The following is a 57,671-nucleotide window of genomic DNA, read 5'->3' as shown; positions in this document are numbered from 1 at the left end:
TTTGTTGTATTCGACGATCAGTTGGATGTGGGATGAGCAGCGTCTGCCACTCTCTAAAATCGTTTTGCAAGGTGACTTACAATACGTGTCAACGCGGGATGTTCAGCGTTCGTTTGCTCGCTTAGAGCACATCGGCACCTTTATGTCTCAGGATATCGATGCGCTGCAAAGCAGTGTGCAGTCCATTCCTTGGGTTGCACATGCATCCATTCGGAAACAGTGGCCTGACACGATAAAAGTGTTCTTAACGGAGCACCAAGTGCAGGCGATTTGGAATGGCAATGCCTTACTTGATGACGATGGCATCGTTTTTGACGGTGATATCGGCGTGGTGAAAGGCGAGCACGTGAAGTTGTATGGCCCAGATGGCAGTGCTCCGGAAGTGTTAAACGTCTGGCGAGAATATAACGCACAGTTTCAGAACATCGGTCGTAACATCTCGTCGTTACTGCTGAATGAGCGTCGTGCCTGGCAGATTATTCTGGATAACGGCATTCGCTTGGAACTGGGTAAAGAGTCGTTGGACGAACGGATAGCACGGTTTTTTCTACTGTATAAGCAGTTGGGCAATGACGCTGATAAAGTCAGCTACATTGACCTCAGATACGATACAGGCGCCGCAGTAGGTTGGATCTCAGAACAAGAGTTAGCACAAGAGAATAAAGATGACTAAAACTGCTAATGACAACATCATTGTTGGTCTGGATATCGGCACCGCCACCGTATCAGCTTTAGTGGGAGAAGTTCTCCCAGACGGTCAGATAAACATTATCGGTGCGGGCACCAGTCCTTCCCGAGGCATGGATAAAGGTGGCGTGAACGATCTGGAATCGGTTGTGAAATCGGTTCAGCGTGCCATTGACCAAGCAGAATTGATGGCGGAATGCCAAATCAGCAATGTGTTTCTGTCGATTTCCGGCCGTCACATTGCGAGCCGAATTGAAAAAGGTATGGGAACTATTTCCGATGAAGAAGTGTCGCAAGACGACATGGATCGGGCGATTCATACCGCAAAATCAATCAAAATTGGTGAAGAGCAGCGAATTTTGCATGTGATTCCTCAAGAATTTACGATTGATTATCAAGAAGGCATTAAAAATCCTTTAGGATTATCAGGTGTGCGAATGGAAGTCAGCGTACATTTGATTACTTGCCACAACGATATGGCAAGAAACATCATTAAAGCCGTAGAACGTTGCGGATTAAAAGTTGAACAGTTAGTGTATTCAGGGTTGGCGGCAAGTAATGCCGTGATCACTGAAGATGAGCGCGAACTTGGTGTGTGCGTGATCGATATTGGTGCAGGGACAATGGATATTGCCGTCTGGACTGGTGGCGCACTGCGACATACCGAAGTCTTCTCTTATGCGGGCAATGCCGTCACCAGTGACATCGCGTTTGCTTTCGGAACTCCCGTGAGCGACGCCGAAGAGATCAAAGTGAAATATGGCTGCGCGCTGAGTGAGTTAGTAAGCAAGGATGATACGGTTAATGTTCCGAGTGTGGGTGGGCGCCCATCACGCAGTTTGCAACGACAAACCTTGTCGGAAGTGATTGAGCCTCGCTACACTGAGTTAATGGGGCTGGTGAATCAGACCATTGACTCGGTACAGGAAACACTGCGTAAAGACGGCATCAAGCACCACTTGGCTGCCGGCATTGTCTTAACGGGCGGTGCAGCGCAGATTGAAGGATTAGTTGAGTGTGCGGAGCGTGTGTTCCGCAACCAAGTCAGAGTTGGCAAACCTCTTGAGGTGAGTGGCCTGACGGATTACGTTAAAGAGCCGTATCATTCTACGGCAGTTGGTTTACTTCATTACGCAAGAGACAGTCAAATTAACGACGATACTGAATATCAAGAGCCAAAGCGCCAATCAATGTCGGGCTTATTGGGTCGTTTGCGTAACTGGATACAAAAAGAGTTTTAACCTGAGTTGCAGGAAAAACGGAGATAACACATGTTTGAACCGATGATGGAAATGTCTGACGATGCTGTAATTAAAGTCGTTGGGGTTGGTGGTGGCGGCGGTAACGCCGTAGAACACATGGTGCGTGAATCCATCGAAGGCGTGGAATTCATCAGTATCAATACAGATGCGCAAGCACTTCGTAAAACCAGCGTAAGCACAGTCATTCAAATCGGCGGTGATATTACTAAAGGTTTAGGTGCGGGTGCGAATCCGCAAGTTGGACGTGACGCAGCTCTCGAAGATAAAGATCGAATTAAAGAAGTGCTGATGGGTGCCGATATGGTATTTGTCGCCGCTGGTATGGGTGGTGGTACCGGTACTGGTGCTGCTCCTGTGATTGCGGAAGTGGCTAAAGAACTCGGTATCCTGACGGTTGCTGTTGTCACTAAGCCATTCAGCTTCGAAGGTAAAAAACGTCTTTCGTTTGCGGAACAAGGTATTGAAGAGCTGTCGAAACATGTCGACTCTTTGATCACCATCCCGAACGAAAAACTGCTGAAAGTACTGGGTCGTGGTATCACTTTGCTTGAAGCCTTTGCCAGCGCGAACGACGTGCTTAAGAACGCAGTACAAGGTATCGCAGAACTGATTACTCGTCCGGGCATGATCAACGTCGACTTTGCAGACGTACGTACGGTGATGTCGGAAATGGGTCACGCCATGATGGGTAGCGGTGTTGCGAAAGGTGAAGACCGTGCTGAAGAAGCGGCAGAAATGGCGATTTCAAGTCCACTTTTGGAAGACATCGACCTCGCTGGCGCTCGCGGCGTACTGGTGAACATCACGGCTGGATTGGATATGCGCCTGGATGAATTCGAAACTGTCGGTAATACTGTTAAAGCGTTTGCTTCTGACAATGCGACCGTGGTGATCGGTACATCTCTGGACCCAGACATGGCAGACGAGATTCGCGTAACGGTTGTTGCAACGGGTATCGGTAACGAACGCAAACCAGATATTACGTTGGTGGCAGGCGGTAAAGCGAAGCCAGTGCAAGCAACTCAACCACAACAAACCGTTGCTCCGGCAGCCAAAGTGGAAGAGAAAGCGGCACAACCTTTGCAAGAAAGAGTTGAAGTGAAAACACAGCCGGCACCGGCCGCGTCAAGCAGCTCTTCCTCTGCAAGCCAAAGCACTGCGCCTAAGCAAGAGAAAGAGAGTGGATACCTTGACATCCCTGCTTTCTTGCGTCGTCAGGCTGATTAAGATCTCGCCACAATTTGACACTGTTCAAAATTCTGGTAGGATGTCGGTCGGTAACTTTACCGGCCGAGCTTTGTGGCATCGATTTAGAGGCAAGTAGATGATCAGACAACGTACACTGAAAGAAATAGTGAAAACAACTGGGGTGGGCCTTCACTCTGGTCGTAAGGTCACGTTAACTCTTCGCCCAGCTGCTGCAAACACTGGTATTATTTACCGTCGTACCGACGTAAACCCACCTGTGGACTTTCCAGCAGACCCAGAATCTGTACGCGACACCATGTTGTGTACCGCTCTGGTGAATGATGAAGGCATTCGCATCTCAACGGTTGAACACCTGAATGCGGCATTGGCGGGGATGGGGATCGACAACGTTATTGTTGAAGTGGATGCGCCTGAAATTCCAATTATGGATGGCAGTGCGAGCCCATTTGTATACCTGCTGCAACAAGCAGGCATCGAAACGTTGAACACTCCGAAACGTTTTATTCGTATTAAGAAACCGGTGCGTTTTGAAGATGGTGATAAGTGGGCAGAATTGCGCCCGCACAACGGCTTCAAAATGGATTTCGAAATCGAATTTAACCACCCAGCGATCGACGGCGATGAGCAACACTTGGTGTTTGATTTTTCTTCACAAGGTTTTGTGAAAGAAATCTCTCGTGCTCGTACCTTTGGTTTCATGCGTGATATTGAATACCTTCAGTCACAAAACCTGTGTCTGGGTGGTAGCTTTGATTGTGCCATCGTTTTGGATGACTACCGTATCCTGAACGAAGAAGGCCTACGCTTTGCCAACGAATTTGTGACGCATAAAGTTCTGGATGCAATTGGTGACCTATACATGTGTGGTCATGCGATTGTGGGTGAATTCTGTGCTTACAAATCAGGCCATGGTCTGAACAACCAGTTGCTGCGCGCAGTGCTGGCAGATCAAGAAGCTTGGGAATGGGCAACGTTTGAAGAAGAAGCTGGTTCGCCAGTGGCATTCGCAGAACCCAACATGGTTATCGCATAAGCGAACAGATTATTGAAAAAAGCCAGACTTCGGTCTGGCTTTTTTTATGTCACTTTTTCGCGAGTTTCGCGAGGTTCTCTAACCGCTGACGCACTTTGGGTGAGGCCCTATCGGCAATGGTCATCAACACTTGGGCGGCATGTTCTGTCAGGGGAGGGCGAGCTTTTGCCTCTTCCTGTTTTGCCGTTGAACGGGGTTGATGACGATAAAGATCCGGGTTGATCTTGATGTCAATGCTGATCAAACGACCGAATCCATGCGCGCGAAGCTGGTTGAGCAAGGATAGACGATCGTAATCGATCTTCATTTTGATCGCCGCGCTGGCTGCTTCCAAAACCAAATGACCGCCGCGAATATTGGCGGCGCGCACGTGCTGCTCGGTCCCTCGAGGAAGCAGGGTTTTGAGGAGTTGATTGAGCTGCAAAATTTCTTTGGCGTGTTCCTGCAGTTGACTGAGTCGTGATGACTCGATCAGCGCTTCGGTATTGGTGGGTCGGTGATCTCGCATAATGCTCATCGGCTGTGTGTCCTGACTCTATTCTATACACAAATCACGGCGACGAAAACGTTGATGGTGAGGCCTCGTGGGACGCAAAAGGCGGCCAATGATGCTTTTTTAATCGCTCAACATCCGGCGAAGCGCACAAAATGTTAAGCCGAATGCAAACAAACCGGATTGTTATTGGTTGTTCCATCAAAAATTCCTTAAACTAGGCGCCACTTAAATTCATTTAGTGCCTTGAAAATAAATATCACCATCACAATATCCCTAGATACATGACTTACCTCAGTATCCTTAGTTGAAATTAGGTAGAGACTTAAGGCAGTAAAAGTAGATCGGGAAGATCTAAGTAAAGAGAGATTCACAACAGATGATAACTAAGCTACTGACAAAAGTGATTGGCAGTCGCAATGACCGCACACTGCGCCGCTTGAGAAAGATTGTAAAAGAGATCAACAACTACGAGCCGGCATTTGAAGCGCTTTCTGACGAAGAACTGAAAGCCAAAACCGTTGAATTCCGTCAACGTATTGAGCAAGGCGAAACACTCGACCAACTTCTTCCAGAAGCCTTTGCAACTGTACGTGAAGCTTCGAAACGTGTGTTTGGTATGCGTCACTTCGACGTACAGCTGATCGGTGGTATGGTGCTAAACGCAGGCCAAATCGCGGAAATGCGTACGGGTGAAGGTAAAACCTTAACCGCAACTCTACCTGCTTATCTGAATGCACTGCCAGGTAAAGGGGTTCACATCGTCACGGTGAACGATTACTTGGCAAAACGCGACGCCGAAACGAACCGCGCGTTGTTTGAATTCTTGGGCATGACTGTGGGCGTGAACGTGCCAAACATGCCACCTCAAGAGAAAAAAGAGGCGTACCGCGCCGATATTCTTTACGGAACCAACAACGAGTTTGGTTTCGATTACCTACGTGACAACATGGCGTTCCGCACTGAAGATCGGGTGCAACGCGCGCGTTTCTTTGCCGTGGTCGATGAAGTGGACTCGATCCTGATCGATGAGGCGCGTACGCCGCTGATCATTTCTGGCCCGGCGGAAGACAGTTCAGAGCTGTACACTCGCATCAATACTCTGATTCCACATCTGCAAAAACAAGACAAAGAAGATTCAGAAGAGTACCGCGGTGACGGTCACTACACCGTTGACGAAAAATCCAAGCAAGTTTACCTGACGGAAACGGGTCAGGAGTTCGTCGAAGAGCTGTTGGTGAAAAACGGTCTGATGGAGGAAGGCGATACACTGTATTCACCGACCAACATCAGCTTGCTGCACCATGTGAATGCCGCGCTGCGTGCACACGTACTGTTTGAGAAAAACGTCGATTACATTGTGACGGATGATGGTGAAGTGGTCATCGTGGATGAACACACCGGCCGTACGATGCCGGGTCGTCGCTGGTCTGACGGTTTGCACCAAGCGGTGGAAGCCAAAGAAGGCGTGAAGATTCAAAACGAAAACCAAACGCTGGCATCGATCACCTTCCAGAACTACTTCCGTCTGTATGAAAAACTGTCTGGTATGACAGGGACAGCGGACACTGAAGCGTTTGAGTTCCAGTCGATCTACGGCTTGGAAACGGTGGTGATTCCAACCAACAAACCGATGATTCGTAATGATATGCCGGATGTGGTTTACCGCACCGAAGCGGAGAAATTTTCGGCGATCATTGAAGACATCAAAGAGCGCGTGGTGAAAGGCCAACCTGTGCTGGTCGGTACGGTGTCGATTGAAAAATCGGAACTGCTGTCGAACGCCCTGAAACAAGCCAAGATCAAACACAACGTTCTGAACGCCAAATTCCACGAGAAAGAAGCGGAAATCGTTGCTGAAGCGGGTAAACCAGGTTCAGTGACCATCGCAACCAACATGGCGGGTCGTGGTACGGATATCGTGCTGGGGGGCAGCTGGCAGACGAAAGTCGAAGGCCTCGACAACCCAACGCAAGAGCAAATTGACGCGATCAAAGCGGAATGGCGTCAAGTGCACGATGCCGTTTTGGAATCTGGTGGTCTACACATCATTGGTACAGAGCGTCACGAATCACGTCGTATCGATAACCAGTTGCGTGGTCGTGCGGGTCGTCAGGGGGATGCGGGTTCTTCACGTTTCTACCTGTCGATGGAAGATACGCTGCTGCGCATCTTTACCTCTGATCGCATGGCGAGTCTGATCCAAAGCGGTATGGACGAAGGTGAAGCGATTGAAAGTAAGATGCTGTCACGTTCGATCGAAAAAGCGCAACGTAAAGTCGAAGGTCGTAACTTCGATATTCGTAAGCAACTGTTGGAATACGATGATGTGGCCAACGATCAACGTAAAGTGGTGTATGAGCTGCGTGATGAGTTGATGAGCGCAGAAAACATCAGCGACATGATTGAACAAAACCGCATTGACGTGCTGACAGCTGTGATGGATGAATACATTCCACCGCAATCGCTGGAAGACATGTGGGACATTCAGGGCTTGGAAGAGCGACTGAAAAACGACTTCGATTTGCCGCTGCCAGTGCAAACTTGGCTCGACGAAGACGACAAACTTTACGAAGAAGCGCTGCGTGAACGCATTCTTGAGCAAGCGGTTACGGTCTACAAAGCGAAAGAAGAGGCGGTGGGTGAAACCGTCATGCGTAACTTTGAAAAATCGGTCATGCTGCAAACGCTGGATACGTTGTGGAAAGAACACTTGGCGGCTATGGATCACCTGCGTCAAGGTATTCACTTGCGTGGTTACGCACAGAAGAACCCGAAACAGGAGTACAAGCGCGAGTCGTTTGAATTGTTTGAGGGCCTGTTGGAGTCGCTGAAAACTGACGTGATCACCATCCTGTCAAAAGTTCGCGTCCAACAACAAGAAGAAGTGGAGCGTATGGAAGCGCAGCGCCGTGCACAAGCGGAAGAAGCTGCTCGCCACGCGCAAGCGCAACACGCCAATGCCGACGGTTCACCTGAGCAAGACGACGATCACCAGCCGATGGTGCGCGACGAGCGTAAAGTGGGTCGGAATGAACCGTGTCCATGTGGCAGCGGTAAGAAATACAAACAGTGTCACGGTAAGATCGATTGATCCCGTTACCTTGAGAGAAGAGTCGCCGCTGGCGGCTCTTTTTTTATCGCAAGTATCTGGACATTGTGTCGGCTTGCGATTAGAAACAAACAGATTTCAGTCAACAGGACCTAACTATGAAACGTATTCACATTGTGGCAGGCATTATTTTTAATCAGGACAAGTCGCAGATCTTCATCACCAAGCGTCCGGATAACCTGCATAAAGGTGGTTTCTGGGAATTTCCCGGTGGCAAAGTCGAAGCGGGCGAGTCGATTGAACAAGCGATGGCGCGCGAGCTCGACGAAGAAATTGGCATTGAAGTGACACAACAAACGCCATTTCAACATCTGGAATACGATTACCCCGAGAAGTCGCTGACGTTCGACTTCATTTTAGTGACCGATTTCAACCATCAACCCTACGGACGTGAAGGTCAGCAGGGCGAGTGGGTCAATATCGCAGATCTTGCGCACTACACCTTCCCCGAAGCCAATGTGCCGGTGCTTGAGCGCGTACTGAAAGAGTTCGCGTAAGTGCTAGCCACAGCCCTTTATAGTTGGTAGTTTAAACACACAAGTTGGACACTCCGTGCGAGAGCACGTGCGAAAAGAAAATGGAGAAGACGCAATGGTAAGAATTGCGATTGCAGGTGCGGCGGGTCGAATGGGCCGTAATCTGGTTAAAGCTGCCCACCATCACCCTAAAGCGACCGTGGGTGCAGGCTCTGAGCGCCCCGAATCATCACTGGTTGGTGTTGATGTCGGTGAACTGTGTGGCGAAGGCCGTTTTGATGTCGCGCTGGTTGATAACCTAGAACAAGCGATTGATCAATTTGATGTCATCATCGATTTTACCGCCCCCGTCAGTACACTGGCGAACATCGAACTGTGTCAAAAACACGGTAAGAAACTGGTGATCGGTACCACGGGCTTCAGCGACGCCGAACGCGTGCTGATCGATGAAGCCGCGAAAACGATGCCAATCGTCATGGCGCCAAACTACAGCGTAGGCGTCAACTTGGTCTTTAAGTTACTCGAAAAAGCGGCCAAAGTGATGGGGGATTACTGCGACATCGAGATCGTCGAAGCGCACCACCGCCATAAAGTGGATGCGCCGTCAGGCACTGCCATTGGTATGGGTGAAGCCATCGCGCATGCGATGGGCAACAAGCTCAGCGACGTTGCGGTATACGCCCGTGAAGGCATCACCGGTGAACGGACGCGTGATGAGATTGGTTTTGCGACCATTCGTGCCGGTGACATTGTGGGCGAACACACCGCCATGTTTGCCGACATCGGTGAGCGCGTGGAGATTACCCACAAAGCCACTGACCGCATGACCTTTGCGAATGGTGCGGTCAAAGCTGCGATCTGGCTTGCCGAAAAACCGGCTGGGTTTTATACCATGACCGATGTCCTCGGACTTAATGAGCTATAAATACATAATTATGCGCCGGGTAACTCCGGCGTTTCTATAAATCTCGTCCCAACCCCTCAAAAATCTATTCGTAAAATATCGCCACTTAACCCTGACTTTTGTTTGGTTTTCTCGCCGTTGGCTTGTGATTTGAAATGTAATCGATATTTTTTTAGTTTAATTTCTCAGATTATCGTTTGCCTGATTTTTAATAATGAATTTGTCTGGAAAAAATTTCCAAACTGACTGTTTTTTATTCGCGCATTCATAACTATCGTTTGAAAGTGCCTAAAACATGCAGTTTTAGTGCCTTTACGTGCTTTTTTAGTTGTAACCTACCAAAAAATAATTTTATTTTTGAACGAATGTTGACAGAAGTCACGGCGCTCATTAGAATACCGCCAATTTGTCTGAAACCCCCTAGAGCAAACTATAAACGCGAAAAGGAAGGCAAATTTGCAGTTTAATTTAATATTTTTGCATTTTTATTCTGGAGGTTGTCTTGAGTAAATCAGCACTGTTAGTCCTAGAAGATGGGACAGTGTTCCGCGGAGTGTCCATTGGTTCAGATGGTTCTTCCGTCGGTGAAGTCGTTTTTAATACCTCGATGACGGGGTACCAAGAAATCCTCACTGATCCTTCCTATTCCCAGCAAATCGTTACCCTGACTTATCCTCACATTGGCAATACCGGCACCAACGCCGAAGACGAAGAATCATCATCGATTCATGCTCAAGGCCTTGTGATTCGCGATCTTCCTCTTCTCGCTTCTAACTTCCGTAGTGAACGTTCTCTCTCCGATTACCTTCAATCACAAAACATTGTCGGCATTGCTGACATCGATACGCGTAAGCTCACTCGTATCCTGCGTGAAAAAGGTGCGCAAAATGGCTGCATCATGGCTGGTGACAATCTGGACGAAGCGTTGGCGCTGGCGAAAGCGAAAGAATTCCCTGGTTTGAAAGGGATGGATTTGGCGAAAGTGGTAACGACCAAAGAAGCGTACGAATGGAAACAAGGTTCATGGACGCTGGAAGGCGGCCTGCCTGAAGTGAAAGACGAGAGCGAACTGCCATACCACGTGGTGGCTTACGACTTCGGTGCGAAGCGTAACATCCTGCGTATGCTGGTGGACCGCGGCTGTCGCCTGACGGTGGTTCCGGCTCAAACGTCTGCAGAAGACGTATTGGCGATGAATCCGGATGGCATCTTCCTGTCAAACGGCCCGGGCGACCCAGAACCATGTACTTATGCGATTGAAGCGACCCAAACCTTCCTCGAGAAAAATATTCCGGTATTTGGTATCTGTCTTGGCCACCAAATTCTGGCGCTCGCTTCTGGCGCGAAGACGGTGAAAATGAAGTTTGGTCACCACGGTGCAAACCACCCAGTAAAAGACCTGGATCGTAATGTTGTGATGATTACCTCGCAAAACCACGGTTTTGCCGCAGATGAAGACACGTTGCCAGAGAATCTGCGTGCGACGCACAAATCTCTGTTTGATGGCTCGCTGCAAGGGATTCACCGCACGGACAAACCGGCATTCAGCTTCCAGGGCCACCCTGAAGCAAGCCCGGGTCCACACGATGCGGCTCCGCTATTCGACCACTTCATTGAACTGATTAAACAACACCGCGCTTAATTTGGAGTAGTAAACAATGCCAAAACGTACTGACATTAAAAGCATTCTTATCCTGGGTGCGGGTCCGATTGTTATCGGTCAGGCTTGTGAGTTTGACTACTCAGGCGCGCAAGCGTGTAAAGCGCTGCGTGAAGAGGGTTACCGCGTTATTCTGGTCAACTCAAACCCAGCGACCATCATGACTGACCCAGAAATGGCAGATGCGACTTACATCGAGCCAATTCATTGGGAAGTGGTCCGCAAGATCATCGAAAAAGAGCGTCCGGATGCCGTCCTACCAACCATGGGCGGTCAGACAGCACTGAACTGTGCTCTGGCGCTGGAAAAACATGGCGTACTGGCTGAATTCGGCGTGGAGATGATCGGCGCAACCGCTGACGCGATTGATAAAGCAGAAGACCGTTCACGCTTTGATAAAGCAATGAAGTCGATTGGCCTCGCGTGTCCACGTGCTGATACAGCAAAAACCATGGAAGAAGCGTACCGCGTGCTGGATATGGTGGGCTTCCCTTGTATCATCCGTCCTTCCTTTACTATGGGCGGGACCGGCGGTGGCATCGCGTACAACAAAGAAGAATTTGAAGAAATCTGTCGCCGTGGTCTGGACTTATCACCAACCAACGAACTGCTGATTGATGAATCGCTGATCGGCTGGAAAGAGTACGAAATGGAAGTGGTTCGCGATAAAGCGGACAACTGTATCATCGTATGTGCGATTGAAAACTTTGACCCAATGGGTATCCACACCGGTGACTCGATCACCGTGGCGCCAGCTCAAACGCTGACGGACAAAGAATACCAACTGATGCGTAACGCGTCTCTTGCGGTTCTGCGTGAAATCGGCGTCGAAACCGGTGGTTCGAACGTGCAGTTCGGTATCAACCCGAAAGATGGCCGCATGGTGATCATCGAGATGAACCCACGTGTATCTCGTTCTTCGGCTTTGGCTTCTAAGGCAACGGGTTTCCCAATTGCCAAAGTGGCAGCGAAACTGGCGGTTGGCTTTACCCTTGATGAGCTGATGAATGACATCACGGGCGGCGCAACACCAGCATCATTCGAACCGACGATTGACTACGTTGTGACGAAGATTCCTCGCTTTAACTTCGAGAAATTTGCTGGCGCGAACAACCGCTTGACCACGCAAATGAAGTCAGTGGGTGAAGTGATGGCCATTGGTCGTAACCAACAAGAATCGCTGCAAAAAGCACTGCGCGGTTTGGAAGTAGGCGCGACCGGTTTTGACGAAATGGTGGATTTAGACGCACCAGATGCGCTGACCAAAATTCGTTACGAACTGAAAGAAGCTGGTGCAGAGCGTATTTGGTACATCGCGGATGCATTCCGTGCTGGGATGTCGATTGATGGCATCTTCAACCTCACCAACATCGACCGTTGGTTCCTGGTTCAAATTGAAGAACTGGTGAAAATGGAAGAGCAGGTGAAGCTTGGCGGTTTTGCGGGCTTGAACGAAAACGTGCTGCGCGCCATGAAACGCAAAGGTTTCTCGGATGCTCGTCTGTCTAAACTGCTGGGCGTGTCTGAAAGCGAAATCCGCCGTCTGCGTGACCAGTTCAACATTCACCCAGTTTACAAACGCGTGGATACCTGTGCGGCAGAATTCTCTTCTGACACCGCGTACATGTACTCATCTTACGATGACGAGTGTGAAGCCAATCCAACCGATAAAGACAAAATCATGGTTCTGGGCGGTGGTCCAAACCGTATCGGTCAGGGTATCGAATTCGACTACTGCTGTGTACACGCGTCACTTGCACTGCGTGAAGACGGTTACGAAACCATCATGGTGAACTGTAACCCTGAAACCGTTTCGACCGACTACGACACGTCAGACCGTCTGTACTTCGAACCAGTGACTCTGGAAGATGTCCTGTCTATCGTGCGCGTTGAAAAGCCAAAAGGTGTCATCGTGCAATACGGCGGTCAGACGCCGCTGAAACTGGCGCGTGCGCTGGAAGCAGCAGGTGTGCCAATCATTGGGACCAGCCCTGATGCGATTGACCGTGCTGAAGACCGTGAGCGTTTCCAACAAGCGGTCGACCGTCTGGGTCTGCTACAACCACAAAACGCAACCGTGACGGCGATTGAACAAGCGATTGAAAAGTCGCGTGAAATCGGCTTCCCGCTGGTGGTTCGTCCTTCATACGTGTTGGGCGGTCGTGCGATGGAAATCGTTTATGACGAATCTGACCTGCGCCGTTACTTTAACGAAGCGGTGAGCGTATCGAACGAATCTCCGGTTCTGCTGGACCGTTTCCTAGATGACGCAACGGAAGTGGATGTGGATGCTATCTGTGACGGCGAACGCGTCGTGATTGGCGGCATCATGGAACATATCGAACAAGCCGGTGTTCACTCGGGTGACTCCGCCTGTTCGCTACCCGCTTACACGCTCAGTCAGGAAATTCAGGACAAGATGCGTGAGCAGGTTGAGAAACTGGCGATGGAATTGGGCGTTCGCGGCCTGATGAACACGCAGTTTGCGGTTAAAGACAACGAAGTTTACCTGATTGAAGTGAACCCTCGTGCTGCGCGTACCGTACCGTTTGTGTCGAAAGCGACTGGCGCGCCGCTGGCGAAAATCGCTGCGCGCGTGATGGCAGGTCAAACGCTAGAACAGCAAGGCTTTACCAAAGAAATCATTCCACCATACTACTCGGTTAAAGAAGTGGTGCTGCCATTCAACAAGTTCCCGGGTGTTGACCCGCTGCTTGGCCCTGAAATGCGCTCAACCGGTGAAGTGATGGGCGTGGGTGCCACATTTGCAGAAGCATACGCGAAAGCGGAACTGGGCTGTGGCAACGTCTACCCTGAAGGTGGCCGTGCACTGCTGTCGGTTCGCGAAGGTGACAAAGAGCGTGTGGTTGACCTGGCTTCTAAACTGGTGAAACTGGGTTACAAACTGGATGCGACGCACGGCACCGCTGTGATTCTGGGCGAAGCGGGTATTAACCCACGTCTGGTGAACAAGGTACACGAAGGTCGTCCGCACATTCTTGACCGCATCAAGAACAACGAGTACACCTACATCGTCAACACGGCAGCTGGCCGTCAGGCGATTGAAGACTCGAAAGTTCTGCGCCGCGGCGCACTGGCTGAGAAAGTGAACTACACCACGACGCTGAACGCGGCGTTTGCAACCTGTATGTCGCATACTGCCGATGCAAAAGCGAGCGTGACGTCAGTGCAAGAGCTGCACGCGCAAGTGAAAGCAAGTTTGGCGTAACACATTACGATCGGAAAGCCTTCGGCTTATCTGACAACCTCATTGCCCGCTCAAGTTGAGCGGGCTTTTTTATGCTCTGTTCTCAGCAAGCTGTGTTTTGCTCGGCTTACATCTTCTGCTGGCGTGAGCTGACGGCCGTTTTGAGCAGTTCCGCTAACGCCTGAATACAGGCATCGTGTTCGACCTTCGGATTTTTGACAGCATAGATGGAGGTGATGCGGCGGTAAGATTCATGTTCAGTAATCGGGCGAAGGGTTTGATCGCTGAGTTGTTGTTGAATCTCACTGGCTGGCAGCCAGCCACATCCAAGCTTGTTGGTGATAGCGGCAACGGCTGAGGTGATTGAGGTAAAGTACCACGACTCCTGATAATGCGTTGGGCGTTCACCCTGTTGATGGTGTTTATCCACCACTTGTATGGTGGGGTAGTCTGCCAGCTTCATTGCGCGCAGCTCCTCGCGATAGGAAAAGATCGGATGGTCACGGTGGGCAACCAGCATGACGGGCACATCCAACATTTTCTCTTTCGGCAATGCAATATCTTGACCCAAACTGATGACGTACAACTCATCCTCTTGCTGATGGATGTGGACGATGCCTTCATCTCGAACGGTCTCTTTCAAGTGAATGTGCGTGTGAGGAAACCGTTGATGGAACTGCTCAAAGGCGTCAAACAGGCAGGATTTGGGAAACAAACTATCCACCACCAAACTGATGACGGTGCGTTCGCCGTTTTTCACTGCGACTGCTTTTTCCTCTAGCAATTGCCAGTTGTCGAGCAGCACGCTTGCTTGCTCGAGCAGCACCTGACCTGATTGCGTTAACTCCAGTTTGCGTCCTTTGAGTTCCAACAGTGGAAATCCCAACTTGTCTTGCAATTGGTTGAGTTGATAGCTGACGGCGGGTTGGCTACGAAAATGCTGCTCAGCCGCCTTGGCAATGCTGCCGTGTTCGATGACGGCTCTCAGCAATGCCCATTGTTCTAGGTTGGTTTTAAACATATAAAATTATTGGATAGTTAATATCAAAATTACGCGTTTTTTAATAAAAAAATCATAGGTTATAGTGTCTGTGTTGACAAGATACAGGAGAAATTAAGATGTTTGATAAAAATGATTTGAGCGGCATCGTTGGTAAACACTTGGTGTACACTTATGACAATGGTTGGAATTACGAAGTTTACGTGAAAAACGAAACAACCATGGATTACCGTATCCACAGTGGTATCGTCGGCAATCGTTGGGTGAAATCACAACGCATCTATCTGGTGCCAGTGGCCCAAGATGTTTATAAAATTTCGTGGACAGAGCCAACCGGTACGGATGTGAGTTTGATCATCAACCTGGCTGACAACGTGTTCCACGGTACGATTTTCTTCCCACGTTGGATTATCAACGATCCGAAAAAAACCGTTTGTTTCCAAAACGATCACATTCCTCAAATGGAAGCGTACCGCGATGCCGGTCCAGCGTACCCAACTGAAGTGATCGACGAGTTCGCGACCATCACCTTCGTGCGTGATTGTGGCCGTGACAATGACGAGGTGATCAACTGTGCAGCCAGCGAGTTGCCAGCCGATTTCCCAAATAATCTGTAGTCCAACGTAAATTAAGTCCTTACGATCGACTGTCTGAACGAGCAAACCGCCGCCGAGGTGGTTTGCTCTTTTTTATTGATGAATAATTGGAATGAATTGTTTTCTTTCAATTCACTGTTATCACCGCAAAGCCAATGCTAGTTTGTGTTTTTTAGTTGTGGGTGATGTGGACGTTCATGGAAGTCTCAATAGAAGTTTTAGGATTGTTGTTTTTGGTTGCCGGTGTGGCCGGGTTTATTGATGCGATGGCAGGCGGCGGGGGCTTGTTAACGCTACCGGCCTTGTTAGCCGCAGGCGTGCCACCGACTCAGGCGCTGGCGACCAATAAATTGCAAAGCTCTTTTGGTAGCTTTTCGGCCACATGGTATTTTGTGCGCAATGGCATTGTCAGTCTTAAAGAGATGCGCCTAGCGATTGTGTGTACTTTTGTCGGTTCGGCTATTGGCGCAGAACTGGTGCAACAGTTTGATGCCTCACTACTGACCAGCTTGATTCCCTTGCTGCTGATCGCCATTTCTCTCTATTTTCTACTGGCCCCGCAAACCCGTGCCGACTCGGGTAAAAAGCCACTGCCGGAAGCGCTGTTCGCGTTATGTATTGGTGGTGGTATCGGTTTTTATGATGGCTTTTTCGGGCCAGGAACCGGCTCCATTTTTACGGTCTGTTTTGTGGTGTTAGGCCATTTTAGTCTGGTGGATGCGACCGCGCGTACCAAAGTGTTGAACTTCACCTCCAATATCGCTGCACTGACTTTCTTTTTGATTGCTGGCCTGCCGATTTGGCAAATTGGTCTGACGATGGCGGTCGGTGGTTTTATCGGTGCTCGCATGGGTGCGAAAGTCGTGGTCACCAAAGGCCACAAATGGATTCGCCCGCTGGTGATCACCATGTCGATGCTGATGGCACTTAAACTGCTGTGGGAACAGCATTCACAATCGTTTCTATCAATGTTCTGACACGCGGTGAGCGGTAGCTAGTCGCCCGGACACAAATGTGAATTGGGCGAAACAGCGGCGCTAATTCGGCAAAGTCAAAGCAATATTGCGGTTCGATTTTGAGCGCATTAACGATGGAGAGGGGCACGAGGGCTGGGGCCATACCACCCAATGCTAACTGCGCGGATGCGGTGTAGGAGTCCATTTCCATCACCGGATTGATGCCAAGCCTGGCGAGGATAGCGGCCTGATAGGTGTTAGCCGGGTTGGCCAAGTCGTTGGTCACCACTTCATCGGGCAAGCCGGACAGTGGCTGGCGACTGACAATGTAAAACGGCTCATCGAACAGATGCAGCGTCATCAACCCATGGTTACCCGGCAGATAGCCTGCGCAAAATCCCAGCGTGGCTTTGCCCGATTGAACGTGTTCCACAATACGCGGCGTATGGTGAGTGGTGATGGTGAAATGGGGATCGCGTTGGCGATAGTCACCCATCACCTGAGTCAGATAACCCGCGACCAGAGTCTCTGAGCAGTCGAGGCGAATCAGCGTATCATCCTCCAGCGTTTGCTGCTCAAAGATCAGGCCGCGTAGTTCATTGAATGTCGGTCCGATGTTGGCAATTAACTGCTCAGCTTCCGCGGTGAGCTTAATGTGGCGCCCTGACGGAACGATCAGTTTCTTGCCCAGTTTCTTTTCCAGATTCGCAATGCGTTTGCTGACCGCAGACTGGCTGATGTACAGCTGGCTGCCTGTGCGGCTCATGGTTTTTTCTTTACTGAGAACCAGCAGGGTCTCAATGCCTTCCAGTAGCATGGCGTTCCAATGACAAATGGGAATAGATGACAGTCATTGTACTTCACTTCTGCCCATTTAACAGCCACACGGTTTGAGGCTTCGAATCACGGCGCGTAACTGCCGGCGATGGCGCGCTGTGCTTTGCTGCTGACACTCATCGAGAGCACTGGCCGCATTCAGCGCTATATCATGCTGCAGATACGCGGGCAGATGATCGCGGGTGCTGAGCCAGTGATGAAACTTGCGCTGGCAGAGCTGATGTTGCTGACGTTGGTTGAGTGCCAGCAGCGCCAGCACCAGTCGATAAATCAGGATTTGTAACATAGGCCCTCCTATTGATTGAGCAGTGAGGCCATGCGTTCACCATAATAAAATGCCGTGGCCAGATCGTTCGGGTTCACCTGAGAGGTGTTATCAAGGTAGCTCGCCACCACACCAATACTTGAGCCTGTATGATTCAAACCACGGGAATCGGTGTGTTTGGAGACATCCAGCCCGACCCAAATCATGCCGTGTTGGCAGGCAAGCGTGACGAAACTGTACAGCGTCTGCTGTTGCTCACCATTGACGCTGCCACCCATGGTTAAGCCGCCCGCCAGTTTGTTGCGCCACAACTTGTTGGCGTAACCGTCACTGCTGGTATCCATAAATGCTTTGAACTGAGCGGCGGGTCCGCCCATATAGGTTGGGCTCGCGAAGACGATGGCATCACATGCCAACAACTGGCGAAATAACGCGTCATTCTGGTATCGGCCGGCCACGATGTCAGTGGCTTTGATCTCTAACGTGATACTTTCTACGCCCTGGTGTTGAGCGCCTTCCGCGACGTGCTGAGCCAGCAAGCGAGTCGCACCATCTTGAGAAAAATAAACAATTGCAATGCGTTTCATATTTGGTCCTGATATTGATGAGTGATTAAGCGGGATAATGGTTTCGTTGGGCAGGATCGTCAGAAAAATACTCAATGAATTCCCACTCCGTCCCGCTGGGATCAAAAAAATAGACCCGATGACGATACTCGTTGTTCTCGGATAGCTCATTGAGTTGATACCCCGCTGCCAACAGGCGCTGCTTCACCGCTTCGGCATCATCGACCACGATACCGACATGATTGATGCCCACATCCCGGTAAGGCATACGATCCACCTCTGTACGGTTTTGCACTTCCTGTAGCGCGATGTACGTCTGCTCTGTGCCAATATGGCACCAGCGATAGTCCTGCTTCCCCTGATGGCGAATCTTGAAATCGGGCAACGCGGTTTGTAGAAACGTAATCGCCTGATCGATATCGGCGACCGTAATGTTGGCGTGTTCGACATAAGCTTGCATCGTTGCCTCCATGGCTATTAAGTAAAGTTATTTGTTTATTAAACTAGTTCAAAATGCCATTAAGTAAACATAAAACTTTATTTATCTGTTTGATGATCGTATTTCTGTGATCAATGATCTCATTTTGGTGTATTTTTCGTGCAACAGAAGAAGGCCGTCGACAAAGTGCCAACCAGAGAAAGAAGGCTGAAAGCAGGAGAGGAATGCGTGGGGAGATATAAAAAAGGCCGCATGGAGCGGCCTAAATCAAACTTAGCGAGTAATGGCAAAGGTGGGCAGTGATAAATGCCAACGAATGGCGCCCAGGCGAATGATCAGCGTGGATAACACGCCAGAAATAAATGCAGTCGAGCTGTCATACCCCATCGCCAATGCCGTGGTATGGAACACGCCGCCAATGATGCAGGCTGTTGCGTAAACTTCGCTGCGCAGTACCATCGGAATTTCACGGGCCAATACGTCGCGAATGATCCCGCCACCACACCCAGTAATGACGCCCATGATGATCGCGATCAGCGATGATTCTTGATAAATAAGTGCCTTTTCGACACCGATGCCGACAAATACCGCCAAACCAATTGCGTCACACACCGGCAGGATCCACCACGCCAGACGTTTAGGGCGGCGCACGATCAGCATGGTCAGAATACAAGTGATGAAAATGACCCACAGATAGGTGGGATCTTTAATCCAGAATACGGGGGTGGCACCAAGCGACATGTCACGAATGGTTCCGCCGCCGATCGCGGTGACGCTGGCCAGAACGATGACGCCGAATGGGTCCATTTTTAGACGGCCAGCAAGCAAAACGCCGGAGATAGCAAAAACAGCGGTACCGAACATATCGATCAGATAGAGCAGTGAAGTATCCAAAGTGTGTATCGCTCAGTTAAGTCAGTCATGGGCAAAATTGGCCGCAAATTGTACGAGATTTTTGTTCGATCTGTTACTTATTTTCGCACCTGATCGAAGTAATGACACACTTGTTGAATCGCATTGAGTGTACGGGGGGTGGGGCGGTTTAACCAATCCGATGTTAAGGCCCAGACGTGGTTCTGTTTGACCGCTGGAAGCTGTGCTTGCCAGCGCTGCCACATGTTGCCGTTGTCGATGGCATGCTCGGAGGTGAAGATCACCTCGGGTTGCGCGAGCAGAACTTGCTCCAACCCGACTTGCGGATAAGGGCTTGGGCTGCGCTCAAACACGTTCTCTCCGCCACAAAAACGAAAGACCTCGCTGGGCCAGCTGCCTTGCGCAAGTGTAATGATCGGTTTTTCACTCAACTGGTAAAAGTAACGCACGGGCTTGGCATCGGCGTATTGCGCACGCAACGTTGTCAATTGGTGGCGAAAGTCGTCGGCGGCACGCTGTCCGATGGTTGGATCGTCGGCGTATTGGCTGAGCTGTTCGATGTTGGTGGCAATGTCGTCCAGCGTGCGCGTGTTGGACTCATACAGAGGCAAACCAAGTTGTTTCAGTTTGTCTAATTCACGTGCCGGGTTGCCTTCAGGCCAGACGATCACTAAGTCTGGTTTCAGCGCCACAATGCGTTCAACTTTGACGCCTTGGTAGTTGGATACCTTTTCGATCTGACGCGCTTGCGGCGGGTAATCGCTGTATTCGCTCACCGCGACCAGCTTGTCACCCAGCCCGGCAGCAAAAGCCAGTTCGGTGGCATGTGGCGCGAGGCTGATGACTCGTTGCACGGGGTGCGCCGCATAGGAGATAGAGGTGAAGCATAGTAGCGTCAGCGTCCAAAGGCGCATTTAAACTCCTCGATAAATCACAACCAGCAACAGGCTTTCAATCAGGATCCAAGCGAAAATTCGCCAAGCCAGTAGCCTGTGCAGTTGGGATAAATGAATAGCAGAAGGGGCGATGCGGCCGCCGATTTTGACGCGAACGGCTTTTTGTTCGCCGTAAATTGCCGGACCACCGAGTGACAGTTCGAGTTTGTTGCCCACGGCGCATAGCAGCCAAGCGGGGCCAGGCAGTGGCCATGAGCGGCTTTGTTGCAGCGTTCGGTGTAGCGTTTGTGCCGCGTGATGCCCAGCAATGATCAGCACGCTAAACAGGCGTAGTGGAATGAATTCAAGCACCGCGACCGCGCGGATCACCGGTAGGCCAAATGGTTGAAAACGTGGGCGCGATGGCGACCAAGCGCGCGCCAATTCCACCATTAATCGATAGATCAATGCCCCAATTCCTCCCAGCAGCGCATACCAAAACAACACGCAAACCACATTGCGGCCAAAGCCCATAATGATGGTTTCGGCACCCGCTTTGCCAAGGCCCAGTGGTGAAAGCGTCGCGGTGTCGCGATTGACGTATGGCATCAACAAGCTGCGCGCGAGTTTTTTGTCTTCTTTGGCCAGTGCAGCGGCCATGCGATTGGCCAATTGCTCTTGGCTACGCCAATCCAGCGCCAGCAACAGCAGTGCCAGCTCAAATAATTGCGGTTGCCACACCAATGGTTTCAGCGCAATGCATACCACCAGTGCCGGCAATATCATCAGTAGCCAAGCGAGTGTGCCGGAGAGCTGGCTTTGCGCATAACTGGCGTTGGTATTGACCTTGTCCGCCAGTATTTCCGCAAACTTGTGCCACAAAGTCACTGGATGCGCGCCGCGCGGGATCGGTAAGATCAGATGAAACAACAATGCGCCCCACATGACGAGGAGCGCACCGTTGGCATAGATCGTGTGAAAAATCTCGTCCATGAGGGCGTATCGGTTACTTCAACAATTCAACCATTTTGCTCACCATTTCTGATGAACTTTGCGCAGCCAGCGGCAGGAACTCATCGAACGACATCGGGGACTCTTTATCCGCCACGTCGGAGATCGCGCGCACGACCACAAACGGCACTTGGAATTGGTGACAGGTTTGTGCAATCGCAGAGGCTTCCATTTCTACCGCAATCACGGATGGGAAATTTGCGCGGATGAACGCTTGGCGCTCTGCAGTGCAGACAAACGCATCGCCGGTACAGATCAGACCGCGAACCGCGTGTTTGCCGACCATGGATTCCAGCGCCTTTTCTGCCACAGCCATCAGTTTTTCGTCGGCTTGGAAGGCCGCAGGTTGACCTGCCATTTGGCCGATTTCGTAACCAAACGCGGTCACATCGGCATCGTGGTGGCGCACTTCGGTTGAAATTACGACATCACCCACGTTGAGGGTTGCATCGAAACCGCCCGCAGACCCGGTATTGATCACCACATCTGGTTGGTATTCATCGAGCAAGATCGCGGTGCCAATGGCTGCGGCGACTTTGCCGATCCCCGATTGCAGGAGCACAACGTCAACGCCATGCAGCTGGCCAGAATAGTAAGTACAGCCGCCTTTGCTGACTTCCTGACAGTTGTTCAGTGCGTCTTTCAGAATGGCGACTTCTTGTTGCATTGCGCCGATGATGCCAATTTTCATGCAGTGTCTCTTTTTGAATTACGAAAAATCAGGGCGAAGTTTATCACGACCCGAGTCGTTTGCGCGAGGTTCGGTGTGCGTTATGGTTGACGCAGCATGCCTGCTTCGGCCAGTTTTTCACGCAGGCTTTCTGCGCGGCGGCGGTTGACGCCAAAGTCGCTGTAGCCGACGCGCGATTCTGAGCGGACGAGTAGGTGATCATCGGTCAATTTCAGCTCCAGATCGTCAACAAAACGCAGAATGCGTGTGGTGCATTCGATGCGTAAGTACGGGCCATCTTTGTCGGCGGTTTTCGCGCCGGGCAGGGTCAGAGCCACGCGCTCAATTTGCTCTAACGTCACGCCGGGGCGCAGAATAAACGGCGCGAGGGTGAATTTCTCACGATTCTCTTGGGTCGACACGCAGTTGGGCTTGTCGCCACAAAGGGTGTAGGTGCGGTCAGTCATCGGAGCCACTCCCTGACTACAGCCGCTTAGCAGGACCACAGCCATCGATAGGGTTACAGTTTTTAACATGCATGCTGCCTTATGGAATTCAGAGTGAGCAGAGGTGGTCAGCATATCGATTTATTCCTCTGTCATGTCAATACGTTACAACTGGTGACAATTATAGGCCGAAAATGAAAAAAGGATTCATCGTTGATGAATCCTTTTGCTCAACCGTGAAGTTAGGTCACGGATTTTATACCTCGAGGTAATCCATGATGCCTTCCGCTGCTTTGCGTCCTTCATCGATGGCGGTCACCACCAAATCTGAACCGCGCACGGCATCACCGCCAGCAAAAATTTTCTCATTGCTGGTTTGGAACTTAAATGCCTGACTGAGCGGCGCTTTAATGCGGCCCCATTGATCCAGTTCGACGCCAAACGGTTCCAGCCAACTCATGTGGTGTGGTTGGAAACCAAATGCCATGATCACCGCATCGGCTTCTAGCACGTGTTCACTGCCTGCAACCGGTTCTGGGCGGCGGCGACCTGCGTCATCCGGTTCACCCAAGGCGGTTTGCACCACTTTCACGCCCGTCACTTGACCGGATGCATCCACTTCAATGCCCAGCGGTTGCAGGTTGAACATGAACTCCACGCCTTCTTCTTTGGCGTTCTTCACTTCACGGCGAGAACCAGGCATGTTCTCTTCGTCGCGTCGGTAAGCACACACGACGCGTGAGGCTCCTTGACGAATCGACGTGCGCACACAGTCCATCGCGGTGTCACCGCCACCGAGCACCACGACTTTCTGGCCGGCCATGTCGATGAAGCGCTCTGGCGACGGCAGATCCATCACTTTGTAAGTGTTGGAGATCAAAAATGGCAGCGCATCGTACACGCCTTGCGCGTCTTCGTTGTCCAGACCCGCACGCATGTATTTGTAGGTGCCCACGCCAAGGAACACCGCATCGTATTCGTCAATCAGTTGTTGCAGTTGAACATCTTTGCCCACTTCAACATTGAGGCGGAATTCGACCCCCATTTCGCTAAATACGCGGCGGCGGTTTTCCATCACGCCTTTTTCCAATTTGAATGACGGAATACCAAACGTCAGCAGGCCACCGATTTCAGGATAACGATCGTACACCACCGGTTTCACACCGTTGCGAACGAGGACGTCAGCCGCGGCAAGCCCTGCCGGGCCAGCCCCGATGATGGCGACTTTCTTATTCGTCCATTCCACGTTGGACATGTCCGGTTTCCAACCCATCTCAAAGGCTGTATCGGTGATGTATTTTTCAACGTTCCCAATGGTCACGGCGCCGAAATCGGCGTTCAGTGTACACGACCCTTCACACAGACGATCTTGTGGGCACACACGGCCGCACACTTCGGGTAGGCTGTTGGTTTGGTGTGACAACTCCACTGCCTCGAGAATGCGGCCCTCATTGGCCAGTTTCAGCCACTGAGGAATGTAGTTGTGTACTGGGCATTTCCACTCACAGTACGGGTTGCCGCAATCCAGACAGCGATCCGCCTGAGCGGTGGCTTGCTGTTTGGTAAACGGTTCATAAATCTCTACGAATTCAATCTTACGAATGGTGAGCGGCTTCTTTGCCGGGTCCACTCGGTTGACATCAATAAATTGGTATACGTTCTGGCTCATGACTTCGGCTCCTTCCAATTATTGTGCTTGAACGCGCAGTTCAGCAGCGCTGCGGCTTTGGTGACCCAATAGAGTCTGCAGATCCGCTGCCTGAGGTTTAACAAGGTAGAACTTCGGAATCCATTCATCAAAGTTCGCTAAGATATGTTCAGCATGAACAGAGCCAGTTTCTTCCAGATGTTCTGCAATCAAGCCACGCAAGTGTTCTTGATGGATGTAGAGATCGTTCAGCGCAATCGCTTCGACAGATTCCTCGTTCACGCGGCCTTGGAAATCGCCATTTTCGTCAAGGACGTAAGCAAAACCACCCGTCATCCCCGCGCCGAAGTTGACGCCCGTTGCCCCGAGAATCGCCACGATGCCGCCTGTCATGTATTCACACGCGTTGTCGCCGGCCCCTTCAATCACGGCAATGGTGCCAGAGTTTCGCACGCCAAAACGCTCGCCGGCTTTGCCGGCTGCAAACAGTTTGCCGCCAGTGGCACCGTACAAACAGGTGTTCCCGATGATGGTGGCTTCGTTACAGGTAAATGCCGTTCCCAGATGCGGTTTGATGACAATCTTACCGCCCGCCATGCCTTTACCGACGTAGTCGTTGGCATCGCCTGTCAGGTACAGCTCGACACCGCCCGCGTTCCATACGCCAAACGATTGACCCGCAGTGCCTTGCAACACCACTTTGATCGGCGTGGCGGAGAGGCCTGCGTTGCCGTAGCGTTTAGCGATTTCACCCGACAACCGCGCCCCGACGGAGCGGTCGGTGTTGATCACGTCGTAGTACAGTTCGGTTGAGTACTGGTTTTCAATCGCTTCCAGTGCGTCATCCACGATTTTCTGGTTCAGCGCCGCTTTATCAAACGGGGTGTTCGGTTGAGTACAGAACAGTGGCAAACCTTCCGGTGACACCGGTGCTTCGAGGATGCCAGACAGGTCCAGCTTGCTCTGTTTCGCCGTCATGCCTTGTACCGCTTCCAGCAGATCGGTTCGGCCAATCAGGTCGGTGAGTTTTTCTACGCCCAATTCAGCTAGATAACCACGCACTTCTTCAGCCAAGCCGGTGAAGTAGTTAATCACCATCTCAGGCAAACCTTTGAAGTACTCGCGGCGCAGGGTTTCATCCTGAGTCGCCACCCCGGTTGCACAGTTATTGAGGTGACAGATGCGCAGGAATTTACAGCCCATGGCTACCATGGGCGCGGTCCCAAAACCAAAGCTTTCTGCACCCAGAATCGCGCCTTTGATGACATCGAGGCCGGTTTTCAGACCGCCATCGACTTGCAGGCGAATCTTATGACGCAGACCATTCGCCACCAAGGCTTGCTGAGTTTCCGCCAGCCCCAGTTCCCAAGGACTGCCCGCGTATTTGACTGAGGTCAGTGGGCTCGCCGCTGTGCCGCCGTCATAGCCGGAAATGGTGATAAGGTCGGCGTAAGCTTTGGCCACACCGGTCGCGATCGTGCCGACGCCCGGTTCAGAAACCAGTTTGACCGACACCAGCGCTTTCGGGTTGACCTGTTTTAGGTCGAAGATCAGCTGGGCTAAGTCTTCAATCGAGTAAATATCGTGGTGCGGAGGCGGCGAAATCAACGTCACGCCTTGTACGGAGTAACGTAATTTCGCGATTTCCGCCGTCACTTTGTGACCCGGCAACTGACCGCCTTCACCCGGTTTTGCCCCTTGCGCGACTTTGATTTGCAGCACGTCAGCGTTGGTCAGGTAGTGTGGCGTCACACCGAAACGACCCGAAGCGACCTGCTTGATGCGCGAGTTACGTTCGGTGCCAAAACGGCGCGGATCTTCGCCCCCTTCACCGGAGTTCGAGTGACCGCCAATTCGGTTCATCGCGGTCGCCAGCGCTTCGTGCGCTTCCGGGCTCAGTGCGCCGATAGACATGGCGGCCGAGTCAAAGCGTTTGAACAGCTCAGTGGTCGGCTCAATTTGTTCTAGAGCCAGCGGGTTGTCTGATTTTTTCAGTTTGAGCAAATCGCGCAGCATCGCCACCGGACGTTCGTTCACCTGTTTGGCAAACTGAGCGTAGTCTGATGTTTCACCGGATTTCACCGCCGTTTGCAGCGTGCCAACCACATCAGGGTTGTAGGCGTGGTATTCACCGCCGTGCACGTATTTCAGCAGACCACCATGTTCCATTGACTTGCGTTTGGTCCATGCTTTGCGCGATAGGTTAAACAAGTCCTGCTGGAAGTCGTCAAAGTTGGCGCCCTGAATGCGGGTGGTGACCCCTTTAAAGCACAGTTCGACGATGTCGCTATGTAGGCCCACCGCTTCAAACAGCTGTGAACAGCGGTAAGAGGCCACGGTTGAGATGCCCATTTTGGACATAATTTTGTACAGGCCTTTGTTGATGCCGTACTGGTAGTTTTGCATCGCATCGCGATAGCTCTTCTCCAGCACGCCATCGTCGACCAATTTACCGACCACTTCATATGCGAGGTAAGGGTAAACCGCCGTGGCCCCAAAGCCGATCAGCACCGCGAATTGATGCGGGTCGCGCGCGGTGGCGGTTTCGACGATGATGTTGGCATCACAACGCAGGTTGGATTCCACGAGGCGCGTTTGCACGGCGCCAACGGCCATCGCCGCTGGGATCGGCAGCTTGCCTTTGGTCAGCGCACGATCCGACAGCACGATCAGCACGGTGCCTTCGCGCACCACTTGTTCGGCTTGATCGCACAGCGCCAAGACCGCTTGCTTGAGATCGTGTTCCTGCGGATCGTAGTTGATGTCGAGGATCGTATTGCGATAGTGCTGATCGCTCAGGGTCAGCAACTGTTGCATGTCCGAGTAGAGCAGCACCGGCGATTCAAACGTGACTCGGTGTGCGTGACCATCGGTTTCGCAGAAAACGTTCATCTCCTGACCGATACTGGTGGCCAGCGACATGACGTGTTTTTCACGCAGCGGATCGATCGGCGGGTTGGTCACTTGTGCAAATTTCTGACGGAAGTAGTCCGTGATCAGGCGCTCTTTCGATGAGAGGACGGCCATCGGCGTATCATCGCCCATTGAACCAACCGCTTCCTGACCCATGTCGGCCATGACGCGCAGCACTTGATCCACTTCTTCATTGGTCATTGCAAACTGCTTTTGATAGGTGTTGAGCTGATCCGCATCAAAGCTGCGCTCGCCCACCTGATCGTCTGGCAGTTCAGCAAACGAGGTTAATGGATAAACGTTGTTTTGCATCCACTCACGGTAGGGGTGGCGGCTCTTAAGATCGTTGTCGATCTCGGCCGATTGCCATAACTTGCCTTTGCGTGTATCGATCACCAGCAGTTCACCCGGACCCACGCGGCCTTTCTCTGCCACTTCATCCGGGGCGTAGTCCCAAATACCGACTTCCGAGGCCAGCGTGATCAACTTATCTTTGGTGATCACGTAGCGGGCAGGGCGCAGACCGTTGCGGTCAAGGTTACACGCGGCGTAGCGGCCATCGGATAACACGATACCCGCCGGGCCATCCCACGGCTCCATGTGTTTGGAGTTGAAGTCGTAGAAGGCGCGTAGTTCGTCGTCCATATCCGGGTGGTTTTGCCACGCAGGCGGCACCAGCATCCGCATGGCGCGGAAGATATCCATACCGCCCGCGAGGAACAGATCCAACATATTATCGAGGCTGGACGAGTCCGAACCGGTTTCGTTCACAAAAGGTGCGGCCGTTTGTAAGTCAGGCAGCAGCGGCGACGAGAATTTGTAAGCACGCGCACGCGCCCACTGACGGTTCCCCTCGATGGTGTTGATCTCACCGTTGTGCGCTAAGTAGCGGAACGGCTGCGCCAATGGCCAACGGGGTTGCGTGTTGGTTGAAAAACGCTGGTGGAACAGACAGATCGCCGATTCCATACGCAGGTCGGCCAAGTCGAGATAAAAACGCGGTAAGTCCGCTGGCATGCACAGGCCTTTGTAAACAATAACCTGCGTCGACAGCGAACAGATGTAGAAATCTTTGTCTTCGGTGATTTGCTTTTCGATGCGGCGGCGCGCGATGTACAGGCGACGTTCAATGTCGCGTTCACGCCAGCCGGCAGGGGCAGAAATGAAGACTTGTTGAATATCCGGCAGTGAGGCTGCGGCGATCGGCCCCAGCACTTTCGGATTGGTTGGCACGGTACGCCAGCCGGAGACCGTGAGTGTTTCTTGCGCTAGCTCTTTATTGATGATGTCGCGCGCAGACTGCGCTTTGACCGGATCTCGGCTAAGAAATATCATCCCAACCGCGTATTGCTTACCCAGCTTCCAGTGCTGTTCTTCAGCAATCAGGCGCAAGTAAGTATCGGGTTTTTGGAGTAGAAGACCACAACCATCACCGGTTTTTCCATCGGCGGCAATACCGCCACGGTGGGTCATGCGGTCGAGAGCAGAAATCGCGGTGCGAACCAATTTATGACTGGCTTGACCTTCCATATGCGCGATCAAGCCGAATCCACAGTTGTCTTTCTCAAGACTTGGATCATATAGAGCCATTGCAATTCTCCCTTTGCTTCTCTGTCATCCAGACAGTAAATGACTAACTATTCGTTTATATTGTTATTATTTAGATAATTATTAATTAAAACTGATTAAAAATTTAACAATTTCGGACAGTTTAATTTGCACTGAATTCACAACCTATAGCTTATTGTGAAAAAGGTCAAGTTTTTGGTGATTAATCATGTGTGTCAGCGATTTACCAAGCATTACTCTAATTAATATCAATAAATTCAATATGATAGGTTTTTAAATGTTACGACTTTTTAACATTTAAATCTCGCCAGATGAGAAACAAAGAAAAAAGGCTAGCGGGAGGGCTAGCCAAATAGGAACTGTTTGGAAGGAATTTGTTGTGTTTACAGCAAGGTTCCTAGGGAGATACTCTCTAAGAACCTTGTTGAATAGACCTTTATGCTGAAAGCATCAAAGAGTCGGCTTTGGCTTCGAGATGCGTATTGCCCATCAGGTATTCATCGACGGCACGCGCAGACTCGCGACCTTCGTTGATGCAACGAACCACCAACGATTGGCCCGTACGCATATCCCCCGCAGCAAACACTCCTTTTTGGTTGGTCGCGAAGTGTTGTGTAGCCACATTCCCGCGTTCATCCAGTTTGATGTCGAGCTGAGCCAAGACGCCATGCGGTTCCGGATGGAGGAAACCCATCGCCAGAAACGCCATGTCACATGGAATCACTCGCTCGCTGCCTGCCACTTCTTCGAAACTCGGACGCTCGCCCGCTGCGGCTTCTTTCCAAACAATGTCGGCAATGCGCAGGCCGGTGACCTCACCGTTGGCGTTGCCAATGAACTCTTTGGTCAGAATGTTCCAATGACGCTCGCAGCCTTCTTCGTGGGAGGTCGACGTACGCAGAATTATGGGGTATTGCGGCCAAGGCATGTTCGCCGGACGTTTGTCCGCTGGCATGGGCATGATTTCCACCTGAGTGATGCTTGCCGCGCCGTGACGGTTTGAAGTGCCGACACAGTCAGACCCGGTGTCACCACCGCCAATCACTACCACGTGTTTGCCTTTGGCATGGATCTCGTCGGTTTTGAGATCCATGTTGTTGGCACGGCGGTTGTTTTGCGCTAGGAACTGCATCGCAAAATACACTCCACTTAGCTCGCGGCCCGGAATCGGCAGGTTGCGTGGGACGGTGGATCCGCCCGTCAGTAGCACGGCATCGAATTCCTGACGCAGTTGCTGGGCGTTGATGTCGACACCGACATGCGCATTGACTTCAAATTTCACGCCCGCTTCGGCCATCAGATTGATCTTGCGATCAATCACATCCATGCTCAGTTTGAAATCTGGAATCCCAAAACGCAGCAGGCCGCCGACTTTCTCATCGCGCTCAAACACGGTCACAGTGTGACCCGCACTGTTGAGCTGCTCTGCGGCAGCTAACCCTGCAGGGCCAGAGCCAATAATGGCGATCGATTTACCAGTGCGAGTGCGCGGCGTTTTGGGCTTGGCATAGCCGTCTTGATACGCGCGCTCAACGATGGTTTTTTCGATATTACAAATGGTGATCGGATCCTGATTGATGCCCAGCACACACGCGCTTTCACACGGCGCCGGACACACACGACCGGTAAACTCCGGGAAGTTGTTGGTCGAGCTCAGGATGTGCCACGCTTCTTCCCAGCTTTCACGATACACCGCATCGTTGAACTCTGGAATGATGTTGCCAATCGGGCAGCCGTTATGACAAAACGGCACGCCACAATCCATACAACGTGACGCTTGTTGGTTGATCTTGTTGCCAAATTCGGCGTTCAGCACAAATTCGTTGTTGTTCTTGATGCGTTCTTTCGGGTCGATCTTCTTCGGTAGTTCACGACCAAATTCTAAAAATCCAGTAGGCTTACCCATTACACTGCCTCCACTTCTGCCGCTGCTGCTTCCTGACGTTTTTGAAGTACCGCTTTGTAATCACGCGGCATCACCTTCACCATATCGGCAAGGCTAGCTTCAAAGTTGTCGAGGAAGGACTGTGCCACTTCACTTCCTGTGAACTGAACGTGTTTGGTGAGCATCGCTTTGAGCAGCGCTTTGTCTTCTGCTTCAATTGGATCGAGATCCACCAGTTCAGGGTTGAGTTTCGATTCGAAGTCACCCGACTTATTCCAGACATAGGCGGTTCCGCCGCTCATGCCTGCCGCAAAGTTGCGACCGGTTGCGCCAAGGATCACGGCCACGCCGCCAGTCATGTATTCACAGCCGTGGTCGCCCACGCCTTCAACCACGACTTTGGCGCCGGAGTTACGGACACAGAAACGCTCGCCCGCAAGGCCACGAATGTAAGATTCGCCAGACGTCGCACCGTAGAAACAGACGTTTCCGACCACGATGTTGTCTTCGGCAATCAGGCTGGAATCGCGGTTCGGATAGAGCACCAGCGTGCCGCCGGACAACCCTTTACCCCAGTAGTCATTCGCATCACCTTCCACTTCAAATGTCACGCCTTTGGCCAAGAATGCGCCAAACGATTGACCTGCGCTGCCGTTGAATTTGACCTGCATCGGCTGCGGTAGACCTTGATCTTGGTAGACTTTGGAGATCTCGTTCGACAGCATGGTGCCGGTGCTGCGGTCGGTGTTGATGATCGGGAATTGTGCTTGCACCGCTTCGCCTTTCTCCAGCGCCGGTTTAGCGACCTCGATCAACTGGCGATCCAGCACGCTTTCCAGATTGTGGTTCTGCTGCGTTTGACAGTAGATGCCATCGGCTTCACGCGGCGGCTCAAGGAACAGTACCGGAGACAGATCCAGATTTTTGTATTTCCAATGGCCAACATCGTCGCGCAGTTTCAGTTTGTGCGCCTGACCCACCATCTCATTGATGGTGCGGAAACCCAGCTCTGCCATGATTTCACGCAGACCTTGCGCCATGTATTGGAAGAAGGTCACCACGTCATCGACGCGGCCGTCAAAGCGTTCACGTAGCGTTTTGTTTTGTGTCGCGATGCCAACCGGGCAGGTGTTCTTATGACACTTACGCATCATGATACAGCCTTCAACCACCAGTGCGGCGGTAGCCACGCCCCATTCTTCAGCGCCCAGCAGCGTCGCAATCGCGATGTCGCGTGGGGTTTTCATCTGACCATCGGCTTGCACGACGATGCGGTTACGCAGGCCGTTTTTCAGCAGGGTTTGATGCGTTTCGGCCAGACCCAGTTCCCACGGCAGACCGGTGTGACGAATCGACGACACGGGAGATGCACCCGTGCCACCATCGTGGCCAGCAATCAGGACCACATCCGCTTTCGCTTTGGCGACGCCAGATGCGATGGTGCCGACACCCGCTTCCGAGACCAGTTTGACGTTCACGCGGCCTTTGCGGTTGGCGTTTTTCAGGTCAAAGATCAGCTGTGCCAAGTCTTCAATGGAGTAGATGTCGTGGTGCGGTGGTGGCGAAATCAGGCCGACCCCCGGGGTCGAGTGACGCGTTGCGCCGATCCAGTCATCGACTTTATCGCCCGGCAATTGACCGCCTTCGCCCGGCTTCGCGCCCTGCGCCATCTTGATCTGAATCTCTTCCGAGTTGGTCAGATAATACGACGTCACCCCAAAGCGGCCTGACGCCACCTGTTTGATCGCCGAACGTTCCCAGTCGCCATTCTCTTTTGGCAGGAAGCGCATTGGATCTTCGCCGCCTTCACCCGAGTTTGACTTCGCGCCCAGACGGTTCATCGCAACTGCCAATGTGGAGTGCGCTTCGTAAGAAATCGAACCAAACGACATTGCGCCCGTGGCAAAGCGTTTAACGATGCTGTCAATTGACTCCACTTCTTCAATTGGAATCGAGCCGGCCGGATTTTTCACAAAGTCGAGCTGACTGCGCAGAGTAACGGCTTTGTCGCCTTGGCTGTCGACTTCTGCGGCGTACTTCTTGAACTCTTCAAAGTCTTTGTTGCGCGTCGAGTGTTGCAGCAGGTGAATGGTTTCTGGGTTGAACAGGTGTTTTTCACCTCGTTGTTTCCACTGATACACACCGCCGACATCCAGCACTTGCAACGGGATTTCACGCGTTGGGTAACCGATGCGGTGACGCACGCCGACTTCTTTGGCGATGTCATCCAGCGTCATACCCTGAATACGGGTGATGGTGCCGGTAAAGTATTTATCGACCACCGCTTTGCTGATCCCCAGCGCTTCAAAAATTTGCGCGCCATGGTAGGACTGCAGGGTTGAAATCCCCATTTTTGAGAAGATTTTCAGCAGGCCAGCATTGATGCCTTTACGGTAGTTTTCGAAATATTTGTCGACCGGAATCTCGGCATCCAGTTTGTTGCGGCGTTTCAGATCGAAAATGGTTTCTGTGACCAGATATGGGTTGACTGCGTTGGCCCCGTAACCGACCAGGGTCGCGAAGTGGTGCGTTTCACGCGCATCCCCAGTCTCAACCACAATGCCACACTTCGAGCGCAGCCCTTTTCGGATCAGGTGATGGTGCACTGCGCCCACGGCCAGCATGGCAGGAATTGCGGCGTGGTTGGAGTTCACGGCGCGGTCGGTCAGCAGAATGATCGAGTAACCGTCGATGACTGCGTCTTCTGCATATTGGCAGATGCGTTTCAGCGCGCGTTCGAGTTTGCCGGGTTCGCCGCTGGCCTGGAATACGATATCCAGCGTTTTGGCTTGCAGGTGTTCGTTATCGATCGCGCGCAGTTTTTCCAGCTCAGCGTTGGAAATCACGGGCGATTCAAGTTCCACTTTACGACAGTGCGCAGGCGTTTCAGTGAGCAGGTTTTGATCGCGGCCGATGTAGGTGTTGAGTGACATCACCATGCGTTCGCGAATCGGGTCGATCGGCGGGTTGGTCACCTGAGCAAACAGCTGCTTGAAGTAGTTCGACAGATGCTGGGACTGGTGCGACAGCACGGCCACAGGCCAGTCGGCGCCCATCGAACCGAGCGGTTCATAACCGGTTTGCGCCAGTGTCAGAATGATGTCGTTCACTTCTTCGCTACTGACCCCAAAGGCTTGCTGACGGTGCAGCAGACGTTCTGGCGAAGGCTGGCTGTGCACGTTGTCGGCATCCGGCAGCTTCTTCAAGCTCAGCAGGTTTTCTTCTACCCATTGTTCATAGGGCTGGGCGTTGGCAATGCCATCTTTCACTTCTTCATCCGAAATGATGCGGCCTTGTTCTAAATCGGCCACAAAGATACGCCCCGGTTGCAAACGGCCACGGTATTCAACGTTTTCCGGTGCAATTTCCACCACGCCCGACTCGGACGCCATGATGAGGAAATCGTCTTTCGTCACGGTGTAGCGAGACGGACGCAGGCCGTTGCGGTCGAGCGTCGCACCCACTTGCACGCCATCGGTAAAGCAGACCGAGGCTGGGCCATCCCACGGTTCCATCACGTTGGCGTGGTATTGGTAGAACGCACGACGTTTCGGATCCATGGCTTTGTTTTCTTGCCACGCTTCCGGAATCATCATCATCAGGGCATGTGGCAGGCTGCGGCCAGAGAGCACCAAAAGCTCAAGCACCATGTCGAAGTTGGCAGAGTCAGACGCGCCTTCTTGGCACACCGGCAGCAACATGTCGATTTCGGCTTGCGTAAATAAATTCGATTGCAGAATCGCCTCGCGCGCCTTCATCCAGTTCAGGTTGCCACGTACCGTGTTGATTTCACCGTTGTGCGCAATGTAACGGAAAGGCTGAGCCAGACGCCATTTCGGGAATGTGTTGGTGGAGAAACGCGAGTGCACCAACGCCAGCGCCGTCACCATGGTCGGATTCTGTAGATCTAGGAAATATTGTGGTACTTGCTCGGTCGTCAACTGGCCTTTGTAGACCAGCGTTTTGTACGACAGCGAGTTGATGTAGAAGTCATCACCGATGTTCGACACGCTTTCGAGACAAACGCGGACGGTGTAATTACGTAAGACGTACAGTTTACGTTCCAGCTCGTCAGCACTCATGCCCGGACCGCCGGAAATAAATACGTGTTCAAATTGAGGCTCGGTGCTTAACGGATCTGCACCCAGCATGCTGTTGTCGGTTGGCAATACGCGGTAACCAATCACGTCCAGATCCAGACGCTTGGCGTTGCGTTCTAAAATATCGCGACATTGCGCGCGTTTGTGCTCATCTTGGGGAAACAGCACCACACCGACGCCGTATTTATCGAATGCTGGCAATTTGATGCCCAGCTTCACGGCTTCTTCCAATAGAAATTCGTGTGGTTTTTGCAGCAGAATGCCCGCGCCGTCGCCACTGCAAGGGTCACAACCTTGACCGCCGCGGTGCTCCATGCGTGCCAGCATATCCAGTGCTTGAGTCACAACTTGGTGAGATTTGCGGTTCTTGAGGTGGGCAACAAAACCGATACCACAAGCATCATGCTCGAGTTCCGGCGTGTAAAGACCTCGCGAACGTTGCTCTCGATCTACCATAGATACATCCTTCCAGTTCAAGCGGACACAAGCAAGCCAAGGCAAGCCCCAGCGCTGTATCCTGTCCTTATTGTTATGAATCTAAACCTGCCAGTGGTGGCGGGTTCGCTTCCTTTCCGTCTCTCACAGGAAAAATTTTGTGAGAAAAACAATCCTTAGTGATATCCCTTTTGTCAGGCCACTTTTGTAGTGGTTTATATAGGTAGGAGCGGAATATCACCGACGTTTCGCAGCGTTTCTTGTAATAAAATAATCAAAAAACAGTGCAAAACTGTAAGTATCCTACAATTTTGTCGTGCAAAAATGCAACGAAAAGTCGGCGATTTTTATGGGCTTTTTTTGTTTGCAAATGCATAACTTGTTTAACATTTGTAAAACATTAAGGGTTAAATGCTGTTTTTATGAATGTTTATTGATTTTGGTTAGAGATGTCTGCGTTTCATACACCTAAAATTTGTGACTAAATAGTGTAATTATGTAATTTAATTACATTTTGTAATTGAGAATTATTTGTATTTATTTTGGGTATCGCCATGCAGTTACATGAGTTAGTGAACACGATTGGACAAGATCTCCAGCGCCGCTACGGAGAGCGTGTACATAAGTTGACCTTACATGGCGGATTCAGTTGCCCGAATCGCGATGGCACCATTGGCCGCGGCGGTTGTACTTTTTGCAATGTGGCGTCGTTTGCCGATGAAGCGAGCCAGGCCAAAAGCATTGAAGACCAGCTGACTGATCGCGCGGGTGAAGTGCAGCGAGCGAAGAAATATCTGGCCTATTTTCAGGCTTATACCAGTACCTATGCCGAGGTTCAGGTGCTGAAATCGATGTATGAACAGGCGCTCAAAGCGGCGGATATTGTCGGCTTGTGTGTTGGAACGCGCCCTGACTGTGTGCCGGATGCCGTGTTGGAACTGCTGGCTGAATACGCGCAGCAAGGGTTTGAGATTTGGCTTGAATTGGGGCTGCAAACGGCCAACGACCAAACACTCAAACGCATCAACCGCGGCCACGATTTTGCCTGTTACGCTGAAATCACTCGTCGAGCCCGCGCGCTGGGTATCAAGGTTTGTACGCACCTGATCGTCGGGCTACCGAAAGAGGGGCGAGACGATAATCTCGCCACCTTAGAGCAAGTGCTTGCCGTGGGCACCGACGGCATCAAATTGCACGGTCTGCACATTGTTGAAGGCAGCACCATGGCCAAAGCATGGCGTGCGGGCAAATTGGAAGCGCCGACGTTCGACGAATACGTCGCGATTGCGTGTGAAATGATTCAGCACACACCGCCAGAGGTGGTCTTTCATCGCGTGGCTTCGTCGGCACGTCGGCCAACCCTGCTGTCACCGTTGTGGTGTGAGAACCGCTGGCTGGCGATGACGGAGATTGGACGCCGATTGGATCGTGACGGCGCTCAAGGATCCTTCATCGCACGGCCATTTCAATATCACCCAATCGAATAGTTGCGGATCAAACCCAGAGAAACTGTTATCTTTTGCCCTCTCAATAAACGGTAGTGTTTGAAGGTTTTCATCAGCATGGATCAACTGCAGTGGGCAGCGACAGGATTTATGGAACACTGGGGATGGTTTGTCTCGCTGATCGCTGTGATCGGCGCCGGTTTCCTCTACCTGTATCGTCGTTTGCAGCGGCATTTGGTGTTGCTGATGGCCAGTTCACCGGCGGCGCTGCTGCTATTTCAAGCACAAAAAGGCGAATTGGTGTTTGCCAATTTAGCCGCGTTCTCGCTGTTTGGCATTCGCCGCGTGGGCAAAAACTTTTTCTTTCCTCATACATTACCAACGCAGGCGCTAGAATCGCTGCTGCAAACCGTGGCGGGCTGCGCTGAAACACACGTTGCGGCGGTGATTGACTGGCCACTGTCTAGTGGCGGTGAGCACAAAATTGAACTGACCGCGCGCGCGACCCATTATCGTGGCCAGCAAGTCTGGCTGGTTAATGCGGTCGCTTACCACCATGCTGCCTCTGAACACCACCATGAACTCAATACGTTGACCATTTCTAAAACCGCCTTTGATTCTCTGTCGGAACTGATTTACGTCAAAGACTTAGATGGGCAACGCATCGCCACCAACCGCGCGTTTGATCAATTCTGGCATGGCCGTGAAGCCGAAGGCAGTGAAGCATTTTCAGGCGTGATGAAAGGGCGCGCCAGTCAGCAGCGCTGGACCACCACACCGGATGGGCGCAGTTGTTTGCTGGAAACTCATCAAACGGTGCTGATGTCGCCCAGTGGCGAGAACTTGGGCGTGTTGGGTATCAGTCATGATGTGACGGACTGGCACAACATTGAGCGCAATCTGCGTGATGAAATGGAAAAGCGCAAAGACACGGAAGTGGCACTGGCGCAGCGCGATACCATTTTGCAAAGCATTTTGGACGCCAGCCCCGATTCCATCGGCATTTTCAACGAGAACATGGTTTATCAAGCGTGTAATGAACCGTTTATTGACGCGCTGGGGCTGCATGATGTGCGTGAATTGATCGGCAAGCGCTTGCAAGATGTGGTGCCAGAAAGTGTGTATGCCCGTTTGTCGGAAACCGACAGCAGCGTGCTGGAAAGTGGCCACTCGCTGCGTTATCTGGATAAAGTGGACTATGCCAATGGGCGTCAAGTATGGTACGACGTGGTGAAATCGCCTTTTCGTGATCCCATTTCCGGGACGCGAGGCGTGCTGATCATGGCGCGAGATGTGTCGGAGCGCTATCTCAGCGAGCAGAAATTGGAAGCGGCCAACCAAGAGTTAGAGCGGTTGAGTTACTTAGATAGCTTGACGCAAGTGGCAAACCGACGCCGTTTTGATGCGCAGATGCAAGCACTGTGGCACCTGCATGCCCGTGAAAAGCGTCCACTGAGCGTGATGCTGTGCGATGTCGATTACTTTAAAGGGTACAACGATCGCTATGGCCACTTACAAGGGGACGATATTCTTCGCTTGGTGGCGCAGGCGTTCAATGACGTGATTAATCGTTCGTCCGATTGCGTCGCCCGATATGGTGGGGAAGAGTTTGCGATCATTTTGCCCAACACCGAGTTGGCGGGCGTTCAATTGGTGGCGCAGCGCATTCACGATCGTTTGGCAGAACTGGCGATCCCGCACCAGAGTTCTACTGTGTCGCCTTATATCACCATCAGTATTGGTGTGGTGACCTGCATTCCTCAACCCGAGGATACCCCAGAAACCATGTTGGCTTGGGCCGACAGCGCGCTGTACCAAGCCAAAGCCAATGGCCGCAATCAAACCAGCGTGCATCCCATCTCACTTTGAGCATGCGTGGGGTGATTCATCCACGACTTGTCACGGTTATGGCTGACGTTCATAGGCCAAACACGCTAGACTAACGCCAACGTTTATCCTGGAGCTTTGCATGAAACCCATGAAAAATCTCGCCCAGTATTATGTCGATCTGCTGGTCAAGCTGGGCATCCTCCGTTTTTCAATTTTGCTGGCGCTGGCCTTAGTGGCTTTGGCCGTGGTGGTGCAAGTTGGCATCACGCTGGCGCTGAAAGGTTTTGTCGACGACATCGATATTGTTCGCTCGGTGTTCTTTGGCTTGTTGATCACGCCCTGGGCGGTCTATTTCCTTTCGGTGGTGGTCGATCAGTTGGAAGAGTCACGTCAACGCTTGTCCAAACTGGTCTCTAAGCTCAAGGACATGCGCTCACGCGATCAGGAACTCAATCAGAAGCTGCAACAGAACATCGTCAAGCTCAATCAAGAAATTGAAGAGCGGATCAAAGCCGAAGAAGCGCGTGAAGAGGCGATGGTGGATCTGGAGAACGAAGTCTACCAGCGTGAAAAAACCCAGGTTGAATTGGCAGAACGGACCGCGCTGCTGCGCTCGTTCATCGATGCGTCACCGGATCTGATCTACTACCGCAACTCCAAATGTGAATTCTCCGGCTGTAACCGCGCGATGGAAGAGCTGACCGGCAAGCGCGAAAGTGATCTGGTTGGGTTGACGCCATGGGATGTGTATCGCAAAGAGATCGCGCAGTCGATCGTTGAAACCGACCAGCAAGTGTTTGATAACAACCGTTCGCTCACGTATGAGCAGTGGCTGGAATACCCGGATGGGCGTAAAAGTTATTTCGAGCTGCGCAAAGTGCCATTTTACAGCAAAGATGGTCGTCATTTGGGCTTGGTGGGCTTTGGGCGCGATATCACGGAACGTAAGCGTCATGAAGAGTCTTTGGAAAAAGCCAGCCGTGACAAAACTACCTTTATTTCGACCATCAGCCATGAATTGCGTACCCCGCTCAACGGCATTGTGGGGCTAAGCCGTATGCTGCTGGATACCCAGCTTGATCCCGAGCAGCGTAAACACATGCAGACCATCAATGTCAGTGCGGTGACGCTGGGCAATATCTTCAACGACATCATCGACATGGATAAATTTGACCGTCGCAAACTGGAGTTATTCCCGGCGCCGCTCAATTTCGAGGAGTTTGTTGCTGAGCTCGAAAGCCTCTCGGCGTTAATGGCCGAGCAGAAAGGACTGCGTTTTGATCTCGAACGGTTGACGGATTTACCAGCGCTGGTGGAAGTGGATGCGACGCGCCTGCGTCAGGTGCTGTGGAACCTGATCAGCAACGCGATGAAATTCACCAAAGAAGGGGGCGTGGTAATGTCGGTCAGCGCTGAGGTTGAGGGGGATTTCGCCAATATCGTGATGGACATTGAAGATACCGGGATCGGCATTCCAGAATCGGAGCTCGATAAGATCTTCGCCATGTATTATCAGGTTAAATCAGGCAAAGATAACTTACACGCGGTCGGCACCGGCATTGGGCTGGCGGTGTCTCGCCAGTTGATCAACCTGATGGGCGGCGATATCAGTGTTAGCAGTGAAGAGGGATTTGGCAGCACCTTCACCGTCACCATTTGCGTACCATTGTCACACGCGAGCGTGGCTGAGCCGCAACCTATGCAGCAACAGAGCTTAAATATCTTTATGGTGGAAGATATTGAACTCAACGTTACCGTGGCTCGCTCGCTGCTGGAAAGCTTAGGCCATACCGTGTCGGTCGCGATGACTGGGGAAGAGGCCAAAGCCGTCTTCGAACCGGATCAATACGATTTGGTGTTCCTCGATATTCAATTGCCGGACATGACCGGCTTTGACATTGCTCAGTACTACCGAGATACGTATCCGCATCTGCCGCCGTTGGTGGCTTTGACGGCCAACGTGCTGAAAGACAAAGGCGAATATCAACGTAAAGGCATGGATGATGTGATCAGCAAACCGCTGTCCGTACAAGCCGTGCAGGATGTGATTAACAAGGTGGTGCATCACATCGACAAACCGAGTGTGCAGGCCGTTTCGCCGCAGCCAGAGCTGCTGGATGCGCAAGATGAGTTGTATCAACGTTTACTCGATCTGCCCATGTTGGAGTCCTACATTGACATTGTGGGGCCGCAGCCGGTGCTCGACAGTATTGAAATGTTTGCCGAGATGATGCCAAGCTATATCGAGGTTCTTGATTCCAATATGGTGGCCAAAGATCAGGCGGGGATTGCGTCGGAAGCACACAAAATCAAAGGGGCGGCAGGCTCGATTGGTTTGAAACACATTCAGAGTGTGGCCCAGAAAGCGCAATCGCCGGATGCACCAGCATGGTGGGAAAACATCACCGATTGGGTCGATGAAATTAAAAATGAATACCAGAATGATATTCTGGTGCTGAAACAGTGGTTAGCGCAGAGGAAATAACATGAAAAAGTGGCTTTTGGTTTTAGCGAGTACAGTCTTGGCCGCGTGTGCGACGCATACCGTCAACTGGCAGCACAGCAATTTGGCCATGTTCTCAGACACGGCGATTCAGCTCAAAAGTAACCTCTGGACCGATCAAATGCCTAAGGTCGGTGAGGATGTTGATTCGCAGAATCTCAACGGCACCTTGACGCTGGAAACGTCCGGTCAGCTTCCGGCGGATCTGAATGTCAGCATGGTGGTGATTAAGCAGGGCGATGAGATGTGGACCATTGACGGTGATGACGTGGAACTGCGTACCCAAAGTGAAAACATGTGGGAAGTGGTGTTCCAGAGTGACATTGAAATCGATCTGAACAAGCCAGTCAGCGTGGCGTTGGGCTTAAGTGACAGCCAAGGCGAAACTTGGCTGGTAGAACACAAAGTCACCATCGACAAAGTGTACTGATCGGTAAAGCATAAAAAAGCCTCTGCATGCAGAGGCTTTTTTGTGTTCGTTGATTTGGAAAATTACTCTTCCAGATCACCACAGAAACGGTAACCTTCGCCGTGAATCGTTGCGATGATTTCCGGTGTGCCAGACACAGATTCGAAGTGTTTACGAATGCGGCGAATGGTCACGTCTACGGTGCGGTCATGAGGTTTGAGCTCACGGCCAGTCATTTTCTTCAGCAGATCCGCACGAGTTTGGATCTTGCCTGGGTTTTCACAGAAGTGCAGCAGTGCACGGAACTCTGAACGCGGCAACTTGTAGCTGTCGCCGTCAGGGCTAACCAGTGAACGACTGTTGATGTCCAGTACCCAACCGTTGAATTCGTATTTCTCAACAGAACGTTTCTCTTCGTGTGTTGTGCTTGCGTTCATTGAACGGCTAAGCAGGTTACGTGCACGAATGGTGAGCTCACGTGGGTTAAATGGCTTCGTGATGTAATCATCTGCACCGATTTCCAGACCCAGAATCTTGTCTACTTCATTGTCGCGACCAGTCAGGAACATCAGCGCTACATCTGCTTGTTCGCGAAGTTCGCGAGCCAGCAGCAAGCCGTTTTTACCTGGCAGGTTGATATCCATGATCACCAAATTGATTGGGTTGTCGGACAGCACATGGTGCATCTCTTCACCGTTACTGGCCTCAAAAACAGCGTATCCCTCTGCTTCAAAAATACTCTTAAGAGTGTTACGAGTTACCTGCTCGTCTTCAACGATTAGAATCTGCGGGGTTTGCATTGGCGGTACCTAAACTTGTGAAAAAAATGTGCTAATAGAACTCATTCTAGGCAAAAACATAACATACAAGTAAAATTATGTTGATAATAAACCAAAGTTTTTAGACAAAGTCTCGACTTTGATTGCCCGCCATCCATGGATAACACTAGCGATTGAGATCCAATACCTCGACAGTTCTACTAGGCTTTGCAGCGAATTCTATAATGTTAACAGCATGCTAACAACGGCCTGTTGTTAATTCCAACAACTTTGTTGATTTACATCAAGAGTTGGAATGTAACAGATATGAATAGTAATAACGAGTTGTAAAAATACGAGAACAATGACGATAGATAAAAAACTGTGGCAAGCCTACTCTCATGTCCGATTTGCCTTTGAATCCCCGTTGCGCAAGCGATCGTTCGCCATAATCACGGCATGGAACCCGAAAAGCCAGAGGTTGTCGAATAATGAGAATTGCGTAAATAATCAACGTTTACAACAGAAGTTGATGAATTATGATTGGTCTGAAGTGGTGGTCGGAGATGACCATTTCGACTGGTTTGAAGAGAGTTTTGCCGTGGTCATGCCTTTAGACACGGCGCTGCAGCTGGCCAGAGACTTTGACCAGAATGCGATTTATTACGTTATGAACGATGAGCTGATGTTGCACTCTTGTATTGACGGGAGGGCGGTGTCGTTAGGCTCGTTACAAGAAAAACTTAAATAACAAGCACAACAAGAATCATGGAGGAATGATGAGAGATATTACACCGGATATTTGTGATCAATATGAATCGCAAGTGACATTGTTGGAGCTGCCGTTACAAAATTTCGGTATGCGCAGTGCCTTCTGGGGACAAATCGTCACCGTACGCTGTTATCACGACAATTCGAAAGTGAAAGAAATACTCAGCCAAAACGGCAAAGGGAAAGTGTTGGTGGTCGATGGTCATGGCTCCTGCCAAAAAGCGCTGATGGGCGACCAAATTGCCATTTCCGCCATTGAGAATGAATGGGAAGGCGTGATCATCAATGGTGCGGTGCGCGATGTGGTGGCGATGTCCCAGATGGATCTCGGCATTAAAGCGCTGGGGGCTTGCCCGTTCAAAACAGAGAAGCGCGGTGCGGGGGATGTCAATGTCACATTGACGATTCATAACCAGATGATTCAGCCGGGCGATTACCTCTACGCCGACTGGAATGGGGTTCTTCTGTCGCCTGTCGAGCTGACGCTGAGTTAGAACCGAAAGCCGAGACCAAACTCGATGCCTTGCTGCCACTCCTGATAGTCGAGAGTGGCGTGCAAATCGAGATTTTCGGTCAGGTGCAAGCGGCTGGAGACTTCGGCCGACAAGACGTCAACGCGTTTGTTGTCTTCACTAAGTTTGTTCACCGAATAGAGAGTGCTTTTGAGTGAGAAGCGCTCGCTCACCTTGTAGCTGACGCCACTGAGAAACCCATTTTCGCCGCCATTGATCGATGAGTTGACGCGCGCGCCGACATACAAATCTACATTGCGAAATACGTTATACATGTACCCGCCATCGACCACCCAACTGTCAAACCCCTGATTACCCGGTTCGCTGTACAAGAACATACTGTGTGAAGATCGGCTCTGTTCGGAGGGCAAGGCGGGGAGCTCTACGGCGTGCGCGGCACAACCCATCACGAGGCATACCATACCAAGAATGTGCTTCATGATACCCTCCTTGTTGTGATGATTGGGTGTTCGCTTTCCACTGCGGCAACCCCAATTTAAGCACAAAATATCACCGGTTGCTGCTCAAATTGTTATAGCGATTGGTTATGTCGGAATGATGGATCGGTTATCTGCGTGTCACCCTAGCATATGAATCCTGATGATTTAGCGATTTAGACGTAAGAATTGAAAGAGAAGCGAAAAAAAACAAATTTTTCGTTGACTCTTTGCGCAAAAATGGGTTAAACGTAAAGGCACGCAAACACACGAGTTACGCAAGATTCCTATGATTAATAACAGCCTAGTAGTAATGACCACGACCATTATTATTACCGACATGACGCATGTTGGGGCAGGCTGCTGAGCGTAAAAAATTCACAAAAAAGGCCTGTATCCCAACCGATACAGGCCTTTTTTTATACCAATTTTCAGAGAGTTTGGAGGAAGGGATGCGAGTATTAAAGTTTGGAGGTTCATCGTTAGCAGATGCTGACCGTTTTTTAAGAGCGGCTGACATCATTGCCAACAATGCACAGCAGGAAGAAGTGGCCGTTGTACTGTCCGCGCCAGGGAAAACAACCAATAAGTTAGTGGCTGTGATTGAGAATGCACTGCGCAATGGTGAGGCGGAATTACAGATCGCCGAGCTGGAAGCATCATTTCAAGCGCTGTTTGACGCGATCAAAGCGGTGTTGCCCCATCTAGACGGCAGCGGTTTTGACAACCAAGTGCGTACGTCGATGTCGAAACTGCGTCAGTACGTGCACGGCATTAGCTTGCTGGGCATGTGTCCCGACAACGTGAATGCGCGCATCATCAGTAAAGGGGAACGTATTTCCATTCAACTGATGAAAGCGGTGATGGAAGCCAAAGGGCTGGCTGCCAACCTGATTGATCCCGTGAAGTACTTGCTGGCCAAAGGCGATTACTTAGAAGCTATGGTGGATGTCGATGCGTCGACACAGCTGTTCAAGCAAAATCCACTGCCAGCGCATCACGTCAACATCATGCCGGGCTTTACCGCGGGGAACAAAAAAGGCGAGCTCGTTTGCCTTGGCCGCAACGGTTCCGACTATTCAGCGGCGGTTTTGGCCGCGTGTCTGCGCGCCGAGTGCTGCGAAATCTGGACCGATGTGGATGGCGTCTACAACTGTGATCCGCGTTTGGTGGACGATGCGCGCCTGCTGAAATCCCTCAGTTATCAAGAAGCGATGGAACTCTCGTATTTCGGTGCGTCCGTTCTGCATCCGAAAACCATCGCGCCGATTGCTCAATTCCACATTCCTTGCTTAATTAAAAACAGCTTCAATCCACAAGGCCCAGGCACACTGATTGGCCAAGATACCGGCGAAGATAAGCTGGCCATCAAAGGCATCACCACACTCAACAACCTGACCATGGTGAACGTGTCTGGCCCTGGCATGAAAGGCATGGTCGGGATGGCCAGCCGCGTGTTTGGCTCCATGTCCGCTGCGGGCGTCTCCATTGTGTTGATCACGCAGTCGTCGTCGGAATACAGCATCAGTTTCTGTATTGAAGCAGAACACAAACAACTGGCACAACAAGCGCTGGCGGAAACCTTTGAGCTTGAACTCAAAGATGGCCTGCTCGAGCCGGTTGAGTTCATGGAAGATCTATCGATCATCACGCTGGTGGGTGACGGAATGCGGACTTCGCGTGGCGTTGCATCGCAGTTCTTTGCATCACTGACTGAAGCGCACGTCAATATTGTTGCGATTGCGCAGGGCTCATCTGAGCGCGCGATCTCCGCGGTGATCCCAGAAGACAAAGTCTCTTCGGCGATCAAAGCGTGTCACGAGAACCTCTTCAATTCCAAACACTTCCTTGATGTGTTTGTGGTCGGCGTGGGTGGTGTGGGCGGTGAGTTGGTCGATCAGATCCACCGACAACAAAGCAAACTGGCCGATAAAGGCATCGTGATCCGCGTATGTGGCCTTGCCAACAGCAAAGGGTTGCTGCTTGATAGCGAAGGCTTGCCGCTGGATCACTGGCGCGATCGCATGACCGCTGCCACCGAAGAGTTCTCATTGGCACGTTTGATTGCCCTTGTACAACGCAACCACATCATCAACCCGGTGTTGGTGGATTGCACGTCAAGCGATGACATCGCGCGCCAATACGCCGATTTCTTGGCCGCGGGTTTCCATGTGGTCACCCCCAACAAGAAAGCCAATACCGCCAGCATGGCGTATTACTACCAGTTGCGTGAAGTGGCGCGTCACTCTCGCCGTAAGCTGATGTATGAAACAACTGTTGGCGCGGGTTTGCCGGTGATTGAGAACCTGCAAAACCTCATTGCCGCAGGCGATGAGCTGGAAAAATTCAACGGTATTTTGTCGGGGTCACTGTCGTTTATCTTCGGCAAACTCGATGAAGGATTGTCGTTCAGCCAAGCGACCTCGGTTGCCAAAGACAAAGGCTTTACGGAACCGGATCCGCGCGATGACCTGTCGGGTATGGATGTGGCACGTAAGCTGCTGATCTTGGCGCGTGAATCGGGCATGGTATTAGAGTTAGACGACGTGATCGTGGAACAGGCACTGCCACCGGGTTTTGATGCATCGGGCAGTGTGGATGAGTTTATGGCACGTCTGCCACAGGCCGATGCGTACTTTAAGTCCTTGGGCGATCAAGCGGCTCAAGAGGGCAAAGTCCTGCGCTACGTGGGTGAAATTGCCGATGGTCAGTGCCGCGTGCGTCTGGCGATGGTCGATGAAAATGACCCAATGTTCAAAATTAAAGATGGCGAGAACGCGCTGGCGTTCTACAGCCGCTACTATCAACCAATTCCTCTGGTGCTGCGCGGTTATGGCGCCGGGACAGAAGTAACTGCCGCAGGCGTATTCGCGGATGTGATGCGTACGTTAGGCTGGAAATTAGGGGTTTAATCCATGAGTTCAAGTGATATGAGTGTCGTTGTTTATGCGCCGGCATCCATTGGTAACGTCAGTGTGGGGTTCGACGTGCTGGGGGCCGCGGTGTCCCCAGTCGACGGCACTCTGTTGGGTGACCGCGTGCAGGTCAAGTCGGGCAGCGAACCATTCACACTGAAAACAGCGGGCAGCTTCGTCTCTAAGCTGCCCACGGATCCCAAAGAAAACATCGTGTACGACTGTTGGACCGTGTTTGCGCGCGAGCTGGATAAAAAGCAGATCGCCCTCAAACCGCTGGACATGACGCTGGAGAAAAACATGCCGATCGGTTCAGGACTGGGTTCCAGTGCCTGCTCGATTGTGGCTGCACTCGATGCACTGAACCGTTTCCATGGCCAACCGCTGAACGACACTGAGTTGCTGGCACTGATGGGAGAAATGGAAGGTAAAATTTCCGGCGGTGTGCATTACGACAACGTGGCGCCATGCTATTTGGGCGGCGTGCAACTGATGTTGGAAGAGCTCGGTATCATCAGCCAGGAAGTGCCTTGTTTTGATGAGTGGTACTGGGTGATGGCGTATCCGGGCATCAAAGTCTCGACCGCGGAAGCACGTGCGATTCTGCCGTCGCAATATCGTCGTCAGGACATCATCGCACACGGCCGTTATCTGGCGGGCTTTATTCATGCGTGTCATACCAACCAACCGGAGCTGGCGGCGAAGATGATCAAAGACGTGATCGCAGAACCATATCGTGAGAAACTGCTGCCGGGCTTTGCCGATGCGCGTAAATACGCGGCGTCTGCAGGGGCACTGGCGACCGGGATATCAGGCAGTGGTCCAACGCTGTTTAGCGTATGCAAAGATAAAGATGTCGCAGAGCGTGTCGCTCGTTGGCTTGAACAAAACTACGTCCAAAATGAAGAAGGATTCGTGCACATTTGTCGCCTCGACAAGAACGGTTCGAAAGTTACAGGAAGTGAGCTATGAAGCTTTACAACATAAAAGAAAATGATGAACAAGTCTCCTTTGGCCAAGCCGTGCGCCAAGGGTTAGGCCGCAACCAAGGTCTGTTTTTCCCGTCGGAATTACCCAAGTTTGACGATATTGATGCGCTGCTGGCGGAAGATTTCGTCTCTCGCAGCACCAAGATTCTGTCTGCGCTGATTGGCGATGAGCTACCGGAAGACAAAGTGAATGCGATGGTGGATGCGGCATTCCAATTCCCTGCGCCGATTCAGTCAGTCAAAGACGGCGTCTATGCGCTGGAGCTGTTCCACGGTCCAACCCTGGCGTTTAAAGACTTCGGGGGGCGCTTTATGGCCCAATCTCTGGCAGCGGTGTCGAACGGCGGTAAGATCACCATTCTGACCGCAACATCGGGCGATACCGGTGCGGCGGTGGCCCACGCCTTCTACGGCATGGAAGACATCAACGTGGTGATTCTGTATCCGAAAGGCAAGATCAGCCCATTGCAAGAGAAGCTGTTCTGTACGCTGGGTCAAAACATTCATACCGTGGCCATCAATGGCGACTTCGATGCTTGTCAGGCGTTAGTGAAAAAAGCGTTTGATGACGCTGAGCTGCGTCAGCAGATCGGCCTCAACTCCGCGAACTCGATCAACATCAGCCGCCTGATGGCGCAAATCTGCTACTACTTTGAAGCAGTATCGCAGATGAGCAAGGCAGAGCGCGAGAATCTGGTGATCTCGGTCCCGAGTGGTAACTTTGGTAACCTGACGGCGGGCCTGCTGGCTAAAGCGCTGGGTCTGCCGATCAAACGGTTCATTGCCGCAACGAACGCCAACGATACGGTGCCTCGTTATCTGGAAACCGGTCAATGGGATCCGAAACCGACGGTCGCGACCACGTCAAATGCAATGGATGTGAGTCAGCCAAACAACTGGCCACGCATTGAAGAGCTATGCCGCCTGAAAGATTGGGGCCTGGAAACATTGGGCAAAGGGGCGGTGCTTGACCACGAAAGTGCGCAATCGGTGCAAGAGCTCAATGCGCTCGGCTATTTGTGTGAACCACACGGCGCGATTGCGTACCGCGTGCTCAACGAGCAACTGCAACCGGGCGAAACCGGTCTGTTCTTGTGTACGGCGCATCCGGCGAAATTTAAAGAAGTCGTCGATGAGATTTTAGGAACGGATATCGAACTGCCGGCGCCGCTTGCCAAACATGCGGTCATGGAGTTGCTGTCGGTTGATCTCGACAATGACTTTGACGCACTGAAAGCCTTGCTGGTCAAAGTGCAGCCTTAATTGGCTCACGTGAGTGGCTAAAGAGAATAAAAAAGCGGCGCCCTCATCGGCGCCGCTTTTTTCATGCATCTGAGATTACAGAGATTCTGTAAATGTACGTGCGATCACATCACGTTGCTGCTCTGGCGTCAGCGAGTTAAAACGTACCGCGTAGCCTGACACGCGAATGGTCAGCTGTGGGTATTTTTCTGGGTTCGCAACCGCATCTTCCAACGTTTCACGTTTTAGCACGTTCACGTTCAGGTGTTGACCACCTTCAATGCGAGGTGTGGTTTCAATCGCCACTTCACGGCTTTCGAATTCACCCAGTTCATTGATCGCAACAACCTGATCAGCGTCGTAACCGGCAACGGCGGCAACACAACGTGCTTCATTGGCTTCACTGTCGATTAGCCAAATGGAGTTAAGTAGGTCATCATTAGCGGCTTTAGTAATTTGAATACCTTGGATCATCACTATCTCCTAGTCCACAAACGTGGCATTTATTGGTGTTAATTTTCAAATTTTATTGAGCTTCGTATTATATAGCCAATATCCATGATGATAGTATTGATTTAGGTCAAAAAACAACAAAAACCTTATTTTCTTCAAGGGGAATACTTTGATTTTGGTCAATAAGTTGTTTAAAAACAAAGTATTTACAATTTAGTTTAAAGTTTAAAACATAGTTTAATTTGTATTTTGTTGTAATTTTACTACAAAATAAACCTATAACCCGTCGGCGATGACATGAGATCAGGCAGTTAGGCGGCCAAACTGAAAGTGTGAAGTGATTAAATGACAAACAGTAAAATCGATTCTGAAAACAAGTTTATTGGCGCCCATGTGTCCGCCTCGGGTGGGGTTGATCAGGCGCCATTGCGTGCCAAAGAGATTGGCGCCAATGCGTTTGCACTGTTTACCAAAAACCAGCGCCAATGGGTGGCCAAACCGCTTGAAGCGGCAACCATTCGTGCCTTTAAAGCCAATTGCCAGCGTTTGGGCTTTGCCGCAGAACATATTTTGCCGCATGACTCCTACCTGATTAACCTCGGCGCGCCGGAAACTGACAAGCTAGCAAAATCACGTGAAGCCTTTATTGATGAGATGGAACGTTGTCAGCAATTGGGGCTCACGTTGTTGAATTTCCATCCCGGCAGTCATTTAAAGCAAGTGAGCGAAAGCGAATGCCTGCGTACGATCGCGGAATCAATCAACCTTGCGCATCAGGCGGTTCCTGACGTGATTGCGGTGATTGAGAACACCGCTGGGCAGGGGACTAACCTCGGGTGGCGTTTTGAACACTTAGCGGAAATCATTGATCAGGTTGAAGATAAATCGCGCGTCGGCGTGTGTCTGGATACTTGCCACACCTTTGCCGCCGGTTACGACCTGCGCACCCCTGAAGCGTGTGAAGCCACATTTGCCGAATTCGACCGCATTGTGGGCATGCACTATTTAAGGGCAATGCATATTAATGATTCAAAGTCGGCCCATGGCAGTCGCGTCGACCGTCATCATTCGCTGGGGAAAGGGGAGATCGGCTGGCACTGCTTTGAATACATTGCCAAAGATCCTCGCTTCAATGGTATCCCATTGATTTTAGAAACGATTGATCCGGATATTTGGGCGGATGAGATCAACACATTGCGCGAATTTCATCGTCAGGTGTCATAATTTCAAGCGGATTCACACTATTGGCATCTTTCTTTCATTACATTTTCGTGTAAGTGTCATGTCAGTAAGGATGTCAATATGAACTCAGCTCACCCTGTTGCAATTCACGCCATTGCTCGCGCTGTTCCTCGCATGCCGGTGCCAAACCGCCATGTACATGGGCAAGGGCATCATCGTTCACCACAACGCAGTCGTCCCCACCATTAGTTGGTGCGATGCCCGTCAAACACTGAGTCATCATAGACGCCTGACGACGAAGAGCAAATCAGGGTACAATCGCCCTTATTGTTCAAGGAATAAGGATCTTTTATGACTCAGTCACTGACTTGGCATGACGTTATTGGCACCGAGAAACAGCAAGACTATTTTCAGCACACACTGGCATTTGTGGAAGCGGAGCGACACGCGGGGAAGGTGATTTTCCCGCCGGCCAAAGATGTGTTTAACGCCTTTCGCTACACCGAATTTGACCAAGTCAAAGTGGTGATTCTGGGCCAAGATCCTTACCATGGGCCGAATCAGGCACACGGGCTGTGTTTTTCTGTGCAACCCGGCATCAAAACACCGCCCTCTTTAGTCAACATGTATAAAGAGCTGGCGCAAGATATTCCCGGTTTTCAAATCCCCAATCACGGTTACCTCAAAAGCTGGGCTGATCAAGGCGTTCTCTTACTCAACACCGTCTTGACGGTGGAGCAGGGCAAAGCTCATTCGCATGCCAACACGGGCTGGGAAACCTTTACGGATCGTGTGATCGATGCGCTCAATCAGAATGGCGAAGGCATCGTGTTCTTGTTGTGGGGAGCACATGCTCAGAAGAAAGGCCGTATGATTGATCGTCAGCGTCATCATGTGCTGATGGCGCCGCACCCGTCCCCGTTATCAGCGCATCGTGGCTTTTTAGGGTGTCGCCACTTTTCGCAAACCAATCAGTTGCTTGAAGCACAAGGCAAAGCCTCGATCGATTGGCAACCGCACCTCGATTAACCGATAGATTGGCGTTTTTTCGACCAGAATCAAAGCGTGTTTTTGAAACCTTATATACACTTACAGAAAGTATGTGTAAGGGAGAAACACGATGATGATTGAGAGAATCAGACGCGAGCATGGCTATATGACTCGGTTACTGGCGATTCTGCGTGACAAGCTGAAATTGCTCAAATCCGAACAGGCCATCAATTATACCTTGGTAAAAGAAATCGTGGATTACCTGGGCAGTCACTCCGAAACGGTCCATCACCCGAAAGAGGACATCATCTACCGCTACTATATGGCGCATTATGGTGAGCTTCAAACCGTGGCCGATTTGGAGAAGGAACACGTGACGTTGTCTGAGCAGACGCATGCGTTTCTCGATATCGTGGAGATGATTTTGCAAGATGCCGTGGTGCCTCAAGCGGTGATCATTGAGAAGCTGGAAGCGTTTATCGATGCGCAGCGCCGCCACTTGGAGATGGAAGAACAGTCCATTTTACCGCTGATCAACCGTACCTTTACGGTCAGCGATTGGCAGAACGTCGAATCACAATGGAATGAGAATGAAGACGATCCGGTGTTTGGGGAAACCATCGCCGAGCGGTTCGCGCAATTGGCGCGTCGCGTCCGTAAAAGCGAATCTGAATGCACCTGATGCCAGTCAATGTACGGTAATAAAAAGGCACCCGAAGGTGCCTTTTTATTTCATAATTTGATGTCGTTGATCTCCAGACAAATATCCATATCGAGAAGCTCTTTTTCCAGTCGCTTCTTATCACGAATGGCTTCGATTTCTCTCCACATACGCTTGACCGGTTTGGCTCGGTTCGCGCGGATCTTCGTGATTTCCCTATCCAACAGTTCATCGAAGTGCAAGTCATCCATAATCTAGCCTCATTGTCGTTGTCATCATTTCATGAGTGCTGTCTAAATAGCACAGTTAGCCGAAGCGTAACTTTGATTTGTTTCTCATTTGTTTCGTTTGGATGAAGCTTTGATGAGTTTTTTTACTGTGATTCACAGTTTTTAGGCCAAATTTTTGAGTAAAAAAGCAGCAGTTGAATCGCGCAAACGTTTTTATTGCGTTCAAGCGGTTGTTAAAAAGGTGTTGACGAGTTCGCGGTGGAATGATTGAGTGGTTAATAAATGTCCAATTGATTTCAAAATATGACTTTTTACTGACAAATTTCCCTGCCTGAACGTCGAACCCCTTTATTCTCAGGGGGTGAGATTAACTTTATGCAATAAGGTTTTTATGGTTGCTTTTTGCTCTGAAATGTTGCGAAAAAGATAGTATTTTGCTCTGTTGTTGTAGCTGGTTTGATTGGTTGCGTGTTAATGAATGGTGATTTTATAGTAAAAAATAACAATCAAAAGCAATACATTGCATATTGATTTTTGCCACCTCAGGTTGCATTATCCGCCCGTCAAAAAATACGCTGGTTTATTTGGACAGCCTTTTCGGCTGGCTTAATGGCATCAAATGTAACCACAATTCAGATAACTTCGCGGGATGCGAAAGTGCATTTGTCATGCTGAGTGACACTCAGATCAGCGCAATCACTCTACGAGAGGTTCTTGTGACAGACTTAATTAACTTAATGAACGATCTGCTTTGGGGATCGATTCTGGTTTATCTTTTAGTGGGTGTGGGTATTTACTTCACTCTACGTTTAGGCTTTATCCAATTCCGTCATTTCGGCCACATGTTCAGCGTGTTGAAGAACAGCCGAAAAGAGGACAACGCTGGTATTTCTTCTTTCCAAGCCCTTTGTACCAGTCTTGCTGCTCGCGTGGGCACCGGTAACATGGCCGGTGTGGCTGTGGCGTTAACCGCTGGTGGTCCTGGTGCGATTTTCTGGATGTGGATGACGGCGTGCCTCGGGATGGCGACTTCATTTGCGGAAAGTACACTGGCTCAGCTGTACAAAACACGAGATAAAGACGGCAACTACCGCGGTGGTCCGGCGTATTACATGGAAAAAGGTTTGGGCATGCGCTGGATGGGCATCCTATTCTCTATCTTCCTAATCATTGCGTTTGGCTTGGTGTTTAACGCGGTACAAGCGAACTCCATTTCCAGCGCAATGAACACTGCATTTGGCTACGAGCCAATGTATGTGGGCATCGCGATTGTGTGTTTGTCGGCGTTTGTGATCTTCGGTGGTATCCGTAAGATTGCCCGTACCGCAGAAATCATCGTGCCGTTTATGGCGCTGGCGTACATTGCGATTGCGCTGTTTGTCGTGTTCATGAACCTTGAGAAATTGCCTGAAGTATTTAGCTTGGTGATCAAGAGCGCGTTTGGCTTCCAACAAGCCGCCGCGGGTGGTTTGGGCTACGCCATTGCACAAGCGATGATCAACGGTGTGAAACGCGGTTTGTTCTCGAACGAAGCCGGTATGGGTTCTGCGCCAAACGCGGCAGCATCGGCAACGCCGTATCCGCCACACCCGGCGTCTCAAGGTTATGTGCAAATGCTGGGCGTGTTTGTGGATACCATCGTGATCTGTTCTGCGACTGTTGCCATCATTTTGATGTCGGGTGAGTACGTGCCACACGGTGAAATTACCGGCATCGAGCTGACCCAGCGTGCGCTCAGTTCGCAAGTGGGCAGTTGGGGCTCTATTTTCGTGGCCTTTGCGATTTTCTTCTTCGCATTTACCTCGATCATTGCCAACTACTCGTATGCTGAAACCAACCTGATTTTCTTGGAGCACAACAACAAACGCGGTCTGGTGATCTTCCGTTTGGTGTTCCTTGGCATGGTGATGTTCGGTTCACTGGCCACGCTGCCGACCGTATGGTCGATGGCAGATGTGTCGATGGGCTTGATGGCGATTGTCAACTTGGTGGCGATTCTGCTGCTGTCTGGCATTGTGATTAAGCTGGCGAAAGACTACAACCGCCAGTTGAAAGCCGGCAAAGTGCCGACCTTTGATGCGAACGAATACCCTGAGCTGAAATCTCAGCTGGAAGAGGGCATTTGGGACAACACCAAGAAGTCTTAATAGATAGCATCAATATCAGAGATTGGAAAAGCCATGCAGACAATGCATGGCTTTTTTTGTAGGCTATTGTCAGCTCAACCCATCAAAGAATTAGGATAAAACGATGCTGATTGTAGTTTCCCCTGCAAAGACACTGGACTATGACTCGCCACTGCCAAGTGAGCGCCACACGCAACCGGAACTGACTCAACATGCCAAAGTGCTGATTGATGTGTGTCGTCAGTTGACGCCTGCGGATATTTCAGCACTGATGAAGGTCAGCGACAAAATTGCCGGCCTCAACGTTGCCCGCTTTGCTGAGTGGTGTGAAACATTCACTTTCGACAACGCGCGTCAGGCGATTTTTGCGTTTAAAGGCGATGTTTACACAGGGCTAGAAGCCGACACCCTCACGGACGATGATTTAAGTTTCGCGCAAGATCACCTGCGTATGCTGTCAGGTTTGTATGGTTTGCTCAAGCCGCTTGATTTAATGCAGCCGTATCGCCTTGAAATGGGCACCAAGCTTGCCAATGAGCGCGGAGCCAACTTGTACCAGTTCTGGGGCAACATCATCACTGACACGCTCAATGAAGCGATTGCAGCGCAAGGCGACAACGTGCTGGTCAATCTGGCATCCAATGAATACTTCAAAGCGGTCAACACCAAACAGTTGGATGCTCAGGTGATCACACCGGTGTTTAAAGACTGCAAGAACGGCCAATACAAAGTGATCAGTTTCTACGCCAAAAAAGCGCGGGGCATGATGGCCCGGTATATCATTGAGAACCGGATTGCTTCGGTGAAACAACTGGAAGCGTTTGATACCGCGGGGTACTACTTCGTCCCTGACGAATCGAGCGCAACGGAATTGGTCTTCAAACGCGAAGAGCAGTAAATCAGACGCAGCAGGAGAGAGCTATGTGGGCATGGATGAAAGCAATGATCGCGCGCTACGACGCTTGGTGTCAGTCGATGGGGCTGACGCCGGAACAAAAACGGTGCTGTGTGCCTTACCGTAAAGATCCGGTGCATGAACAAGACCGCGACCAAGCCTGATTTTCCGCTGTTCGATACCCATTGCCACTTTGATTTTGACGAGTTTCGCGGCGATGTAGCCGGCGAACTCGCCAAAGCGCAAAGTCAGGGGGTTGAACGCATTCTGATCCCCGCCATCGGACCGCAAAACTGGTCGCGAGTGCAGCAACTCGCGGCCGATTTCCCCGCAATGCTTTACTACGCGCTCGGTTTCCATCCTTATTTCTTGACGTCGCTCGGCGAGCAACCGTTAATGCATCTGGAACAGGCACTCACAGAGCGTAGCGCCGCGTGTGTGGCCGTCGGCGAGATTGGGCTCGACGGCGTGGTTGATGTCGATGCGCGCATTCAAGAACGCCTCTTGTTGGGGCAGTTGGCCTTGGCTCAGGCCGCGCAATTGCCCGTGATTTTGCACAGTCGTCAAACGCACAACCGCCTACTGCAATTGCTGAAGCAATCAAAATTCTCGGGCGGCGGCGTGTTGCATGCGTTTTCTGGCAGCGAGCAGCAAGCGCGGCAATTTATCGATTTGGGCTTCAAAATCGGCGTCGGTGGCGGCATCACATACCCCCGAGCCAACAAGACGCGCCGTGCGATTGCGGCACTACCCATCGAGCATTTAGTGCTCGAAACGGACGCCCCTGATATGCCGTTACACGGCTATCAAGGGCAAGCCAATCACCCAAGCCAACTGCCAAAAGTGCTCGATGCGCTCGTTTTACTGCAAAATATGGATAAGCAATCGGTTGCTAGTGCAGTTTGGAAAAATAGCAATTCTGTGTTTTCTATTTGTGAAAGATTACTAAATCATTTGTAGGGTGAATGCGAATTGCGCCATTAAAGGGTGACCGGATTCACACAAATGAATGAACGCAAAGTTAATCTTATTAGAAAGTGTGAGGGGTGCATTACTTTAAGGGTTTAGGGGTGAGTATAATTGCCCCGCTTTTCAGCTCCAATTTGTAACACGCCAACATTAAACATAGAAGGAAGTCATAAACTATGAGCCTGTTTATGAGCCTAGTCGGTATGGCAGTACTTATTGCAATCGCAGTACTACTGTCTGATAACCGTAAAGCTATTAAAATTAGAACCGTGGGTGGCGCATTCGCTATCCAATTCGCACTCGGTGGTTTCGTTCTTTACGTCCCTTGGGGTCGTGATCTACTGGCAGGTTTCTCTGCTGGTGTTCAGAGCGTTATCGACTATGGTAAAGACGGTATTGGTTTCCTATTCGGCAGCCTTGTTAACTTCTCTGTTGACGGTATCGGTTTCATCTTTGCATTCCAAGTTCTACCAACCGTAATCTTCTTCTCTGCACTGATCTCAGTTCTTTACTACCTGGGTGTGATGCAGTGGGTTATCAAGATTCTGGGTGGTGGCCTGCAAAAAGCACTGGGTACTTCACGTGCTGAATCGATGTCTGCTGCAGCAAACATCTTCGTCGGTCAAACTGAAGCGCCACTGGTTGTACGTCCGTTTGTTCCAAAAATGACTCAGTCTGAACTATTCGCCGTTATGTGTGGTGGTTTGGCATCGGTTGCTGGTGGTGTACTGGCGGGTTACGCATCGATGGGTGTGCCTCTAGAATACTTGGTTGCAGCATCATTCATGGCGGCACCAGGCGGTCTGTTGTTCGCGAAAATCATCAAACCTGAAACTGAAGCGCCAGATGAAGAACTGGGCACAGTAGACATCGACGGTGGTGATGACAAACCTGCAAACGTGATCGACGCTGCGGCGGGCGGTGCGTCTATGGGTCTACAACTGGCGCTGAACATCGGCGCAATGCTGCTGGCGTTCATCGGTCTGATCGCACTGATCAACGGCCTTCTGGGTGGTATCGGTGGTTGGTTCGGCATGCCTCAACTGACTCTGGAACTGATTCTGGGTTGGATCTTCTCTCCTCTGGCATTCGTTATCGGTGTGCCTTGGTCTGAAGCGACATTGGCAGGCTCGTTCATCGGTCAGAAAATTGTTGTGAACGAATTCGTTGCTTACCTGAACTTTGTACCATACGTGGGCGAAAACGCTCAGGTACTGGCATCAACA

General features: G+C 51.2%; 48 protein-coding genes and 1 other annotated feature (2 of these 49 running past the window's edge). Of the genes, 29 read left to right on the top strand and 19 right to left on the bottom strand.

Translation table 11 applies throughout. The features are described 5' to 3' along the window. From ACF8PK_RS20045 to lpxC, 4 genes are all read left to right on the top strand, one after another. Positions 1–673, top strand: partial view of a cell division protein FtsQ/DivIB gene (locus tag ACF8PK_RS20045; RefSeq protein WP_038150565.1) — the 3' portion only. It extends 110 nt beyond the left edge of the window; only the last 673 of its 783 coding nucleotides appear in the window; the start codon falls outside the window, past its left edge; the stop codon is at positions 671–673. Continuing rightward, complete coding sequence (ftsA, locus tag ACF8PK_RS20040) at positions 666–1,928, top strand: cell division protein FtsA (RefSeq protein ID WP_004723757.1); 1,263 nt, start codon at positions 666–668, stop codon at positions 1,926–1,928. The genes ACF8PK_RS20045 and ftsA overlap by 8 nt, the downstream gene beginning before the upstream one ends. 30 nt (positions 1,929–1,958) lie before the next feature. Continuing rightward, entirely contained in the window at positions 1,959–3,176 is a 1,218-nt protein-coding gene (gene ftsZ / locus ACF8PK_RS20035; RefSeq protein ID WP_004723755.1) for a cell division protein FtsZ, read from the top strand. A gap of 97 nt (positions 3,177–3,273) precedes the next feature. Continuing rightward, positions 3,274–4,191: a UDP-3-O-acyl-N-acetylglucosamine deacetylase gene (gene lpxC / locus ACF8PK_RS20030; RefSeq protein ID WP_014205749.1), complete on the top strand. Its 918-nt coding sequence runs from the start codon at positions 3,274–3,276 to the stop codon at positions 4,189–4,191. 49 nt (positions 4,192–4,240) lie between these two features. Here lpxC and ACF8PK_RS20025 read toward each other — a convergent pair whose 3' ends face one another. Beyond that, the gene (locus tag ACF8PK_RS20025; RefSeq protein ID WP_038150650.1) at positions 4,241–4,699 is read right to left on the bottom strand and encodes a DUF721 domain-containing protein; all 459 of its coding nucleotides are present in this window, start codon (positions 4,697–4,699) and stop codon (positions 4,241–4,243) included. A 364-nt stretch (positions 4,700–5,063) separates the two neighbouring features. On the opposite strand from ACF8PK_RS20025, the gene secA reads away from it, so the two are divergent. From secA to carB, 5 genes are all read left to right on the top strand, one after another. Then, the gene (gene secA / locus ACF8PK_RS20020; RefSeq protein ID WP_392443257.1) at positions 5,064–7,778 is read left to right on the top strand and encodes a preprotein translocase subunit SecA; all 2,715 of its coding nucleotides are present in this window, start codon (positions 5,064–5,066) and stop codon (positions 7,776–7,778) included. Positions 7,779–7,894: 116 nt separating this feature from the next. Then, positions 7,895–8,293 (top strand): 8-oxo-dGTP diphosphatase MutT, encoded by a 399-nt coding sequence (gene mutT, locus ACF8PK_RS20015; protein WP_004724115.1) that lies wholly within the window; start codon positions 7,895–7,897, stop codon positions 8,291–8,293. A gap of 94 nt (positions 8,294–8,387) precedes the next feature. Then, complete coding sequence (gene dapB / locus ACF8PK_RS20010; protein WP_004724117.1) at positions 8,388–9,197, top strand: 4-hydroxy-tetrahydrodipicolinate reductase; 810 nt, start codon at positions 8,388–8,390, stop codon at positions 9,195–9,197. Between the two features lie 481 nt (positions 9,198–9,678). Then, a complete protein-coding gene (gene carA / locus ACF8PK_RS20005) occupies positions 9,679–10,818 on the top strand; it encodes a glutamine-hydrolyzing carbamoyl-phosphate synthase small subunit (protein ID WP_055465897.1) in 1,140 nt (379 codons plus the stop codon). A 16-nt stretch (positions 10,819–10,834) separates the two neighbouring features. Next, positions 10,835–14,065, top strand: a complete 3,231-nt coding sequence (carB, locus tag ACF8PK_RS20000; protein ID WP_004724121.1) for a carbamoyl-phosphate synthase large subunit — start codon at positions 10,835–10,837, stop codon at positions 14,063–14,065. Positions 14,066–14,171: 106 nt separating this feature from the next. On the opposite strand, the gene ACF8PK_RS19995 is transcribed toward carB, so the two are convergent. Next, positions 14,172–15,065 carry a LysR family transcriptional regulator gene (locus tag ACF8PK_RS19995; RefSeq protein WP_392443253.1) on the bottom strand — a complete coding sequence of 298 codons (894 nt, stop codon included), beginning with the start codon at positions 15,063–15,065 and terminating at the stop codon, positions 14,172–14,174. A gap of 98 nt (positions 15,066–15,163) precedes the next feature. Here ACF8PK_RS19995 and ACF8PK_RS19990 point away from each other — a divergent pair, with 98 nt between their 5' ends. Then, positions 15,164–15,661: a phenolic acid decarboxylase gene (locus ACF8PK_RS19990; protein WP_199244825.1), complete on the top strand. Its 498-nt coding sequence runs from the start codon at positions 15,164–15,166 to the stop codon at positions 15,659–15,661. Positions 15,662–15,837: 176 nt separating this feature from the next. Then, the gene (locus ACF8PK_RS19985; protein WP_392443251.1) at positions 15,838–16,617 is read left to right on the top strand and encodes a TSUP family transporter; all 780 of its coding nucleotides are present in this window, start codon (positions 15,838–15,840) and stop codon (positions 16,615–16,617) included. Here ACF8PK_RS19985 and ACF8PK_RS19980 read toward each other — a convergent pair. The 13 genes from ACF8PK_RS19980 to gltB (ACF8PK_RS19920) all read right to left on the bottom strand — a co-directional run bounded on the left by ACF8PK_RS19980 (position 16,568) and on the right by gltB (ACF8PK_RS19920) (position 35,149). Then, positions 16,568–17,413, bottom strand: coding sequence for a LysR family transcriptional regulator (locus tag ACF8PK_RS19980; protein ID WP_004724129.1), 846 nt, complete (start codon positions 17,411–17,413; stop codon positions 16,568–16,570). The genes ACF8PK_RS19985 and ACF8PK_RS19980 overlap by 50 nt on opposite strands. Positions 17,414–17,470: 57 nt before the next feature. Then, positions 17,471–17,719: a hypothetical protein gene (locus ACF8PK_RS19975; RefSeq protein ID WP_004724130.1), complete on the bottom strand. Its 249-nt coding sequence runs from the start codon at positions 17,717–17,719 to the stop codon at positions 17,471–17,473. Positions 17,720–17,727: 8 nt separating this feature from the next. Then, complete coding sequence (locus ACF8PK_RS19970; RefSeq protein ID WP_004724131.1) at positions 17,728–18,285, bottom strand: flavodoxin family protein; 558 nt, start codon at positions 18,283–18,285, stop codon at positions 17,728–17,730. 25 nt (positions 18,286–18,310) lie between these two features. Next, a complete protein-coding gene (locus tag ACF8PK_RS19965; RefSeq protein ID WP_014205741.1) occupies positions 18,311–18,724 on the bottom strand; it encodes a VOC family protein in 414 nt (137 codons plus the stop codon). 252 nt (positions 18,725–18,976) lie between these two features. Then, entirely contained in the window at positions 18,977–19,597 is a 621-nt protein-coding gene (locus ACF8PK_RS19960; protein ID WP_004724133.1) for a TRIC cation channel family protein, read from the bottom strand. Between the two features lie 77 nt (positions 19,598–19,674). Next, a complete protein-coding gene (gene btuF, locus ACF8PK_RS19955) occupies positions 19,675–20,490 on the bottom strand; it encodes a vitamin B12 ABC transporter substrate-binding protein BtuF (RefSeq protein WP_392443246.1) in 816 nt (271 codons plus the stop codon). Beyond that, the gene (locus tag ACF8PK_RS19950; RefSeq protein ID WP_232658457.1) at positions 20,491–21,444 is read right to left on the bottom strand and encodes a cobalamin biosynthesis family protein; all 954 of its coding nucleotides are present in this window, start codon (positions 21,442–21,444) and stop codon (positions 20,491–20,493) included. It abuts the gene before it with no gap. Positions 21,445–21,457: 13 nt separating this feature from the next. Then, complete coding sequence (gene mtnN, locus ACF8PK_RS19945; RefSeq protein WP_004724136.1) at positions 21,458–22,153, bottom strand: 5'-methylthioadenosine/S-adenosylhomocysteine nucleosidase; 696 nt, start codon at positions 22,151–22,153, stop codon at positions 21,458–21,460. 80 nt (positions 22,154–22,233) lie between these two features. After that, complete coding sequence (locus ACF8PK_RS19940; protein ID WP_238770430.1) at positions 22,234–22,599, bottom strand: DUF1499 domain-containing protein; 366 nt, start codon at positions 22,597–22,599, stop codon at positions 22,234–22,236. 235 nt (positions 22,600–22,834) lie between these two features. Then, positions 22,835–24,247, bottom strand: coding sequence for an FAD-dependent oxidoreductase (locus tag ACF8PK_RS19935; protein ID WP_392443243.1), 1,413 nt, complete (start codon positions 24,245–24,247; stop codon positions 22,835–22,837). A gap of 18 nt (positions 24,248–24,265) precedes the next feature. Beyond that, positions 24,266–28,729 carry a glutamate synthase large subunit gene (gltB, locus tag ACF8PK_RS19930; protein ID WP_392443240.1) on the bottom strand — a complete coding sequence of 1,488 codons (4,464 nt, stop codon included), beginning with the start codon at positions 28,727–28,729 and terminating at the stop codon, positions 24,266–24,268. Between the two features lie 415 nt (positions 28,730–29,144). Further along, entirely contained in the window at positions 29,145–30,614 is a 1,470-nt protein-coding gene (locus ACF8PK_RS19925) for a glutamate synthase subunit beta (RefSeq protein ID WP_392443237.1), read from the bottom strand. After that, positions 30,614–35,149: a glutamate synthase large subunit gene (gene gltB, locus ACF8PK_RS19920; RefSeq protein WP_392443235.1), complete on the bottom strand. Its 4,536-nt coding sequence runs from the start codon at positions 35,147–35,149 to the stop codon at positions 30,614–30,616. Before gltB (ACF8PK_RS19920) ends, ACF8PK_RS19925 begins: the two co-directional genes overlap by 1 nt. A 533-nt stretch (positions 35,150–35,682) precedes the next feature. On the opposite strand from gltB (ACF8PK_RS19920), the gene ACF8PK_RS19915 reads away from it, so the two are divergent. The 4 genes from ACF8PK_RS19915 to ACF8PK_RS19900 all read left to right on the top strand — a co-directional run bounded on the left by ACF8PK_RS19915 (position 35,683) and on the right by ACF8PK_RS19900 (position 41,336). Next, positions 35,683–36,615: a TIGR01212 family radical SAM protein gene (locus tag ACF8PK_RS19915; protein WP_392443232.1), complete on the top strand. Its 933-nt coding sequence runs from the start codon at positions 35,683–35,685 to the stop codon at positions 36,613–36,615. Positions 36,616–36,690: 75 nt separating this feature from the next. Next, positions 36,691–38,442, top strand: a complete 1,752-nt coding sequence (locus ACF8PK_RS19910; RefSeq protein WP_014205732.1) for a GGDEF domain-containing protein — start codon at positions 36,691–36,693, stop codon at positions 38,440–38,442. Positions 38,443–38,542: 100 nt separating this feature from the next. Further along, positions 38,543–40,888 (top strand): aerobic respiration two-component sensor histidine kinase ArcB, encoded by a 2,346-nt coding sequence (gene arcB / locus ACF8PK_RS19905; protein ID WP_392443229.1) that lies wholly within the window; start codon positions 38,543–38,545, stop codon positions 40,886–40,888. Position 40,889: 1 nt separating this feature from the next. Beyond that, the gene (locus tag ACF8PK_RS19900) at positions 40,890–41,336 is read left to right on the top strand and encodes a hypothetical protein (protein WP_004724145.1); all 447 of its coding nucleotides are present in this window, start codon (positions 40,890–40,892) and stop codon (positions 41,334–41,336) included. A gap of 62 nt (positions 41,337–41,398) precedes the next feature. Here the strand turns inward: ACF8PK_RS19900 and arcA are convergent, their stop codons facing one another. Next, positions 41,399–42,115 (bottom strand): two-component system response regulator ArcA, encoded by a 717-nt coding sequence (arcA, locus tag ACF8PK_RS19895; RefSeq protein WP_004724146.1) that lies wholly within the window; start codon positions 42,113–42,115, stop codon positions 41,399–41,401. A gap of 322 nt (positions 42,116–42,437) precedes the next feature. Between arcA and ACF8PK_RS19890 the strand changes: the two genes are divergently transcribed. Together ACF8PK_RS19890 and ACF8PK_RS19885 are read left to right on the top strand one after the other, a co-directional pair. Beyond that, complete coding sequence (locus tag ACF8PK_RS19890) at positions 42,438–42,824, top strand: DUF3293 domain-containing protein (RefSeq protein ID WP_158141099.1); 387 nt, start codon at positions 42,438–42,440, stop codon at positions 42,822–42,824. A 28-nt stretch (positions 42,825–42,852) separates the two neighbouring features. Continuing rightward, complete coding sequence (locus tag ACF8PK_RS19885; protein ID WP_004724148.1) at positions 42,853–43,338, top strand: putative 4-hydroxy-4-methyl-2-oxoglutarate aldolase; 486 nt, start codon at positions 42,853–42,855, stop codon at positions 43,336–43,338. Here the strand turns inward: ACF8PK_RS19885 and ACF8PK_RS19880 are convergent. Then, positions 43,335–43,796: a hypothetical protein gene (locus tag ACF8PK_RS19880; RefSeq protein WP_014205729.1), complete on the bottom strand. Its 462-nt coding sequence runs from the start codon at positions 43,794–43,796 to the stop codon at positions 43,335–43,337. The genes ACF8PK_RS19885 and ACF8PK_RS19880 overlap by 4 nt on opposite strands. Before the next feature lie 299 nt (positions 43,797–44,095). Continuing rightward, positions 44,096–44,215: a sequence feature (Thr leader region), on the top strand. A gap of 30 nt (positions 44,216–44,245) precedes the next feature. Here ACF8PK_RS19880 and thrA point away from each other — a divergent pair. Genes thrA through thrC form a run of 3 tightly spaced genes read left to right on the top strand, consistent with a single transcriptional unit; the run spans position 44,246 to position 48,960 of the window. Next, the gene (gene thrA, locus ACF8PK_RS19875) at positions 44,246–46,705 is read left to right on the top strand and encodes a bifunctional aspartate kinase/homoserine dehydrogenase I (protein WP_014205728.1); all 2,460 of its coding nucleotides are present in this window, start codon (positions 44,246–44,248) and stop codon (positions 46,703–46,705) included. A gap of 18 nt (positions 46,706–46,723) precedes the next feature. Further along, a complete protein-coding gene (gene thrB / locus ACF8PK_RS19870; protein ID WP_004724151.1) occupies positions 46,724–47,680 on the top strand; it encodes a homoserine kinase in 957 nt (318 codons plus the stop codon). Continuing rightward, entirely contained in the window at positions 47,677–48,960 is a 1,284-nt protein-coding gene (gene thrC / locus ACF8PK_RS19865; RefSeq protein ID WP_392443223.1) for a threonine synthase, read from the top strand. Before thrB ends, thrC begins: the two co-directional genes overlap by 4 nt. Positions 48,961–49,035: 75 nt before the next feature. Here thrC and grcA read toward each other — a convergent pair whose 3' ends face one another. Then, positions 49,036–49,413, bottom strand: a complete 378-nt coding sequence (grcA, locus tag ACF8PK_RS19860) for an autonomous glycyl radical cofactor GrcA (protein ID WP_004724153.1) — start codon at positions 49,411–49,413, stop codon at positions 49,036–49,038. Between the two features lie 324 nt (positions 49,414–49,737). On the opposite strand from grcA, the gene nfo reads away from it, so the two are divergent. The 4 genes from nfo to ACF8PK_RS19840 all read left to right on the top strand — a co-directional run bounded on the left by nfo (position 49,738) and on the right by ACF8PK_RS19840 (position 52,246). After that, the gene (gene nfo / locus ACF8PK_RS19855) at positions 49,738–50,616 is read left to right on the top strand and encodes a deoxyribonuclease IV (RefSeq protein ID WP_238825048.1); all 879 of its coding nucleotides are present in this window, start codon (positions 49,738–49,740) and stop codon (positions 50,614–50,616) included. 78 nt (positions 50,617–50,694) lie between these two features. Then, positions 50,695–50,823: a hypothetical protein gene (locus ACF8PK_RS19850; protein WP_260678099.1), complete on the top strand. Its 129-nt coding sequence runs from the start codon at positions 50,695–50,697 to the stop codon at positions 50,821–50,823. Between the two features lie 102 nt (positions 50,824–50,925). After that, entirely contained in the window at positions 50,926–51,603 is a 678-nt protein-coding gene (gene ung, locus ACF8PK_RS19845; protein ID WP_392443218.1) for a uracil-DNA glycosylase, read from the top strand. A gap of 91 nt (positions 51,604–51,694) precedes the next feature. Further along, positions 51,695–52,246, top strand: coding sequence for a hemerythrin domain-containing protein (locus ACF8PK_RS19840; RefSeq protein ID WP_014205722.1), 552 nt, complete (start codon positions 51,695–51,697; stop codon positions 52,244–52,246). Positions 52,247–52,296: 50 nt separating this feature from the next. Here ACF8PK_RS19840 and ACF8PK_RS19835 read toward each other — a convergent pair whose 3' ends face one another. Beyond that, positions 52,297–52,476 carry a DUF3545 family protein gene (locus ACF8PK_RS19835; protein ID WP_004724158.1) on the bottom strand — a complete coding sequence of 60 codons (180 nt, stop codon included), beginning with the start codon at positions 52,474–52,476 and terminating at the stop codon, positions 52,297–52,299. A gap of 695 nt (positions 52,477–53,171) precedes the next feature. On the opposite strand from ACF8PK_RS19835, the gene ACF8PK_RS19830 reads away from it, so the two are divergent. The 5 genes from ACF8PK_RS19830 to ACF8PK_RS19810 all read left to right on the top strand — a co-directional run. Further along, entirely contained in the window at positions 53,172–54,602 is a 1,431-nt protein-coding gene (locus tag ACF8PK_RS19830; protein ID WP_055465992.1) for a sodium:alanine symporter family protein, read from the top strand. Between the two features lie 103 nt (positions 54,603–54,705). Beyond that, on the top strand, positions 54,706–55,479 hold the full coding sequence (yaaA, locus tag ACF8PK_RS19825; RefSeq protein WP_238770394.1) for a peroxide stress protein YaaA: 774 nt from the start codon (positions 54,706–54,708) through the stop codon (positions 55,477–55,479). A 23-nt stretch (positions 55,480–55,502) separates the two neighbouring features. After that, positions 55,503–55,640 (top strand): hypothetical protein, encoded by a 138-nt coding sequence (locus tag ACF8PK_RS19820; protein ID WP_014205718.1) that lies wholly within the window; start codon positions 55,503–55,505, stop codon positions 55,638–55,640. Then, complete coding sequence (locus ACF8PK_RS19815; protein WP_392443213.1) at positions 55,615–56,436, top strand: TatD family hydrolase; 822 nt, start codon at positions 55,615–55,617, stop codon at positions 56,434–56,436. Before ACF8PK_RS19820 ends, ACF8PK_RS19815 begins: the two co-directional genes overlap by 26 nt. Before the next feature lie 185 nt (positions 56,437–56,621). Further along, positions 56,622–57,671: the 5' portion of a NupC/NupG family nucleoside CNT transporter gene (locus ACF8PK_RS19810; RefSeq protein ID WP_014205716.1), read on the top strand. Its footprint extends 216 nt past the window's final position; the window shows 1,050 of its 1,266 coding nt (coding positions 1–1,050); its start codon is at positions 56,622–56,624; the stop codon falls past the right edge of the window.

Source organism: Vibrio sp. CJQ_6 (genome assembly GCF_043106745.1).
Lineage (GTDB): Bacteria > Pseudomonadota > Gammaproteobacteria > Enterobacterales > Vibrionaceae > Vibrio > Vibrio furnissii.
Note: the sequence above shows the minus strand (reverse complement) of the source record. Positions and strands in the feature narration are given on the sequence as shown.

Bases quoted from the DNA above. Each gene is read 5' to 3' on its own strand.
- ftsA (WP_004723757.1), top strand. From the start codon at position 666: ATGACTAAAACTGCTAATGACAACATCATTGTTGGTCTGGATATCGGC.
- ftsZ (WP_004723755.1), top strand. From the start codon at position 1,959: ATGTTTGAACCGATGATGGAAATGTCTGACGATGCTGTAATTAAAGTC.
- lpxC (WP_014205749.1), top strand. From the start codon at position 3,274: ATGATCAGACAACGTACACTGAAAGAAATAGTGAAAACAACTGGGGTG.
- ACF8PK_RS20025 (WP_038150650.1), bottom strand. From the start codon at position 4,699: ATGCGAGATCACCGACCCACCAATACCGAAGCGCTGATCGAGTCATCA.
- secA (WP_392443257.1), top strand. From the start codon at position 5,064: ATGATAACTAAGCTACTGACAAAAGTGATTGGCAGTCGCAATGACCGC.
- mutT (WP_004724115.1), top strand. From the start codon at position 7,895: ATGAAACGTATTCACATTGTGGCAGGCATTATTTTTAATCAGGACAAG.
- dapB (WP_004724117.1), top strand. From the start codon at position 8,388: ATGGTAAGAATTGCGATTGCAGGTGCGGCGGGTCGAATGGGCCGTAAT.
- carB (WP_004724121.1), top strand. From the start codon at position 10,835: ATGCCAAAACGTACTGACATTAAAAGCATTCTTATCCTGGGTGCGGGT.
- ACF8PK_RS19995 (WP_392443253.1), bottom strand. From the start codon at position 15,065: ATGTTTAAAACCAACCTAGAACAATGGGCATTGCTGAGAGCCGTCATC.
- ACF8PK_RS19990 (WP_199244825.1), top strand. From the start codon at position 15,164: ATGTTTGATAAAAATGATTTGAGCGGCATCGTTGGTAAACACTTGGTG.
- ACF8PK_RS19985 (WP_392443251.1), top strand. From the start codon at position 15,838: ATGGAAGTCTCAATAGAAGTTTTAGGATTGTTGTTTTTGGTTGCCGGT.
- ACF8PK_RS19980 (WP_004724129.1), bottom strand. From the start codon at position 17,413: ATGCTACTGGAAGGCATTGAGACCCTGCTGGTTCTCAGTAAAGAAAAA.
- ACF8PK_RS19975 (WP_004724130.1), bottom strand. From the start codon at position 17,719: ATGTTACAAATCCTGATTTATCGACTGGTGCTGGCGCTGCTGGCACTC.
- ACF8PK_RS19970 (WP_004724131.1), bottom strand. From the start codon at position 18,285: ATGAAACGCATTGCAATTGTTTATTTTTCTCAAGATGGTGCGACTCGC.
- ACF8PK_RS19965 (WP_014205741.1), bottom strand. From the start codon at position 18,724: ATGCAAGCTTATGTCGAACACGCCAACATTACGGTCGCCGATATCGAT.
- btuF (WP_392443246.1), bottom strand. From the start codon at position 20,490: ATGCGCCTTTGGACGCTGACGCTACTATGCTTCACCTCTATCTCCTAT.
- ACF8PK_RS19950 (WP_232658457.1), bottom strand. From the start codon at position 21,444: ATGGACGAGATTTTTCACACGATCTATGCCAACGGTGCGCTCCTCGTC.
- mtnN (WP_004724136.1), bottom strand. From the start codon at position 22,153: ATGAAAATTGGCATCATCGGCGCAATGCAACAAGAAGTCGCCATTCTG.
- ACF8PK_RS19940 (WP_238770430.1), bottom strand. From the start codon at position 22,599: ATGACTGACCGCACCTACACCCTTTGTGGCGACAAGCCCAACTGCGTG.
- ACF8PK_RS19935 (WP_392443243.1), bottom strand. From the start codon at position 24,247: ATGAGCCAGAACGTATACCAATTTATTGATGTCAACCGAGTGGACCCG.
- gltB (WP_392443240.1), bottom strand. From the start codon at position 28,729: ATGGCTCTATATGATCCAAGTCTTGAGAAAGACAACTGTGGATTCGGC.
- ACF8PK_RS19925 (WP_392443237.1), bottom strand. From the start codon at position 30,614: ATGGGTAAGCCTACTGGATTTTTAGAATTTGGTCGTGAACTACCGAAG.
- gltB (WP_392443235.1), bottom strand. From the start codon at position 35,149: ATGGTAGATCGAGAGCAACGTTCGCGAGGTCTTTACACGCCGGAACTC.
- ACF8PK_RS19915 (WP_392443232.1), top strand. From the start codon at position 35,683: ATGCAGTTACATGAGTTAGTGAACACGATTGGACAAGATCTCCAGCGC.
- ACF8PK_RS19910 (WP_014205732.1), top strand. From the start codon at position 36,691: ATGGATCAACTGCAGTGGGCAGCGACAGGATTTATGGAACACTGGGGA.
- arcB (WP_392443229.1), top strand. From the start codon at position 38,543: ATGAAACCCATGAAAAATCTCGCCCAGTATTATGTCGATCTGCTGGTC.
- ACF8PK_RS19900 (WP_004724145.1), top strand. From the start codon at position 40,890: ATGAAAAAGTGGCTTTTGGTTTTAGCGAGTACAGTCTTGGCCGCGTGT.
- arcA (WP_004724146.1), bottom strand. From the start codon at position 42,115: ATGCAAACCCCGCAGATTCTAATCGTTGAAGACGAGCAGGTAACTCGT.
- ACF8PK_RS19890 (WP_158141099.1), top strand. From the start codon at position 42,438: ATGACGATAGATAAAAAACTGTGGCAAGCCTACTCTCATGTCCGATTT.
- ACF8PK_RS19885 (WP_004724148.1), top strand. From the start codon at position 42,853: ATGAGAGATATTACACCGGATATTTGTGATCAATATGAATCGCAAGTG.
- ACF8PK_RS19880 (WP_014205729.1), bottom strand. From the start codon at position 43,796: ATGAAGCACATTCTTGGTATGGTATGCCTCGTGATGGGTTGTGCCGCG.
- thrA (WP_014205728.1), top strand. From the start codon at position 44,246: ATGCGAGTATTAAAGTTTGGAGGTTCATCGTTAGCAGATGCTGACCGT.
- thrB (WP_004724151.1), top strand. From the start codon at position 46,724: ATGAGTGTCGTTGTTTATGCGCCGGCATCCATTGGTAACGTCAGTGTG.
- thrC (WP_392443223.1), top strand. From the start codon at position 47,677: ATGAAGCTTTACAACATAAAAGAAAATGATGAACAAGTCTCCTTTGGC.
- grcA (WP_004724153.1), bottom strand. From the start codon at position 49,413: ATGATCCAAGGTATTCAAATTACTAAAGCCGCTAATGATGACCTACTT.
- nfo (WP_238825048.1), top strand. From the start codon at position 49,738: ATGACAAACAGTAAAATCGATTCTGAAAACAAGTTTATTGGCGCCCAT.
- ACF8PK_RS19850 (WP_260678099.1), top strand. From the start codon at position 50,695: ATGAACTCAGCTCACCCTGTTGCAATTCACGCCATTGCTCGCGCTGTT.
- ung (WP_392443218.1), top strand. From the start codon at position 50,926: ATGACTCAGTCACTGACTTGGCATGACGTTATTGGCACCGAGAAACAG.
- ACF8PK_RS19840 (WP_014205722.1), top strand. From the start codon at position 51,695: ATGATGATTGAGAGAATCAGACGCGAGCATGGCTATATGACTCGGTTA.
- ACF8PK_RS19835 (WP_004724158.1), bottom strand. From the start codon at position 52,476: ATGGATGACTTGCACTTCGATGAACTGTTGGATAGGGAAATCACGAAG.
- yaaA (WP_238770394.1), top strand. From the start codon at position 54,706: ATGCTGATTGTAGTTTCCCCTGCAAAGACACTGGACTATGACTCGCCA.
- ACF8PK_RS19820 (WP_014205718.1), top strand. From the start codon at position 55,503: ATGTGGGCATGGATGAAAGCAATGATCGCGCGCTACGACGCTTGGTGT.
- ACF8PK_RS19815 (WP_392443213.1), top strand. From the start codon at position 55,615: ATGAACAAGACCGCGACCAAGCCTGATTTTCCGCTGTTCGATACCCAT.